The sequence below is a fragment of the Kitasatospora sp. NPDC088264 genome, assembly GCF_040685715.1.
Lineage (GTDB): Bacteria > Actinomycetota > Actinomycetes > Streptomycetales > Streptomycetaceae > Kitasatospora.
This window is the reverse complement of sequence record NZ_JBFBIR010000015.1, coordinates 1-56,848: the sequence shown is the minus strand read 5'-3', so window position 1 is coordinate 56,848 and position 56,848 is coordinate 1. Positions and strand designations below refer to the sequence as shown.

General features: G+C 74.1%; 45 protein-coding genes, 3 tRNA genes and 1 pseudogene (1 of these 49 cut by a window edge). 21 read left to right on the top strand and 28 right to left on the bottom strand.

Annotated elements, in window-relative coordinates; genetic code table 11:
• On the bottom strand, window positions 1-272 hold the 5' portion of the coding sequence (locus AB0O82_RS14725; RefSeq protein WP_363583608.1) for a helix-turn-helix transcriptional regulator. Its footprint begins 556 nt before the window's first position; the window shows 272 of its 828 coding nt (coding positions 1-272); it begins with the start codon at window positions 270-272; the stop codon falls past the left edge of the window.
• A gap of 102 nt (window positions 273-374) precedes the next feature.
• Between AB0O82_RS14725 and AB0O82_RS14720 the strand changes: the two genes are divergently transcribed.
• Both AB0O82_RS14720 and AB0O82_RS14715 read left to right on the top strand, forming a co-directional pair.
• Window positions 375-503: a hypothetical protein gene (locus AB0O82_RS14720; RefSeq protein ID WP_363583606.1), complete on the top strand. Its 129-nt coding sequence runs from the start codon at window positions 375-377 to the stop codon at window positions 501-503.
• A 464-nt stretch (window positions 504-967) separates the two neighbouring features.
• Window positions 968-1,135 (top strand): hypothetical protein, encoded by a 168-nt coding sequence (locus AB0O82_RS14715; RefSeq protein ID WP_363583604.1) that lies wholly within the window; start codon window positions 968-970, stop codon window positions 1,133-1,135.
• Between the two features lie 10 nt (window positions 1,136-1,145).
• Here the strand turns inward: AB0O82_RS14715 and AB0O82_RS14710 are convergent, their stop codons facing one another.
• Window positions 1,146-1,952, bottom strand: a complete 807-nt coding sequence (locus AB0O82_RS14710; RefSeq protein WP_363583602.1) for a phosphoribosyl-dephospho-CoA transferase MdcG domain-containing protein — start codon at window positions 1,950-1,952, stop codon at window positions 1,146-1,148.
• Between the two features lie 173 nt (window positions 1,953-2,125).
• On the opposite strand from AB0O82_RS14710, the gene AB0O82_RS14705 reads away from it, so the two are divergent.
• Entirely contained in the window at window positions 2,126-2,353 is a 228-nt protein-coding gene (locus tag AB0O82_RS14705) for a hypothetical protein (RefSeq protein ID WP_363583600.1), read from the top strand.
• A 56-nt stretch (window positions 2,354-2,409) separates the two neighbouring features.
• Here the strand turns inward: AB0O82_RS14705 and AB0O82_RS14700 are convergent, their stop codons facing one another.
• The gene (locus AB0O82_RS14700) at window positions 2,410-5,613 is read right to left on the bottom strand and encodes a S41 family peptidase (protein ID WP_363583598.1); all 3,204 of its coding nucleotides are present in this window, start codon (window positions 5,611-5,613) and stop codon (window positions 2,410-2,412) included.
• Window positions 5,614-5,846: 233 nt separating this feature from the next.
• Here AB0O82_RS14700 and AB0O82_RS14695 point away from each other — a divergent pair, with 233 nt between their 5' ends.
• The gene (locus AB0O82_RS14695) at window positions 5,847-7,571 is read left to right on the top strand and encodes a glycosyl hydrolase family 18 protein (RefSeq protein WP_363583596.1); all 1,725 of its coding nucleotides are present in this window, start codon (window positions 5,847-5,849) and stop codon (window positions 7,569-7,571) included.
• A 62-nt stretch (window positions 7,572-7,633) separates the two neighbouring features.
• Window positions 7,634-8,824 (top strand): MFS transporter, encoded by a 1,191-nt coding sequence (locus AB0O82_RS14690; protein ID WP_363583594.1) that lies wholly within the window; start codon window positions 7,634-7,636, stop codon window positions 8,822-8,824.
• On the opposite strand, the gene AB0O82_RS14685 is transcribed toward AB0O82_RS14690, so the two are convergent.
• The 4 genes from AB0O82_RS14685 to AB0O82_RS14670 form a co-directional block, all read right to left on the bottom strand.
• Window positions 8,821-9,456, bottom strand: a complete 636-nt coding sequence (locus tag AB0O82_RS14685; protein ID WP_363583592.1) for a DJ-1/PfpI family protein — start codon at window positions 9,454-9,456, stop codon at window positions 8,821-8,823. The genes AB0O82_RS14690 and AB0O82_RS14685 overlap by 4 nt on opposite strands.
• Window positions 9,456-10,427, bottom strand: coding sequence for a GlxA family transcriptional regulator (locus AB0O82_RS14680; protein ID WP_363583590.1), 972 nt, complete (start codon window positions 10,425-10,427; stop codon window positions 9,456-9,458). The genes AB0O82_RS14685 and AB0O82_RS14680 overlap by 1 nt, the downstream gene beginning before the upstream one ends.
• A 152-nt stretch (window positions 10,428-10,579) precedes the next feature.
• Window positions 10,580-10,653, bottom strand: a tRNA-Lys gene (locus AB0O82_RS14675).
• Window positions 10,654-10,726: 73 nt separating this feature from the next.
• The gene (locus AB0O82_RS14670) at window positions 10,727-11,635 is read right to left on the bottom strand and encodes an NADP-dependent oxidoreductase (protein WP_363583588.1); all 909 of its coding nucleotides are present in this window, start codon (window positions 11,633-11,635) and stop codon (window positions 10,727-10,729) included.
• Window positions 11,636-11,816: 181 nt separating this feature from the next.
• Between AB0O82_RS14670 and AB0O82_RS14665 the strand changes: the two genes are divergently transcribed.
• Together AB0O82_RS14665 and pgi are read left to right on the top strand one after the other, a co-directional pair.
• Complete coding sequence (locus AB0O82_RS14665) at window positions 11,817-13,400, top strand: Na+/H+ antiporter (RefSeq protein WP_363583586.1); 1,584 nt, start codon at window positions 11,817-11,819, stop codon at window positions 13,398-13,400.
• 175 nt (window positions 13,401-13,575) lie between these two features.
• On the top strand, window positions 13,576-15,237 hold the full coding sequence (pgi, locus tag AB0O82_RS14660) for a glucose-6-phosphate isomerase (protein ID WP_350882566.1): 1,662 nt from the start codon (window positions 13,576-13,578) through the stop codon (window positions 15,235-15,237).
• Window positions 15,238-15,361: 124 nt separating this feature from the next.
• Here the strand turns inward: pgi and AB0O82_RS14655 are convergent.
• The 3 genes from AB0O82_RS14655 to AB0O82_RS14645 form a co-directional block, all read right to left on the bottom strand.
• Window positions 15,362-15,435, bottom strand: a tRNA-Lys gene (locus AB0O82_RS14655).
• 68 nt (window positions 15,436-15,503) lie between these two features.
• Window positions 15,504-16,061 (bottom strand): bifunctional DNA primase/polymerase, encoded by a 558-nt coding sequence (locus tag AB0O82_RS14650; RefSeq protein WP_063349288.1) that lies wholly within the window; start codon window positions 16,059-16,061, stop codon window positions 15,504-15,506.
• 161 nt (window positions 16,062-16,222) lie between these two features.
• Window positions 16,223-16,597, bottom strand: coding sequence for a hypothetical protein (locus tag AB0O82_RS14645; RefSeq protein ID WP_363583584.1), 375 nt, complete (start codon window positions 16,595-16,597; stop codon window positions 16,223-16,225).
• A gap of 250 nt (window positions 16,598-16,847) precedes the next feature.
• Between AB0O82_RS14645 and AB0O82_RS14640 the strand changes: the two genes are divergently transcribed.
• Window positions 16,848-17,180, top strand: coding sequence for a hypothetical protein (locus tag AB0O82_RS14640; RefSeq protein ID WP_363583582.1), 333 nt, complete (start codon window positions 16,848-16,850; stop codon window positions 17,178-17,180).
• A gap of 13 nt (window positions 17,181-17,193) precedes the next feature.
• Here the strand turns inward: AB0O82_RS14640 and AB0O82_RS14635 are convergent, their stop codons facing one another.
• Genes AB0O82_RS14635 through AB0O82_RS14625 form a run of 3 tightly spaced genes read right to left on the bottom strand, consistent with a single transcriptional unit; the run spans window position 17,194 to window position 21,489 of the window.
• On the bottom strand, window positions 17,194-18,558 hold the full coding sequence (locus AB0O82_RS14635) for an AAA family ATPase (RefSeq protein WP_363583580.1): 1,365 nt from the start codon (window positions 18,556-18,558) through the stop codon (window positions 17,194-17,196).
• On the bottom strand, window positions 18,555-20,186 hold the full coding sequence (locus AB0O82_RS14630) for a hypothetical protein (RefSeq protein WP_363583578.1): 1,632 nt from the start codon (window positions 20,184-20,186) through the stop codon (window positions 18,555-18,557). Before AB0O82_RS14630 ends, AB0O82_RS14635 begins: the two co-directional genes overlap by 4 nt.
• Window positions 20,187-20,241: 55 nt before the next feature.
• Entirely contained in the window at window positions 20,242-21,489 is a 1,248-nt protein-coding gene (locus AB0O82_RS14625) for a hypothetical protein (protein WP_363583576.1), read from the bottom strand.
• 286 nt (window positions 21,490-21,775) lie between these two features.
• On the opposite strand from AB0O82_RS14625, the gene AB0O82_RS14620 reads away from it, so the two are divergent.
• Window positions 21,776-22,432 (top strand): histidine phosphatase family protein, encoded by a 657-nt coding sequence (locus tag AB0O82_RS14620; protein WP_363583574.1) that lies wholly within the window; start codon window positions 21,776-21,778, stop codon window positions 22,430-22,432.
• Between the two features lie 21 nt (window positions 22,433-22,453).
• Here AB0O82_RS14620 and AB0O82_RS14615 read toward each other — a convergent pair whose 3' ends face one another.
• On the bottom strand, window positions 22,454-24,043 hold the full coding sequence (locus AB0O82_RS14615; RefSeq protein WP_363583572.1) for a tetratricopeptide repeat protein: 1,590 nt from the start codon (window positions 24,041-24,043) through the stop codon (window positions 22,454-22,456).
• Between the two features lie 438 nt (window positions 24,044-24,481).
• Between AB0O82_RS14615 and AB0O82_RS14610 the strand changes: the two genes are divergently transcribed.
• Window positions 24,482-25,006, top strand: coding sequence for a hypothetical protein (locus AB0O82_RS14610; protein WP_363583570.1), 525 nt, complete (start codon window positions 24,482-24,484; stop codon window positions 25,004-25,006).
• Window positions 25,007-25,124: 118 nt separating this feature from the next.
• Window positions 25,125-26,072: a fused MFS/spermidine synthase gene (locus tag AB0O82_RS14605; protein WP_363583568.1), complete on the top strand. Its 948-nt coding sequence runs from the start codon at window positions 25,125-25,127 to the stop codon at window positions 26,070-26,072.
• Window positions 26,073-26,397: 325 nt separating this feature from the next.
• Here the strand turns inward: AB0O82_RS14605 and AB0O82_RS14600 are convergent, their stop codons facing one another.
• The 5 genes and pseudogenes from AB0O82_RS14600 to AB0O82_RS14580 all read right to left on the bottom strand — a co-directional run.
• On the bottom strand, window positions 26,398-27,306 hold the full coding sequence (locus tag AB0O82_RS14600; protein ID WP_363583566.1) for a hypothetical protein: 909 nt from the start codon (window positions 27,304-27,306) through the stop codon (window positions 26,398-26,400).
• Between the two features lie 110 nt (window positions 27,307-27,416).
• Complete coding sequence (locus AB0O82_RS14595) at window positions 27,417-27,863, bottom strand: DUF4442 domain-containing protein (RefSeq protein WP_363583564.1); 447 nt, start codon at window positions 27,861-27,863, stop codon at window positions 27,417-27,419.
• 131 nt (window positions 27,864-27,994) lie between these two features.
• Window positions 27,995-28,070: transfer RNA gene (locus AB0O82_RS14590), tRNA-His, on the bottom strand.
• Between the two features lie 127 nt (window positions 28,071-28,197).
• On the bottom strand, window positions 28,198-28,800 hold the full coding sequence (gene orn, locus AB0O82_RS14585) for an oligoribonuclease (protein ID WP_063349299.1): 603 nt from the start codon (window positions 28,798-28,800) through the stop codon (window positions 28,198-28,200).
• A gap of 935 nt (window positions 28,801-29,735) precedes the next feature.
• A pseudogene (locus AB0O82_RS14580) lies at window positions 29,736-30,734 on the bottom strand (helix-turn-helix domain-containing protein); the annotation flags it as partial.
• A 412-nt stretch (window positions 30,735-31,146) separates the two neighbouring features.
• Here AB0O82_RS14580 and AB0O82_RS14575 point away from each other — a divergent pair.
• Together AB0O82_RS14575 and AB0O82_RS14570 are read left to right on the top strand one after the other, a co-directional pair.
• On the top strand, window positions 31,147-31,497 hold the full coding sequence (locus AB0O82_RS14575; protein ID WP_363583562.1) for a hypothetical protein: 351 nt from the start codon (window positions 31,147-31,149) through the stop codon (window positions 31,495-31,497).
• Window positions 31,498-31,725: 228 nt separating this feature from the next.
• Window positions 31,726-32,526 carry a GNAT family N-acetyltransferase gene (locus tag AB0O82_RS14570; protein WP_363583560.1) on the top strand — a complete coding sequence of 267 codons (801 nt, stop codon included), beginning with the start codon at window positions 31,726-31,728 and terminating at the stop codon, window positions 32,524-32,526.
• A 132-nt stretch (window positions 32,527-32,658) separates the two neighbouring features.
• Here the strand turns inward: AB0O82_RS14570 and AB0O82_RS14565 are convergent, their stop codons facing one another.
• Both AB0O82_RS14565 and AB0O82_RS14560 read right to left on the bottom strand, forming a co-directional pair.
• Window positions 32,659-33,726, bottom strand: coding sequence for an HAD family hydrolase (locus AB0O82_RS14565; protein ID WP_363583558.1), 1,068 nt, complete (start codon window positions 33,724-33,726; stop codon window positions 32,659-32,661).
• Window positions 33,727-34,152: 426 nt separating this feature from the next.
• Window positions 34,153-34,728 (bottom strand): hypothetical protein, encoded by a 576-nt coding sequence (locus AB0O82_RS14560; RefSeq protein WP_363583556.1) that lies wholly within the window; start codon window positions 34,726-34,728, stop codon window positions 34,153-34,155.
• A 72-nt stretch (window positions 34,729-34,800) separates the two neighbouring features.
• Here AB0O82_RS14560 and AB0O82_RS14555 point away from each other — a divergent pair, with 72 nt between their 5' ends.
• Window positions 34,801-35,280 carry a universal stress protein gene (locus AB0O82_RS14555; protein WP_063351389.1) on the top strand — a complete coding sequence of 160 codons (480 nt, stop codon included), beginning with the start codon at window positions 34,801-34,803 and terminating at the stop codon, window positions 35,278-35,280.
• Window positions 35,281-35,450: 170 nt separating this feature from the next.
• Here AB0O82_RS14555 and AB0O82_RS14550 read toward each other — a convergent pair whose 3' ends face one another.
• The 4 genes from AB0O82_RS14550 to AB0O82_RS14535 form a co-directional block, all read right to left on the bottom strand.
• Entirely contained in the window at window positions 35,451-36,641 is a 1,191-nt protein-coding gene (locus AB0O82_RS14550; RefSeq protein WP_063349303.1) for an acyl-CoA dehydrogenase family protein, read from the bottom strand.
• 172 nt (window positions 36,642-36,813) lie between these two features.
• Entirely contained in the window at window positions 36,814-37,800 is a 987-nt protein-coding gene (locus tag AB0O82_RS14545; RefSeq protein WP_363583554.1) for a hydroxymethylglutaryl-CoA lyase, read from the bottom strand.
• Entirely contained in the window at window positions 37,797-40,106 is a 2,310-nt protein-coding gene (locus tag AB0O82_RS14540; RefSeq protein WP_363583552.1) for a biotin carboxylase N-terminal domain-containing protein, read from the bottom strand. The genes AB0O82_RS14545 and AB0O82_RS14540 overlap by 4 nt, the downstream gene beginning before the upstream one ends.
• Window positions 40,107-40,294: 188 nt before the next feature.
• Window positions 40,295-42,007, bottom strand: coding sequence for a carboxyl transferase domain-containing protein (locus AB0O82_RS14535; protein WP_363583550.1), 1,713 nt, complete (start codon window positions 42,005-42,007; stop codon window positions 40,295-40,297).
• Between the two features lie 132 nt (window positions 42,008-42,139).
• Between AB0O82_RS14535 and AB0O82_RS14530 the strand changes: the two genes are divergently transcribed.
• Together AB0O82_RS14530 and AB0O82_RS14525 are read left to right on the top strand one after the other, a co-directional pair.
• On the top strand, window positions 42,140-42,781 hold the full coding sequence (locus AB0O82_RS14530; RefSeq protein WP_363583548.1) for a TetR/AcrR family transcriptional regulator: 642 nt from the start codon (window positions 42,140-42,142) through the stop codon (window positions 42,779-42,781).
• Window positions 42,782-43,143: 362 nt separating this feature from the next.
• A complete protein-coding gene (locus tag AB0O82_RS14525) occupies window positions 43,144-47,232 on the top strand; it encodes an ABC transporter transmembrane domain-containing protein (RefSeq protein ID WP_363583546.1) in 4,089 nt (1,362 codons plus the stop codon).
• A 56-nt stretch (window positions 47,233-47,288) separates the two neighbouring features.
• On the opposite strand, the gene AB0O82_RS14520 is transcribed toward AB0O82_RS14525, so the two are convergent.
• On the bottom strand, window positions 47,289-48,278 hold the full coding sequence (locus AB0O82_RS14520) for an ATP-grasp domain-containing protein (RefSeq protein ID WP_363583544.1): 990 nt from the start codon (window positions 48,276-48,278) through the stop codon (window positions 47,289-47,291).
• A 95-nt stretch (window positions 48,279-48,373) separates the two neighbouring features.
• Here AB0O82_RS14520 and AB0O82_RS14515 point away from each other — a divergent pair, with 95 nt between their 5' ends.
• Window positions 48,374-48,907 (top strand): NUDIX domain-containing protein, encoded by a 534-nt coding sequence (locus AB0O82_RS14515; protein WP_363583542.1) that lies wholly within the window; start codon window positions 48,374-48,376, stop codon window positions 48,905-48,907.
• Between the two features lie 146 nt (window positions 48,908-49,053).
• Here the strand turns inward: AB0O82_RS14515 and AB0O82_RS14510 are convergent, their stop codons facing one another.
• Both AB0O82_RS14510 and AB0O82_RS14505 read right to left on the bottom strand, forming a co-directional pair.
• Complete coding sequence (locus AB0O82_RS14510) at window positions 49,054-50,238, bottom strand: hypothetical protein (RefSeq protein ID WP_363583540.1); 1,185 nt, start codon at window positions 50,236-50,238, stop codon at window positions 49,054-49,056.
• Window positions 50,239-50,356: 118 nt separating this feature from the next.
• Window positions 50,357-51,472 (bottom strand): iron-siderophore ABC transporter substrate-binding protein, encoded by a 1,116-nt coding sequence (locus tag AB0O82_RS14505; RefSeq protein ID WP_363583538.1) that lies wholly within the window; start codon window positions 51,470-51,472, stop codon window positions 50,357-50,359.
• Window positions 51,473-51,794: 322 nt separating this feature from the next.
• Between AB0O82_RS14505 and AB0O82_RS14500 the strand changes: the two genes are divergently transcribed.
• The 4 genes from AB0O82_RS14500 (at window position 51,795) to AB0O82_RS14485 (ending at window position 56,475) form a co-directional block, all read left to right on the top strand.
• Window positions 51,795-53,366, top strand: a complete 1,572-nt coding sequence (locus AB0O82_RS14500) for an APC family permease (protein ID WP_363583536.1) — start codon at window positions 51,795-51,797, stop codon at window positions 53,364-53,366.
• 229 nt (window positions 53,367-53,595) lie between these two features.
• Window positions 53,596-54,651 (top strand): tryptophan--tRNA ligase, encoded by a 1,056-nt coding sequence (gene trpS / locus AB0O82_RS14495; protein ID WP_363583534.1) that lies wholly within the window; start codon window positions 53,596-53,598, stop codon window positions 54,649-54,651.
• Window positions 54,652-54,812: 161 nt separating this feature from the next.
• Window positions 54,813-55,769: an LD-carboxypeptidase gene (locus AB0O82_RS14490; RefSeq protein ID WP_363583532.1), complete on the top strand. Its 957-nt coding sequence runs from the start codon at window positions 54,813-54,815 to the stop codon at window positions 55,767-55,769.
• A gap of 31 nt (window positions 55,770-55,800) precedes the next feature.
• Window positions 55,801-56,475 (top strand): nucleoside/nucleotide kinase family protein, encoded by a 675-nt coding sequence (locus AB0O82_RS14485; protein WP_363583530.1) that lies wholly within the window; start codon window positions 55,801-55,803, stop codon window positions 56,473-56,475.
• The last annotated feature ends 373 nt before the right edge of the window (window positions 56,476-56,848 follow it).

The window sequence follows — 56,848 nt, the reverse complement described above, 5'->3', positions numbered from 1 at the left end:
TCCGGGAAGCCTTCGAGGAGCGCCGAGGTCTTGAGGTCGAGCGCCTTGCGGGCGAACACGCGATCCCATCCGAAGGCTTTGTCAAGTTCGCGAGCCAGGCGCGGTGTTGGGGGACGTCGACCAGTTTCCACGGCTGACACGTGCGTGGGTGAATAGCCGATGGCGCTCGCCAAATCTTCCTGCCGCCAACCCCGTTCCTCTCGTGAGCTGCGGAGGAACGCACCGAACTCTGCGGCTGGAGACGAGTCGGGGTCCAGCTCGGCCTTGTTCATGAACCACTCTCCAAGCACGTTTGAGAGGTTGAAGGACGTCCAATGCTAGAGGACAGTGGCGACCCCGGGTAGTCATTAAACTACGGAACGGAGTCAGCTGTGGTGAGCAAGGAGTCCCCGACCGGGCCGCTCTACCGCCCGCAGATCGGCGAGTTGGTCGAGGACGGGACGACCGGCAGGGACGTCGTCTACATGGGCGTCCCCGCCGAGCCCCGTGGTCGGACCGCGTGAAGCGCCAACCGGCGCTCGGCGTCGACGTGTTGGCCGTAGTCCTCATGTTCGGCGTCGTCGCGTCCGAACCGATCATCCGGCGGGCCACCCGGCGGCGACTCAGCCGGGACCGCCGCCGATGACCGACCCTCCGACCTGCCCCGCACCGGACTGCTGCGCCCCGGTCGATCTGCTCAACGACGCCAACGCGGCCGGACGGACGTGGAACTGCCCGAACTGCGCCCGGTGGGGCGTCGCCTGGTCGTCGGGCTACCTGGCGAACCAGCCGTTCGAGGAGCCCCTCGTCGTCCTCGGTCGCCGGAAAGTCCGGAAGGTGGTGAACCGCGATGCCGATGTTCGGGCGCGCGTTCCTCGGCCTGATGCGTAAGGCTCGGGTCACCTGCTTGTGGCTCTGGGGTACACACCTCCAGTTCGCGCCGCCGGTCCTGTGGCTCAGCCCTGAACGGCGCCGAGCGGTCGCGGCGGTGGAACGGACACTCGCCGAGGAATGGCACATCCGGCAGACCTGCGACGAGGCCGCCCGGGACGCCCTGCACGCCGAGCTGTCCGAGGCAGTGGCCGGACTCCACCTCGCCCCGGCGCCCCGCCGCCGACCTCGGGCGGCGCCCCGACCGCCCAACCGTCCCAACTAATTACGACGGCTCAGACGAACGGGCCGCGCGGGAACCACGGGTCGCGGACCTCCCGGGGCCCGTCCGGAGTCAGCAGGGTGAGGGTGTACGGCGAGGCCGCGTACTCGGCGAGCTGCACCGAGCCGTAGCGGGTCTCCAGTTCGGCCTGCACCGGGACCGGCAGCCTGCTCAGCGCCCGCCGCAGTTGCAGCGCGTCCCGGCGGCTGATCGGGTGCGGGGTGCGCAGGACCAGTCGCAGCGGGCTCAGCGGTCCGGCGACCGGCACGCCGGTGCCCAGCTCGTAGCCGACCGCGCCGATCGGGCCCCAGGACAGCCGGTGGTCCGCGACCAGCCGGCCGACCGCCGGCAGCAGGGCCAGCGCCGGAATCCCGGCGACCCGCTCGGGGTCCAGCCGCCCGCACCGCCCGGCCAGCTGCTCGGGCCGCAGCGTCCGGGCCACCGCGGCCCAGGGGGCCAGCGCGTCCAGCCGCTGTCCGGGGCGCGGCCCGCGCACGATCGCCGGGATCCACTGCTCGGGCGCGGCCTCCGGGTCCCGGGTGCAGCGCTGCGGGTGCGGCACGTCCGCCGGGGTGCCGACCAGGGAGGGGGCCCGGCCGACCGTCACCCAGGGGTGCACCCGCAGCACGGCCCGCGTCCAGTCCGGCAGCTCGCCGCCCGCCAGCGGGCGCAGCGAACTGGGGCACTGCATCAGCAGCAGGTCGTGGGTGCCGGGCAGCCGCCCGTCCAGCGCGGCCAGCGGCCCGACCCGCCGGCGCGGCCCGTCGTGGGGGTCCTCGGCGGTGCGACGGGCTTGGCGGGCGGAAGGTGCGACGGTCACGGTGGGCTCCAGACGGTGGCGTCAGTTCGGCCGACGGCTCCAATCTGCGCCGGGTGCCCGCCTCCGCGCCACGGCCGTTGGGCGCGTTCACCAGGGACCAAAGGCTCAACGTGCGACTCCGGGTGCCCGGTGTGAGAGTGGGGGAAGCCCGGTATCCGTTCGGAGGAGGAGTCATGGGCATCTTCGACAGGTTCCGCCACAAGGCGCACGAGGCGACCGGGCAGGACGCCGCCGAGCGTGCCGCCATCGCCCACGACGAGGCCGTGGACGCGTACAGCCCCGAGATCGAGCGGGCCCGCGAGACCCAGGAGGCCCGCGAGTCGGAGCGGCGTGCCGCCCAGGACGAGGCCGACCGGCGCGCGGCCGAGAACATGACGGCCGAGGGCGACCCCTGGGGCTGAAACCCCAGAAGACCCCCAAGCCGCAAGCCCCAAGCCCCAAGCCCCAAGCCCCCAGGTCACCGCGCCCGCGGCGGCAGCGGCGGGCGTCGCAGATCCGGCCGGGGGGTGTCCTCCGGCGGGGGAGCCGCGGCGGGCGCGTCCTCCAGCAGGTCCAGCGCCAGCTGGACGGCGGCGACCAGCTCGGGGTGGCGCCCGCGGGCCCAGTCGCGCGGGGTGCGCAGCACGTGCACGTCCGGTTCGACGCCGCGGTTCTCCACCGACCAGCCGAGTCCGCCTTCGAACCAGGAGGCGTTCTTGGGCACCGAGATCCGGGTGCCGTCGCCGAGGGTGTGCCGCCCGGTCATCCCGACGACCCCGCCCCAGGTCCGGTTGCCGACGACGGGGCCGAGGCCGAGCAGCTTGATCGCCGCGATGACCACGTCGCCGTCCGAGCTGGTCGCCTCGTCGGCGAGCGCCACGAGCGGGCCGCGCAGTGCGTGCCGGGGCCAGCGGACCGGCTGGCGGTCCCGGCCGAAGTCCCAGGCGAGGACGTGCCGGGTGAGTTTCTCCAGGACCAGTTCGGAGACGTTGCCGCCGGCGTTGCCGCGCACGTCCAGGACGAGTGCGGGCTTGTCCAGCTCGCGCCGCAGGTCGCGGTTGAACTGCGCCCAGCCGGAGCCGCCGAGGTCCGGGATGTGTAGGTAGCCGCACCGGCCGTCGCTGAACTCCCGGACCAGGAGGCGGCGTTTGGTCACCCAGTCCTGGTAGCGGACGGCCCGTTCGTCGGTCAGCGGGGTGACGGTGATCCGCCGTACCGGGCCGTCCGGGCTGCCGCGCAGGGCCAGTTCGACGGTGGTGCCGCCGGTGCCGGCCAGCAGCGGCAGCGGGCCGCGCACCGGGTCCACCGGGCGGCCGCCGACGGCGAGCAGTTCGTCGCCGTCCCGGACGCCCTGGGCGGCGAGCGGGGCGCGGGCGCGCGGGTCGGAGGTCTCGCCGGGCAGCACCCGCTCGACCAGCCAGCGTCCGTCGGGGGAACGGTGCGCGTTGGCGCCGAGCAGGCCGAGCGGCTGCTGGCCGAGCGAGGGCCCTTCGGCGCGCCGGGACGGGGTGACGTAGGCGTGCGAGGTGCCGAGTTCGCCGAGGAGTTCGCGCAGCAGGTCGGCGAAGTCGTCGGGTGAGCAGACCCGGTCCAGCAGCGGCTCGTACTGGGCGGTCAGGGCGGGCCAGTCCAGGCCGGACATCCGCTCGTCCCAGAACTGGTCCCGGACGATCAGGGCGGCCTCGTGGTAGGCCTGGCGCCACTCGGCGGCGGGGTGCACGGTGTGGGTGATCCGCCGCAGGTCGACGGTGCTGCCGGCGCCACCGGTGACCGGGACGATCCGCAGGGTCCCGGCCGAGTAGACCGCGATCGAGCCGCCGTCCCCGGAGACGGCGTAGCCGTCCAGCTTGTCGACCAGGGTGGTGCGGGTGCCCCGGGCGAGGTCGAAGTACTCCAGCGAGGGGCGGCCGGAGGTGTCGTCGGGGCTGGCGAAGGTCTGCCCGAGGGTGCCGGAGATCGGCCAGCGCAGCCAGACCAGGCCGCCGCGCACCGCGTCGGTGGCCGAGTACTTGGAGGCGATCACCGGGAACTGCAGCAGCCGCTCGCCGATGCCCTGCGGGTCGACGCGGACGGTGCCGTCGCCGCCGCCGTTGCCGTGCGGGGCGCCGTCCTCGGCGGGCGCGGCGAACGGAGACGGCGTGTCGGCGGTGAGCGGGACGAGGTAGGGGCGGCAGCCGAGCGGGAAGGAGAGGTCGCCGGTGTGCACGTCGTGGACGGGGTCGAAGCCGCGCCAGGACAGGAAGGCCAGGTAGCGGCCGTCCCGGGTGAACACCGGCTGCTCGTCCTCGAAGCGGCCGTCGGTGACTTCGGTGACCGGCCCGGGTGCTTCGGTGCGGGTGAGCCGGATCCGGCGCAGTGAGCGCCCGGCCACCGGCTGGGACCAGGCGATCCAGTGCGAGTCGGGGGAGAAGCGGGCGCTGGAGACCGGCCCGTAGCCGGAGGCGGCGAGTTCGCGGACGGCGCCGTCGGCGGCGGCGACCAGCAGCAGCCGCCCGTCGGAGGCGGCGACGGCGAGGTGGGCGCCGTCGGGGGAGGCGGTGAGTTCCAGGACGCGGCCGATCCGGTCGGCGGCGAGCACCCGGTGGCGGTGCTTCTCCGTTTCCTCGTGCCCCGGCAGCGGCATCACCTCGATCGCGTCGGCGCCCTCGGCGTCGGTGATCCAGGCGGCCTCGCCGGTGTGTCCGAGGATCACCGGCAGCCGGGTCCGCACCCCGGGGGTGTCGGCGAGCGCGCGGGCCGGGCCGTCCTTGTGGGTGAGCCAGTACTGGCTGCCGCGCACGGTGATCACCCCGGCCCGGCCGCTCTGGTCGCAGGCCAGGTCCTTGACCTGGGAGGCGGCGCTGACCTGGTACGGGCGGCGGCCGGCCCGGGCGCCGCCGAGCGGGACGGCGAGCCGGCGCGGGGCGGGGGCGTCCAGGCCGTCCAGCAGCCAGAGGTCGCCGGCGTGCTGGTAGACGATCCGGGTGCCGTCGGTGGCGGCCTCGCGGGCGTAGTAGGAGGCGTGGTCGGTGTGCCGGCGCAGGTCGGTGCCGTCGGGGCGGCAGGAGTAGACGTTGCCGATGCCCTCGTGGTCGGAGAGGAAGGCGATCCGCCCGGTGACGGGCATGGGTGAGGCGAGGTGGCCAGGGTGGCCGGCCAGGATCTGTTCGCCGTCCGCCCAGAGCCGGCCGGTGGCGCCGCCCCGGTAGCGCTTCCAGGCGGCGGGCTCGTGCGGGGCGGCGCCGGTGAGCAGCACGGTGCGTTCGCGGCTCATCTGGGCGTCGCCGACGGGGCCCCAGGGCATCCGGTGGCCGGGGGAGCCGTCGGGCGGCAGGGCGTGCGCCCAGGTGTAGTGGCCGAACGGCTCGTGGTAGGAGGTGACGGCGAGCACCTCGCCGTCCGGCAGCCAGCCGCGCACCCGGGTGTCCTGGCTGCCCCAGTGGCTGAGCCGTTCGGCCTCGCCGCCCTCGACGGGGGCGGTCCACACTTCGGGGGTCAGGTTCAGCCAGCTGGTCCAGGCGAGGGTGCGGCCGTCGGGGGAGAAGCGGGGGTGGCTGACCCGGGTGCGGTCGCAGCTGACCCGCCAGGCCCGGCCGGCGGCGCCGTCGGCGTCGAGCGGGGCGATCCAGATGTCGTCCTCGGCGGTGAAGGCGAGCAGCCCGCCGTGCAGGTGGGGGTAGCGGAGGTAGCCGGGCGGGGTCACCCCTCCATCCTTCGACGGGGTGTCACCTCCGGCAACCGGGGCGGCCCGTCGGGGCTGCCTGGCGGACGGTGCGTAGGCCGCGGACCGGTCTGGACCATTGACACCGCAGTGTCGAATCCACTTCAGTGGTCTAGTCCAACTTGGGTGCCAGGCCGGGCCGCTCCCCCCACTGGCGCGTGCTCCGGCGTGCCCTCGGACGTCCCCCACGACCGCGCCATCGCAGGAGCCCCCGCATGCGCAGAACCACACCCGCACCCGCCCCCGCCCGCCGGAAGCAGCCCCGCACCCTGCTCGCCGCCGGCACCGCCTCCGCCGTCGCCGCGGCCACCCTGGTCGGGGTCACCCTGGGCCTGGCGCCCGCCGCCTCGGCCGGCGAGTTCCTGGTCAACGGCGGCTTCGAGTCCGGCTCGCTCGGCCCCTGGAGCTGCACCGCCAACTCCGGCAGCGTCGTCACCAGCCCGGTGCACGGCGGCGGCTACGCCCTCGCCGCCGCGGCCACCGCGGGCGACACCGCCCAGTGCGGCCAGACCGTCACCGTCGCCCCCAGCACCACGTACACGCTCAGCGCGTACGTCAACGGCTCGTACGTCTACCTGGGCGTCGACGGCGGCGGCCCCAGCACCTGGACCCCCGGCACCGGCGGCGGCTACCAGAAGCTCAGCGTCAGCTTCACCACCGGCGCCACCCAGACCAGCGCCACCGTCTACACCCACGGCTGGTACGGCCAGGGGACCTACTACGCGGACGACGTCTCGCTGGACGGGCCGGGCGCCCCCAGCCCGACGCCGACGCCCACCGGGTCCCCGACGCCCACGCCGACCGCGACGCCCACCGGCACCCCGACGGGCACCCCGACCGGCACCCCGACGGGCACGCCCACCGGGACACCGACGGGAACGCCCACCGGCACCCCCACCGGCACCCCGACCACCCCGCCGCCCGGCAGCCACGCCCTGGTCGGCTACCTGCACGCCAGCTTCGCCAACGGCGCCGGCTACACCCGGATGGCCGACGTCCCGAACTCCTGGGACTTCATCGACCTCTCCTTCGGCGAGCCCACCTCCGTCACCTCCGGCGACATCCGGTTCAACCGCTGCTCCGTCACCGACTGCCCGACCGTGGAGTCCGACGCCGACTTCAAGGCCGCCATCGCCGCCAAGCGGGCCCAGGGCAAGAAGGTGCTGATCTCGATCGGCGGCCAGAACGGCCAGGTCCAGCTGACCACCACCGCCGCCCGCGACACCTTCGTCAGCTCGGTCTCGGCGATCATCGACAAGTGGGGCCTGGACGGCCTGGACATCGACTTCGAGGGGCACTCGCTCTCCCTCAACACCGGCGACACCGACTTCAAGAACCCGACCAGCCCGGTCATCGTCAACCTGATCTCCGCACTGAAGACCCTCAAGGCCAAGTACGGCCCGGGCTTCGTGCTGACCATGGCGCCGGAGACCTTCTTCGTCCAACTCGGCTACCAGTACTACGGTTCCGGTCCCTGGGGCGGCCAGGACCCGCGCGCCGGGGCGTACCTGCCGGTCATCTACGCGCTGCGCGACGACCTCACCCTGCTGCACGTCCAGGACTACAACTCCGGCTCCATCATGGGCCTGGACAACCAGTACCACTCGATGGGCGGCGCCGACTTCCACGTCGCGATGACCGACCTGCTGCTCAACGGCTTCCCGGTGGCGGGCAACACGAACAACATGTTCCCGCCGCTGCCCGCCTCCAAGGTGGCCATCGGCATGCCGGCCACCACCAACGCCGGCAACGGCTACGTCGCCCCGGCCGAGGTGAACAAGGCCCTGGACTGCCTCACCAAACTGGCCAACTGCGGTTCGTACGTGCCGCGTTCGGGCGCCCAGCCGAACCTGCGCGGGCTGATGACCTGGTCCGTCAACTGGGACCAGTTCGGGGGCCGGGAGTTCTCCAAGAACTTCGACGGCTACTTCCGCCGCTGAGGTGACGTCGGTGGGAACCGTGCTTGAACCTGACACCGGTGTGAGGATCGAGCATGGTTCCCATGGCGACCACACAGCTCCCGACTCCCTTAGCCCGCACCCCTTTTCCCCTGCCCGCCCTGCTCGCCCTGGCCACCGCCGTCTTCGTCACCGCGCTCACCGAGACCCTGCCCGCCGGCGTGCTGCCCGGGATGGGCGGGGCCCTCGGCGTCAGCGAGTCGGCCGCCGGGCAGACCGTCACCGTCTACGCGCTCGGGACCGCCGCCACCGCGATACCGCTCACCGCAGCCACCGCCGGCTGGGGCCGCAAGCGGCTGCTGCTCACCGCGATGGCCGGCTTCGCCGCCGCCAACACCGTCACCGCGGCCTCCGCGAACTACCCGCTCACCCTGGCCGCCCGCTTCCTCGCGGGCGTCGCGGCCGGCCTCGCCTGGGCGCTGCTGGCCGGGTACGCGCGCCGGCTGGTGCCGGTCGAGCAGCAGGGCCGGGCCATGGCGGTGGCGATGGCGGGCGTGCCGGTGGCGCTGTCGCTGGGAGTGCCGGTCGGCACCTTCCTCGGCCAGGCGCTCGCCTGGTGGGTGCCCTTCCTGGCCATGACGGCACTGGCGCTCGGCGTGATCGGCTGGATCGCGGCCCTGCTGCCGGACCAGCCCGGACGACCCGCCGGTGAGCGCGCCCCGGTGCGGAGCGCGCTCACCGTGCCCGGGGTGGCGCCGGTGCTCACCGTGACGGTGCTCTTCGTGCTCGCCCACACCATCCTGTTCACCTACATCGCGCCCTTCCTCGACCGGACCGGCCTCGGCGACGCGACCGACACCGTGCTGCTGGTCTTCGGCCTGGCCTCGCTGGCGAGCATCTGGTTCACCGGTTCCCACATCCACCGCCGGCTACGGCAGTTGACGATCGGCGGTGCGCTGCTGGTCGCCCTGTCCGCGGGCCTGCTCGGCCTCTGGTCGCACAGCACACCGCTGGTGTACGCCGCCGCCGCGCTCTGGGGCCTGGGCTGGGGCGGCGCCCCGACCCTGTTGCAGACCGCCGTCGGCGACGCGGGCGGCGAGCGGGCGGACGCCGCCCAGGCGGTACTGGTCACTCTGTGGAACGCCGCGATGGCGGGCGGCGGCGTGGTCGGCGGCCTGGTGCTGGGCCGCCTGGGCACCGGCGCCCTGCCCTGGACGGTGCTCGCCCTGATGCTGTCCGTCCTGGCGGTGGTCACCGGCGCCCGCCGCCACGGCTTCCCGACCGGGCGCCGTTAGCGCAGCTGGAGCCCGTTGGCCAGCAGCTCGGCGACCAGCTCGGGCCGGGCCGTCGCGACCGAGCCCGCCGAGTACGGCGGCTGCGGGTCGTACTCGATGACCAGCTGGATCGCCTCCGCGGTCGCGTCCCCGGCCATCAGGCCGGTCAGCGTCAGCGCGAGGTCGATCCCGGCCGAGACCCCGGCCGCGGTCGCGTACTTGCCGTCGACCACGACCCGCTCCGTCCCGGTCGGCTCCGCCCCGAACTTCTTCAGCGCGTCGAGGCAGCACCAGTGCGAGGTGGCCCGGCGCCCCGCCAGCAGTCCGGCGGCGCCCAGCAGCAGGGAGCCCGAGCAGACCGAGGTGGTCCAGGTGGTGGTGGCGTCCACCGCGCGCACCCACTCCAGCACGGCCTGGTCGGCCAGCCGGGCCTCCGTCCCGGGCCCGCCCGGGACGAGCAGCACGTCGGCCGCGGCCACCTCGTCCAGGGCGGCCTCCGCGGTCAGCGACAGGGTCTTCATGTCGGTGCGGACCGGGCCGCGCTTCGCGGCGGTGAACACCACCTCGGCGCCGGGGATGCGGGACAGCACCTCGCAGGGGCCGACGGCGTCCAGGGCGGTGAACCGGTCGTAGAGCAGAACGGCGATGCGCATCAGTGTCCTCCAACAGGATCGGGTCGGAAGCGGCGTCGGTACTCGGCGGGCGGGGCGGCCAGGGACCGGACGAAGGCGCGCCGCATCGCCTCCGGGGTGCCGTAGCCGCAGGAGCGCGCGATCTCCTCGATGCCGTCGGCGGTGTCCTCCAGCAGCCGCCGGGCGGCCTCCAGCCGGACCCCGTCCACGTACCGGCCCGGGGTCACCCCCACCTCGGTGGCGAAGGCCCGGGCGAAGTGCCGCGGTGACAGCGCCGACCTGCGGGCCAGCGCCTCGACCGACAGGTCGGCCTCCGGGTGCTCGGCGATCCACCGCTGCACCTCGCGCAGAGGCTGCCGGGCCGCCACCTGGGCGGCCAGCTGGGTGCTGAACTGGGCCTGGTTGCCCGGCCTGCGCAGGAAGACCACCAGGTGGCGGGCGATCAGCAGGGCGGCGTCGCGTCCCAGGTCCTCCTCGACCAGGGCCAGCGCCAGGTCGATCCCGGCGGTGACCCCGGCCGAGGTGGCGACGTTCCCGTCCCGGACGTGGATCGGGTCCGGGTCCACCTCGACGTCCGGGAACCGCCGGGCCAGCGCCTCGCAGTACGCCCAGTGCGTGGTCGCCCGGCGCCCGGCCAGCAGCCCGGCCTCGGCGAGCAGGAAGGCCCCGGTGCACACCGACACCACCCGCTCGGCCCGGCCGGCCAGCTCCCGGATCCGTGCCACCAGCGCACCGTCCGGGAGGTCGCTGCCCAGCCCGCCGGGGACCAGCAGGGTGTGCACCGGCCCGACCCCGGACAGGTCCGTGTCCGGCAGCAGCCGCAGCCCGCTGTGGCTGCGCACCGGCCCGCCGCCCGGGGAGGCGGTGGTCACCCGGTACGCCCCCGGCTGCCCGGCGGCCGCGCCCGCCCCCGCGAACACCTCCACGGGACCGGTCACGTCGAGGCTCTGCACGCCCTCGTAGAGGACGACGACCACGCTGCGCGCTCTCATGCGACCAGCCTGTCACCGGGCCGCAGTGGCAGCAATGACCCGTTTCCCACCTTTCCTGCCACAGTCGGCGGGGATGCCGGTGGGATTGCCGGCGGGGAGCGCGGAAACGCCGGAAGGCCCCTCGCTCTCGCGAAGGGCCTTCCGGCTGTCTGTGCGCCGCCAGGGACTCGAACCCCGGACCCGCTGATTAAGAGTCAGCTGCTCTAACCAACTGAGCTAGCGGCGCCTGCTGACGCGGAGAACATTACCTGGTCAGCAGCCGAAACACACAATCGGCCCGGGTGGCTGCGCACGCAGCGTCACGGCACCAGGACCACCTTGCCCCGGACGTGCCCGGCGCCGACCAGCCGGTGGGCCTCGGCGGCCCGCTCCAGCGGTAGCGCCTCGGCGATCTCCAGCCGCAGCCCGCCCGCCTCCCACAGTCGCACCAGCTCGGTCAGCCGTGCGGCCGTGCGCGGCCCCCGTAGCCCCCGGACGCCCAGCCGCTCGGCCTCCGGGTAGTCGACCACGGTGCCGATCCGGTTCCGGTCGGCGACCAGCTCGACCGAGGCCGCCAGCGCGCCCCGCCCGGCGGCGTCGAAGGCGGCGTCCACGCCCTGCGGTGCCACCGCCCGGACCCGCTCGACCAGCCCCTCGCCGTACGCGACCGGGATCGCGCCCAGGTCGCGCAGGTAGTCGTGGTTGCGCTCGCTCGCGGTGCCGATCACGGTGGCGCCCCAGGCCCGGGCGAGCTGGACGGCGACGGTGCCGACCCCGCCGGAGGCGCCGTGCACCAGGACGGTGTCGCCGGGGCCCACCGCGAGCAGGGTGAGCGCCAGGTGCGCGGTCTGGCCGGAGGCGGAGAGCGAGCCGGCCTGCTCCCAGGGCATGCCGGCGGGCTTGGCCACCAGCTGGGAGGCGTCCACCGTGACGAGCTCGGCCTGGCTGTCCAGGAAGCGGAAGCCCAGTACCTCGTCGCCGACCTGCCGGCCGGAGCCGTCCGGTCCGAGTCGGTCCACCACTCCGGCGAACTCGTTGCCGAGGACGAACGGCGGCTCGACGACGGCCCCCGGCGGGCGGAAGCCCTCCCGGATCGCGAGGTCGACCGGCTGCACCCCGGCCGCGAGGACCCGCACCCGCACCTCGCCCGGTCCGGGTTCCGGGTCGGGCACCTCGGTGACCCGCAGGACCTCCGGACCGCCGGACCGCGTGACGGTGACCGCCTTCATGTCTGCTCCCGCCCTCTCGAATGTTCGACATTCGACTGCTTGACTGTTCGAACACCCCCGATCCTCGGACCTGAAGTCCGCTTGAGGTCAAGCGATTGTTCGGCGTGTCTTCACTGATGGGCGCATTGTCAGATTTATCCTGGGCGGCGCTCAGCCGTCCGTTGTGGAGAGGAACGTTTCCGTGGGCCAGCTGCCCCTGTTCTTCCTGGTGCTGCTCGCCTCCGTGGTGACCATGCCGCTCGCACGCAAGACCGGAGTGCCGCAACCGGTCCTGATGACCCTGCTCGGCATCGTCATGGCGCTCGTCCCGCAGATCCCGGACGTCACCATCGAGCCCGAGCTGATCCTCCCGCTGGTCCTGCCGCCGCTGATCTTCGCGGTCGCCCGGCGCTCCTCGGTGCGCTACTTCAAGGCCAACGTCCGCTCGATCCTGCTGCTGGCCGTCGCCCTGGTGGTGGTCACCACGGCCGCGGTGGCCGGGGCGGTGCACTGGCTGCTGCCCGCCCTGCCGGTCGCCGCCGCGATCGCGGTCGGCGCGCTGGTCTCCCCGCCCGACCCGGTGGCCGCCGTCGCGGTGGCCGGCAGCGTCGGCCTGCCCCGGCGCCTGGTGTCGATCCTGGAGAGCGAGGGCCTGTTCAACGACGTCACGGCGATCGTCGTCTACTCGCTGGCCATCGAGGCCGTGGTCAGCGGCGACTTCTCGATCGGCCACGCGGTGCTGCGCTTCATCCTGTCCGCGGTGCTCGCCGTGGTCGTCGGCATCGCCCTCGGCTGGGTCAACACCAAGCTCGCCGAGCGCCTGGACGACCCGACCCAGCAGGTCGCGCTCAACCTGCTGGTGCCCTTCGCCGCCTACGCCATCGCCGAGGAGATCCACGGCTCCGGCGTGCTCGCGGTCGTGGTCTGCGCGCTCTACCTCGCCGAGCGGGCCTCCGACGCCGACGCCGTCTCCTTCCGGCTGGTCGGCAACGCCTTCTGGGAGGTCGTCGAGATCCTGATCACCGGCGTCGCCTTCGGCCTGATCGGCCTGGAGCTGGCCACCGTGCTCAAGGAGGCCGGCCGCGGCTGGACCGGCTTCATCGGCGACGCCGCCGTGGTCATCGGCGTGGTCGTGGTGGTCCGACTGCTCTGGCTGCTGCCGGCCGGCTGGCTGTCGAAGAAGCTGCGCAGCGGCGACGACGAGGACACCCCGTTCAGCTGGAAGGAGAGCGTGATCCTCTGGTGGTCCGGCATGCGCGGCGTGGCCACCGTCGCCCTGGCCCTCGCCATCCCGCTCACCCTCCACTCCGGCGAGGAGTTCCCCGAGCGCGGCCGCCTGGTCTTCATCGCCTTCAGCGTGGTGCTGTTCACCCTGCTGGTGCAGGGTCTCACCCTGCCCTGGCTGGCCAAGCGGTTCGAACTGGACATCGACCAGGACAAGCACGAGCAGGCCGTCCGCCAGCTCTGGTGGCGGGCCGCCAAGGCCGGGCTCAGGCGGCTGGGCGAACTGGAGGAGCAGGACCGGCTGCCCGCCGAGGTCGCCGACCGCCTGCGGGACCGTCAGCACGACCGGCTGGCCCGGCTCTGCCCGGAGAACTACGCCGAGGAGGAGGCCGCCGAGGCCAAGCTGCGGCTCAGCCAGTGGCGGGCCGCCCGGGAGGTCGAGCAGGAGATGATCGCCGCCTCCCGGCGCGAGATGCTCGCCGCCCGCAGCGAACTCGGCGCCGACCCGGAGCTGGTCGACCAGGTGTTGCGGGGGCTGGACCTGCGCTCGGAACGCAAGTGACGGCCTGTCCGGCCCCGCCGGGCGGAATGTGCGCGACCGGCTCCGCGGTTGCATAGGCTGAGCCCGGGCAGGCCGTCAACGGAGTCGGCGCACCACCAGTACCCGCACGACCTCGCGAGACCCTCACCGCCTGGCCCTGCCGGTTTCCGCACCCAGATGAATCGAGGAACCACCGATGTCGGAGACCCGTGCCGACGCCCGCACCCCGCTCGACCGCACCCCGCAGTGGGCCGCCCTCGGCAAGCACCGGGCCGCGCTGGGCGAGACGCACCTGCGCGAGCTGTTCGCCGCCGACCCGGAGCGCGGCCGCCGCTACACCCTCCAGGTCGGCGACCTGCACGTGGACTACGCCAAGCACCTGGTCACCGACGAGACGCTGGAGCTGCTGCGCGAACTCGCCGCGGCCACCGGCGTCGCCGAGCTGCGGGACGCGATGTTCCGCGGCGAGAAGATCAACAACACCGAGCACCGCGCCGTCCTGCACACCGCGCTGCGCGCCCCGCGCGGTGCCGTGATCGAGGTCGACGGCGAGAACGTGGTGCCCGCCGTGCACGCCGTCCTCGACAAGATGGCCGGCTTCGCCGAGCGGGTCCGCGGCGGCGAGTGGCGCGGCCACACCGGCAAGCCGATCCGCACCGTCGTCAACATCGGCATCGGCGGCTCCGACCTCGGCCCCGCGATGGCCTACGAGGTGCTCCGCTCGTTCGCCAAGCGCGACCTCGACGTCCGCTTCGTCTCCAACGTGGACGGCGCCGACCTGCACGAGGCGGTCCGCGACCTCGACCCGGCCGAGACGCTGTTCATCGTCGCCTCGAAGACCTTCACCACCATCGAGACCATCACCAACGCGGTCTCGGCCCGCGACTGGCTGCTCACCGGGCTGGGCGCCGGCACCGAGGCGGTGGCCAAGCACTTCGTCGCGCTGTCCACCAACGCCGAGGGCGTGCGGGACTTCGGCATCGACACCGACAACATGTTCGAGTTCTGGGACTGGGTCGGCGGTCGCTACTCCTACGACTCGGCGATCGGCCTCTCGCTGATGATCGCCATCGGCCCCGACGCCTTCCGCGAGATGCTGGACGGCTTCCACCTGGTCGACGAGCACTTCCGCACCGCGCCGCCGGAGCAGAACGTCCCGCTGCTGCTCGGCCTGCTCGGCGTCTGGTACGGCGCGTTCTTCGACGCCCAGGCGCACGCCGTGCTGCCCTACTCGCACTACCTGTCGAAGTTCACCGCCTACCTCCAGCAGCTGGACATGGAGTCCAACGGCAAGTCGGTGACCCGCGACGGTTCGCCGGTGACCTGGCAGACCGGCCCGGTGGTCTGGGGCACCCCCGGCACCAACGGCCAGCACGCCTACTACCAGCTGCTGCACCAGGGCACCAAGCTGATCCCGGCCGACTTCATCGGCTTCGCCAAGCCGGTCGCCGACCTGCTCCCGGGCCTGGTCGCCCAGCACGACCTGCTGCTGGCCAACTTCTTCGCCCAGACCCAGGCGCTGGCCTTCGGCAAGACCCCGGAGGAGGTGGCGGCCGAGGGCGTGCCCGCCGAACTCGTTCCGCACAAGACCTTCCAGGGCAACCACCCGACCAGCACCATCCTGGCCGCCGAGCTGACCCCCTCGGTGCTCGGCCAGCTGGTCGCGCTCTACGAGCACAAGGTCTTCGTCCAGGGCGCGATCTGGAACATCGACTCCTTCGACCAGTGGGGCGTCGAGCTGGGCAAGGTGCTCGCCAAGCGGATCGAGCCGGTGCTGCTGACCGGCGAGGGCGCCGAGCAGCTGGACAGCTCCACCGCCGAGCTGGTCGCCCGCTACCGCGCGCTGCGCGGCCGCTGAGCCCCGGTCGGGCCGTCCGCTCCGGTGGGCGGCCCGGTCCTGTTCCCTTGTTCCCTGATTCGCTGATTCGAGCGGGAAACGCCGAGAGGCCCCTTGCTTTCGCAAGGGGCCTCTCGGCTGTCTGTGCGCCGCCAGGGACTCGAACCCCGGACCCGCTGATTAAGAGTCAGCTGCTCTAACCAACTGAGCTAGCGGCGCCTGCTGACAGAGAAGACTTTAGCAGCGCCCGGGGTCCGCGCCAAAATCGAATACCGGCCGTCCTCCGTTCACCCCCCGGTCACGGCCGCCGCGCCGGCGGGCACGGCCGCAGCCGGCTCCCGGGCCGCCCGCACGCACGCCCACAGCACCACCGAGGCGCCCGGCAGCCACGGCTCCCGGTCCTCCGGGGCGACGATCCACCGGCCGGAGCCCAGCCCGGGGGAGTCCGGGCCGTTCACCATCCGCTGCACCGGCGGCACGGTCACCGCGTCGCCCTTGCCGTGGCACAGCAGGGGCGGCACGTCCCGGGCCCACTCCTCCCAGGCCAGCAGCCTGCGCAGCCGGGGCCCCGCGCCGGGCTGGACGAACAGCAGCGTCCGCCCCCGGTAGGAGGCGACCGGCCCGCAGCCCGGCCCGGAGGCCCACAGCTCGTCCAGCACCCGGCGGCCGAACAGTGACGGCATGCTGATCACGTCGAAGGCGCGCCCGCAGGGCAGCACCGAGGGTGCCCACGGCCGGGCCTCCCAGAGGGCGCGCATGCTGCGCGGGTACTCGCTGGCGGAGGCGAGCCAGGCCTCGCCGGCCACGGTGACGTACTCCACCGACTGATACGTCCAGATGTCCACGGACAGCAGCCTGTGCCGTCCGCGGGCCGGACGGGAGGGAAAGCACGGTTTGCCGTACAGGACGACGGGGAACGGCGTACCCTTCCCCGCTCGCGCATATGCCAGCGGCTGATGCCGGAGCACCGGGGCCCGGCGCTCCGGCGCCTCGTGCCCGGCTGCGCTCAGTCCTCGTGGCGGCGGGGCTGGAGCAGCCCGCGGCCGTACTCGATCATCTTGGCCGCGTAGTCGGGGGTCCAGTCCGCCCGCTGCGCGATCTCGGCGTCGGACAGCGCGTCGAAGCGGCGCGGGTCCGCCAGCTGTGCGGCGGCGACCGCCTGGAAGTCGGTGGCCCGCTCGGCGGCCGTCCGGAAGGCCAGGGCCAGCTCGGTGGAGCGGCGCAGCAGGTCCGCGGGGTCGTCGATCGACTCCAGATCGAAGAATCGTTCCGGCTCCGGTTCGGCGGACTGCGGCTCGAACAGCAGCTGCACCGGACGCAGACGCCGCGCGGGGTCGGCCTGACCGCCGTGGTCGGACGCCTTCGTGTGGGAGTCGGGCATGAACGGACACCTCCGGGTCTCGGTGGGGGTGGGCGGCGGCTGCTCCGGGCCGCGCCGCACGGCCGTGGCCGCCGTCCATTGTCGCGCGGCGGCGGCCGGTAACGGAACGGTGCGCGTGCGGGCGCTATTCCCCCGCACGCGCCGGGGTCGCGCTACTCCTTCGGGTGGTCGGGCGCGTGCGGTGGCGTCGGGGCGTCGGGGCCGTCGTTGTCCCGGGTGTTCCAGCGATCCACCACCCCAGGGAGAACCCATGCCCCTACGCAAGGGCCTCGCGGCCGGACTCCTGCTGATCGCCCCGGCCCTCGGACTGGCCGCGGCACCTGCGGCCGGGGCCGCCGAGACGACCATCGTGGTGACCGGGCCGTGGAGCGGCCCGGGCGGCTGGTCGATGGCGACCTGCCCCCAGGGCTCCCACCTCACCGGGGGCGGCTACGCCTTCCGGCCCGCCGCCTCCGGCGACGCCGTCCTGGTCAACGCGCCGAACCCCGACGACCCGAGCACCTGGGCGGTGCGGGCCGAGCACGGGACCGTCCGGGCCTACGCCGCCTGCGAGACCGAGACCGAGACCGAGACCGAGACCTGACCCGCCCGGCCGGTCAGCCCAGCCGCACCCGGTGGCCGCTCAGGTGGTGCAGCACCTGGTGGTTGGCCTCCCAGCCGTCCGGGAAAGCGACCGGGACGCCCAGCTGGACCGGCTCGGTGGACGGGTGCTCGTCCAGCAGTTCGCCGATCCCGGCCCGGGCGACCACGATGCAGGCGTGCCGGTGCCGGGAGGCGAGCACGCACAGCCGGCCGGTCTCCAGGTGGAAGGCCGTCGCGTCGGGCCGCCCGGACAACGGGTGCAGCACCACCGTGACGTCGTACTCGCGGCCCTGCAACCGGTTGGCGGTGTCCACCGTGACGGCCGGGCCGGCCGCCTGGTCCACCGGGACGCCCACCCTGAGCAGGGCCGCGCGGACGGCCGCGGCCTGGTCCCGGTGGGCGGTGCCGACCGCGATCCGGTCGGCGGTGAGAGGTGCCTCGCCCTGTTCGGAGCGGGCGGTCAGCCCGCGCTCCAGCAACCGCCGGACGGTGGCCGCGACGGCCGCCACCGCCTGCGGATCGGTCCGCACGGTGTGCCGGGCGGGCAGCTCCAGCAGCGCCCAGCCGTGCTCGGCGGCCCGGTCGATCGCGGCGTCCAGCGCGCCGCCGTCCGGCCGGACGGCGGCGCTCAGCCGGCGGTCGTCCGGGCCGGTGCCGGAGCGGAACGGCGTGTACGGGTAGAACGCCCGCGAGATCAGCGGCGCCGCGCTGGCCGGCAGCCGCCAGGAGACCGGCAGCCGGTGCGGCTCGATCTGCGGGTTGTGCGCCAGCATGGTGACCACGGCGCTGCTCGACGGGTCGTACGACAGGCCCGCCCACTGCTCGGTGCCGACCACGGTGAACGGGTCCAGCTGGCCCGGGTCGCCGACGAACAGTGCCCGCTCGAACAGCCGGGCCACCGCGAGCAGGGCGTCCGAACGCATCTGGTACGCCTCGTCGACGATCGCGTGCCGCCACGGCGCCTCGGCCCGCACCCACTGCCACTTCGCCGAGGTGGAGACCACCACGTCGTGTTCGACCAGCTCGGCGACCTTGTCGGAGGGCGTGACGTTGGCGTGCTTCAGCACCTCCGGGCCGGGCCGGGCGTCGGCGGCGTGCAACCGACCGATCGTCAGGTCCGGTGCCTTCTCGGCGAGTCGGCCGACCAGGTCGTCCACCTGGCCGTTGGTCTGGGCGACGATCATCAGCCGCTCGCCGGCCTCGACCAGCTCCCGGGCCGCCCGCACCACCAGCGTCGACTTCCCGGCGCCGGGCGGGGAATCGACCACCACGCCGCGCGGGGCGCCGGCCGCCGGGTGGACGGTCGCGGCCAGGATCCGGGCCACGGCGGCGTCGGCGGCAGCGCCCGGGGCCTGCTCGGCGCTCAACTCGGCCATCATTCCCACTCCTCGGAGACGGACGGGGCGGGCGCGGGTGCGGGCGCGGCGCCGGGCGGGCCGCCGTGCGTCCACGGGGTGTCGTCCGGCTCGGGCAGCGGCGCGGACTGGCGGACCGTCAGCTCGAACAGGGTGAAGGTGACCGGATCGCCGGGCTCGGGCAGGCTGCCCGGCTCGGGCTCCTTCCTGCGCCCCATGCCGGACAGCAGGCGCAGGGTGATGGTGCCCCCGGCCGGGTCGACCGCCGCGATCTCCGCCTTCTGCGGGGACCGGCCGCCGCCGGCCTCCGGCTGGGGGGACCCCCACACCCGGTGCGCCTCCCGTCCGAGGTCCGCGTGCGGGCGGTCGGCGGTGCGCAGGGTGATCAGCGGGCGCGGCTTGGGGGAGCGGCCGGTGGTGTCGTAGTCCGGCACCACCTCGGTCACCACGCCGCTGAACGCCTCGCCGGACAGCCGGTGTTCGGCCATCGCCAGCGGATCGTCCAGCGCCTCCTGGACGTCCAGCCGGGTCTGCTCGCGCTCGCGCTGGGCGAGCTTGCGGGCGGCCGTGACGGCGTCGTCCTGCCGCGGCTGCGGCGGCTCGCCGGCCGCCAGCCGGTCCCGGTGGCCGGTGTAGGACCAGCGGTCGCCGGTCCAGCGTTCCGCCAGGTGCCCGGCGGGCGGCAGCCCGCGCAACAGGTCCAGGCCGCGCCAGACGTCCCGCCAGGTGGGCAGCAGCACGGTCGCCAGCACCTCGCGCAACTGCTCGACCGCGGCCCGGACGGCCGCCCGGGCACGCTCGGCGGCGGCCTCGTCGCGCTGCTCGGTGCTGTGCTGAAGGGCGGCCGTGGCGGTGTCGTAGCGGGCGATCGCCGGGGCGAGCACGAACTCGTCGAAGCGCGGATCGGTGGCCGGGCCGGCCGGCGGGTGCAGCAGCTGCCCCCGGTCGTCCCGGGCGGACTCGGCGCGCTCGGCCGCCTCGGCACCGGTCAGGCCGTCCGGCGGGGCGTGCCAGGCCAGGTGGGCGGCCAGGTGCTGGTCCTCCAGGTGGCTCTGGCCGGTGGCCCAGTGCCGGGCCAGCAGGCCGGTCATCGGCAGCAGCAGGCTGGTACCGGGCACCTGGGCGCGGTCGGTGAGGTGGGTCAGCCAGCGGCCGAGCAGCGGCACCCGCACCGGCGCGGGGTACGGCCCCGGTTCGTCGTCCTCGACCGTGCGGCGGAACCGGGTGGAGCGGCCGAGCAGGGCCAGGTGCCGCACGCCCGCGCCGTTCGGCACGATCAGCTGCGGCGCGTCGGCGCACAGCTCGCGGAACACCTGGGTCTTCTCGCCGGTCTCCGGGTCCTTCTCGGAGCCCTCGATCTGCTCCACGTCCTCGGCGAAGGACTCCAGGTAGGGCAGCAGGTCGGCGGCCAGCTCGGCCAGGAAGTCGAACCGCAGGGTGCGGTTGAGCGGCTGCGGTACCAGGTGCAGCCGGGGTGCGTCCCGGTCGGTGCCCAGCAGCACCGCCAGCGGCGCGCCGGCCTCACCGGCGGCCGTCAGCGGCACGACCACCATCGGGCGGTCGGACAGGTGCCGGTGCCGGACGGTGGCCAGCGGCTCGGCCCGCCCGCTGCGGACGGCCTCCAGCCGGGCGAGGGTGGTCAGCAGGCTCATGCGCCCGCCCCCGCCTCGGGCCCGCCGCGTTCGCGTACGGCCGTGCTGCGCCCGCTCATGCGTGGCCCGCCGTCGGGGCCTTGCCCAGTGCCTCGGCGCGCAGCGCGGCCGCGTAGGCCAGCCGGTCGGCCGCCTCGTCCACGTCGGTGTCGGCGTTCTCGTCCAGGTCGGCGTTCTCGTCCACGGCGGCGGTGCCGGCTTCGGCGGCGGCCAGGGCCCGCGTCACCGTCCGGATGCTGCCCAGTTCGCCGCGCACGCCCCGGCCGAGCTGCTCGACCCGGTCGCCGCAGCGGGCCTGGGCGCGGCAGTGGAAGCCGAGCTCGCAGGTGGAGAGGCAGTCCGGGCCGTACGCGGCGGGCACCGCCTCGACCGAGGCGGTCAGCTCCTCGGCGGAGCGGGCCGGCACGCCCTCCTCGTCGGCCGCCAGGTCGAAGTCGGCGCCCGCCGGCAGCTCCGCCAGCAGCCGGTCGATGCCGGTCATCCGGCTCAGCTGACGGCGGGTGGTGGCCAGCTCGCGGCGGACGTCGACGGCGACGGCCGTCGGCCGGTTGCCGAAGTCCTTCGGGCAGACCAGCAGCACGCTCGACCGGGGGCTGCCGGGCAGCCGCTGCTCGGTGTACGGGTCGGCGTCGAGCGGGTGGCCGGCCAGCGCGGCGGCGGTCCGCTGGAGCGCCAGCACGTACACGGCGGCCTGGCGGGCGGCGGCGCCGACCTTGGCCGGGTCCGCGCCGCCGTCCAGCACCGGGAAGGACTTGATCTCGACCACCGTGCACCGGCCGCCGTGCACCACGACCGCGTCCGGCTCCAGGTAGGCGGTGCCGCCGGCCACGTCCAGGCGCAGCATCGGGTGGTCCAGCAGCGTCCAGGCGTCCGGGTCGGCGGCGGCCCGGGCCAGCGCCTCGACCGTCCGGTCGGCCCGGACGGCGGGCCCGGAACGGTGCAGCAGATCCGGCACCTGCAAGGGGGTGCCGCCGTCCGCCGGGACGCCGAGGTGGCCGCGCAGCGGCTCCAGCAGCGCGGCGTAGTCGTCCGCCTTCAGCCGGGACTCGAAGATCACGCCGCGGGCGATCGCGAACGGGGACTGCCCGAAGGGCGCGGGGCGGCCGAGCCGGGCGGCCAGCGTCGACTTGTCCACCCCCGCCGCGTCGAGCACGGCGCGGCGGTGGCAGCCCGGATTGGCGGCGAGCGCGGCGAGGGAACGGGCGTTCAGGCTGCGCTGCGGCGCGGGACCGCGCAGTTCGGCGAGCCGCTGGGCGAGCGGCTCAGCGTGCCCGGTGGACGGGACGTTCGTCGAGACGTTCATGGTGCGGCCCAGTGTCGCACCCGGGTCCGACAATGCGGTGCGGACCGGCCTGTTCCGGCCTGAACCGCGCGTGCGTGCCAGGTGGGGACACCCCGGGACCCGGCCGGCCCGGGCCCGAGGCCGTTTCGGTCCGCCGCCCCCTCCAGGCCGTTTCGGCCCGCCGTCGCCTTCCGGGCCGTTTCGGCCCGGCCCGCGATCGTGCCCGCCGTCCGGGTGAGGGATCATGGAACCCGGTGCTCAAGGGTGAGACCGACCGTTGCCACCGCCCCGCTGCGAGGAGCCTGCCATGCCCGCCCGAATCGTGCTGGTCCGCCACGGCGAGACCGAATGGTCGGCCACCGGCCGCCACACCGGCCGCACCGACATCCCGCTGACCGAGGAGGGCAGGGCGATGGCCCGGGCGCTCGGCGCCCGCCTCGCCAAGGCCCCCTGGAACGGGCTGCCGGACGCGCTCGTCTACACCAGTCCGCTCGGCCGCGCCGAGGAGACCTGCGCCCTGGCCGGCTTCGGCGACCGGGCGGTGGAGCGCCCGGAGCTCCTGGAGTGGGACTACGGCCAGTACGAGGGCCGCACCGGCGCGGACATCCGCGCCACCGACCACCCCGGCTGGCTGATCTGGCGCGACGGCGTGCCCGGCGGCGAGAAGCTCTCCGAGGTGGCCGCCCGGGTGGACGCCTTCCTCGCCGGCCTCAACGAGGAGCACGGTGTCCCCGAGCCGGACACCACCGTCATGCACTGCGCGGACCGGGACGTCGTCCTGTTCGCGCACGGCCACCTGCTGCGCATCCTGACCGCGCGCTGGCTGGGCCTGCCGCCCGAGTTCGCCCAGCGCTTCAAGCTCGGCACCGCCGCGCTCTGCGTGCTCTCCTGGGAGTACGGCGCGCCGGCCGTGGAGGTCTGGAACGACCTCTCCCACCTGGAGGGCCTGGCCGCCGGCCACTGACGGATCGTCAGGATCCGTCCCTCAGGCGGCTGCCGCCTGGTCGTACCCGGCCAGGAAGTGGCGCACCTCGGTCACGGCGGCGTGCGGGCGCAGCCGTTCGGCGGTGTCCGCCAGCATGCTCCGGATCCGGGCCGAGCGGACCTCGCCGAACAGCGCCACGGCGGCCGAACCGTGGTGCGCCGCACCCGCCAAGTCGCCCCGGCCGAGTCGGTCGTGGGCCAGCTCGGCGGTGTACAGCACCCGGTTGCGGACGAAGTGCGGCTTCTGCAGTGCTATGGCCAGCCCGGCCTGCTCGCTGGCGCGGTCCCAGTCGCCGAGCGCGGACCAGCACTGCGACTGCAGGCCGGCGATCTCCGCCTCGCCGAAGAAGGACATCCACTCCGGATCGTCCTCGGAGCGGCCGCGGCCGAACAGCGTGTACGCCCGGGCGATCGCGCGTTCGCAGGCGGCGCGGTCCTGCAGCAGCGCCCAGCCGCCGGCCTCCCGCATGGCCAGCAGTGCGAGCAGCCGGGCGGAGTCCAGCTGGCGGGCGGCGACCTGCCCGGCCTGGGCGGCGCGCAGCGCCTCGCGGGGGCGGCCGGCGTCCCGGGCGAGGAAGGCGCTGTTGCAGAACACGTGCGCCTCCAGTGCGGCGTCGCCGGCCATGCGGGCGGTGGCGAGCGCCTCGGCGTAGAGCGAGCGGGCGTCTGCCAGCCGGTTCGAGTCGTGCGCCAACCAGCCCACCGAGATGGCGAGTTCGCCGGCTCCGGCCTGGAGCCGGCGTTCGGTCTCCGCGCTGTACTCGCCCTCGTTGAGCAGCAGGTAGGCGGTGCGCAGCGACTGCCCGGCGCGTTCGAACAGGGTGTCGCCGCCGTGCGCGTCGTCGGCCAGCCGGATCTCCCGGACGGCCTCCTCGACGCCGAGCACCTCGGCGGCGCCGACCTTGCGGGGTGGCGGTACCGGCCCGGGGCGGCCGGGCACGAAGGCGCCGGGGCCGGGCTCGAACAGCACCGGTGCGGCGGGGTCGGTGGCGGCACTGCCGGTGGCCGCGGCGGCGGCCACGGTCGGCCGGTCGATGCCGATCACGGTGGCCAGCGCGGTCGGGCCGCCGGCCAGGAACGTACGGCGACGCACGTCGTCGTTCTCCTCGTCGAGATAGGGCGATCCATCAGGCCCCCGGGGCACCGCGACGGCCTTCGGCCACGGGGGCTTGGTCGGAGCGGCTGGGTCCGCGTACGGCGAGGCAGCGTACGGGAGTTGAGTGGAGAGTGGTGAGCGCGGGGCGGGCGGGGGCGGGAACGGTGGGTGGAGCGGGGGGGCTTCGGCCCTCCCGCCGGCACCGTCCGCCGGGCGGCGGCGGACGGCGGTCCGGGGGGAGAAGCCGAGTTCGGTGAGCGTGCGATCCGGCCACATGTGCCGGAAGACCCGCTCGTAGGCGTAGTTGGGGCAGCGGATCTCACCGGATTCGACCCGTCCGACGTAGCGGGCGTCGCAGGAGACGTGCTCCCCGATCTCCCGGGCCGCCCGGCGCACGGCCATGGCGAACTCGCCGGGTGAGCGGTCGCCGCGCAGTGCGCGCATCACGGCGTTGGGTGACGGGCGGTTCGGCTCGGCCGGTGGGGTGGCTGCCATGGTGCGCTCCGTGGTCGTGCGGAGGGTGGTGGTGCGGGGGCGCGGCCGGCGGCGCCGGAGGTGCGCGGGTGTCGGGTGCGGGGGCGAAGTGCGGGTACGGTCCGGGTGTCGGCACGGTGGTGCGCGACGGTGCGGGAACGGCCCGGTGTGGCCGGTGGGGTCGTCGCGACCCGCCACCGACAGTACCGGGCGTGACCGGTCGACCACAGCCGGTTCCTGGGAGATGTGCCCCCAATTCGGTATAAAGCGGGCGCGGTTGCGGGTTATCCGCCATGAAATGCCATGCCTTGCTGTAAGGCGCCCCGTGGCCTGCGCGGTGTCCGCCGCGTTGTCCTGATACGTGGAAGCCCAGGCCGTCGCCCCGGCCTGCCGTCCGTCCCCGCGGCCCCCACCTCCCGGGCGGCGGCGCTTCCGACCCGACGAGGTACAGGAGGGCCCATGATGGCCACCGGACTGCCGCAGTACCGACCGGCCGCCGGCGGCGTGCTCGCCGGCGCCGCCCCCGCCCTGCTCCCCGACCCGGCCGACGACCGGATCCCCGGCCGGGGCCCGGTCGAAGGCGGACGCGCGCCCCGCGGCGGCCGGCACCCCGGCCACCGCCTCGGCCCCGGACCGGACCAGGACACCCTCGTCACCGCCTGCGACACCGTGACGGTCGCCCTGCGGCACGGCCTGGAGGCGGTGGACATCCTGCGGCTCCGCAGGGCCTGCGGAGCCGTCCTGCAGAGCCGCAACGGCAGCACCGTCACCTTCCTCGTCCCCGCCGGCACCAGCGAGACCTGGCACCTGCCCGGCAGTTCCTGTACCGCCGGCGCCCTGCTGCCGACCGCCACCGACCCACGGTGGGTGATGCCCCCCTCCGGCGCCGCCTGCGCCGCCCGTCCCACCGACGCCTGGGTGCTCCGATCCGCCCTCTGCGAGGCCGCCTGCACGCTCACCGCAGGCGGCCTCGGCCCGTTCTAGCGGGCGTGCCGTGCGGATCCCGCCGGGCCCGCGAGCCTGGCCCGCCCCTCCGGCCGGATCCACCTGGCACGCCCCCGGACCTCCCTGACCGGCGAGGCCGCCCCGCCCGGCGGCGATAATGGCGGTCATGGGACGAAGCAGCAGAGCAGCCCGGGGCACGGGCCGCGGCACCGAGCGCGGCACCGAGCGCGACACCGGGCCGGACGTCACCGGCCCCGGCGGCCGCACCCATGCTCAGGGCCCGCTCACCCGCCCGGTCGGCTCCGGCCTCGCCGAACTGCGCCCCGACCGGGACCGCCCCGCCGCCTGGTCGCTGCTGATCGACGGCGCCCCGCAGTCCATGGTCGACCTCGCCGACCCCACCCACCTCGGTTTCGAGTACCAGCGCCGGCTCGGCCACCTGATCGACCTGGTCGCCCCGTCCGGCCGCCCGCTCACCGTGCTGCACCTCGGCGGCGGCGCCCTCACCCTGGCCCGTTACGTCGCGGCCACCCGGCCCCGCTCCCGCCAGCAGGTCGCCGAGATCGACACCGCGCTCACCGAACTCGTCCGCACCGAGCTGCCGTTGGAACGCAGCTGGCAGATCAAGGTGCGCGGCGCCGACGCCCGCAGCGTGCTCGAACGCACCCCCGAGGGCAGCGCCGACCTGGTCATCACCGACGTCTTCTCCGGCGCCCGCACCCCGGCCCACTGCACCACCGTCGAGTTCACCGCCCTCGCCGCCCGCGCCCTCGCCCCCGGCGGCTGGTACGCGGCCAACATCGCCGACGGCTCGGCGCTGCCCTTCGCCCGCTCCCAGATCGCCACCCTCGGTGCGGTCTTCCCCGAACTGTGCCTGGTCGCCGACCCCGCCGTCCTGCGCGGCAAGCGCTTCGGCAACCTCGTCCTCGCCGGCGCGCACGCCCCCCTCCCGATCGCCGACCTCACCCGCCGCGTCGCCTCCGATGCCGCCCTCGGCCGGGTCGAACACGGCCCCGCCCTCACCGCGTTCGCCGCCGGGGCCGTCCCCGCCACGGACGCCACCGCCGCCCCCTCCCCGGCCCCGCCCCCGGGCGTCTTCCGCTGACCTCCCGGCTGACTGCCCGGTTGACCGCCCGGCGGGGCCGCGTCCGGCTCACCGCTCGGCGGGGCGCCCGGCTGACCTCCTGGCTGACCGCCCGGCGGGGTTGCCCACCGCCGCCTGAAATCCTTTGACGGTGGTCCGGGTCGCGGCTGACAGCGGCGGTCGCCGTCCGGCCTGCGGCGGCTCGGCATCCCGACTCCGGTCCGGACGCGGAGCCGTCCCGTCCGGCGAGGAGTGCGACCCGGATCGGCAGCACGCCGCCCGGTTCGCCCCCGGGCGTGCGCGTCCGCGGCCGGCGCTGGAGCCGTCGCCAGGAGCGTGAGCCCGGTCAGTGCCCGCGCGGCAGGCCGCGGTGCTTGCACATGGCCGCGCCGGTCAGCAGCAGCCCGGCGGCGATCGGCGCGAGGACGGCGGTCGCGGTGGCGGAGCCGTCGCCCACGGCCGTCACCGTGGCGGTGTCGGCGAGCACGAGGGTTTCGGGCGGCTGGGCGGGTGCGCCGGGCCCGACCGGCGGGGCGGTGGTGGCGCCCGTCCGGTCACGGCTCGTGGCGGGTCCGGCCGCGCTCCGCCCGTCCGGGGCGGTGGCCTCCTGGACCGGGGGCGCGTCGGCCGCCCCGGACGGGCGGGTGGTGGCGGCCGGTGCGGCGGAGCGGCCTCCGGCGGCGCCGGACCGTGCGGTGGCGGGCAGTTCGGCGGGCCCGCCCTCCCGGGAGGCGCGGGTCTCGGCGGGGCGGCCCTGGGCGGGAACGGTGTCGAGCAGGCCGGAGGCGATCGCGAAGGCGTCGGGGACGGCGGCCCGTTGGCCGGGCAGGGGGAGGCCGCCGGCCCGGATCCGGTCCTGGAAGACGCTGCCGACCGTGCCGGTGGCGCCGTCGATCCCGGCGTCGGGGACGGTGCCGGTCAGTTCCCCGGCGAGCCCGGGGGAGGGGCGGTCGGTCTCCTCGGCCGCCGGGCGCCCGGGGGCGTCGGACCGCTCGGTCGACGGCCCGTCGTGCGCGGGCCGCCCGGCCTGGACGAGCCGGCCGGGCGGCCCGCCGGCCAGGGTGCGGCGGACGGCGGGGCGGGTCTGGTCCGGCAGCGGGTCGGCGGAGGCGCCCTGCGCGCCGAAGCCCCCGAGTTGGGCGAGGAGGGCGCCGCCGGCGGCGAGGACGCGGGGCAGCCACCGGCCGATCGCGCGCCGTGCGCCGACGCCGCGGGGGGCGGGTTCCTGGGGCTTGGTCGCGTGATTGGCTCGCATGTGAGTTGAGAACGAGCGGACGGGTCGTGAGGTCACGCCCGCCGTCACGGACAGTCATCGCACGGGTGGCCCCGGGGCCGGGTTGCCCGGGGCCACCGGCCGTGGCGCGGTCAGGAGTTGGGGCGCAGCGTCCAGGTGACGGTCATCACACCGGTGACGGCGCCGTCGGCGCGGGTGATCTCGACGGTGACCGGGAACTCGGGGCGGCCGCCGGCGTCCAGCTCGGCGACGACCTCGGCGGCGGGGCGACCGAGGACGGCGGTGGCGGTGACCTCGCCCATGGCGAGCTTCTTGTAGGCGATCTCGGCGTTCACCGCGAGCGGCACGGCCCGGGAGAGCTGGTCGCCGAAGGCGGCGAGCACGATGCAGCCGCTGGCGGACTCGGCGAGGGTGAACATCGCGCCGGCGTGCGGTCCGCCGACGTGGTTGTGGTACGCGGGCTGGTCGGGCAGTCGCAGTACGGCGCGGTCCGGGGCGGTCTCCAGGTACTCCAGCTTGAGGGTGTGCGCCATCGGCACGGTGGAGTCGAGCAGCTGGCCGATCGAAGGTGTGGTCATGGCAGGAATGTTACTAGCCGGTAGCTTCTGGCGGCAGGCCTGTGCCGGGAAAACCCGAACCGTGGTGGGCAGTTGAGGAAACGCGAAAACGCCTGAGGGCCGATCTCTCGAAGAGATCGGCCCTCAGGCTCTGGGGTGAGTGACGGGACTTGAACCCGCGGCCACCTGGACCACAACCAGGTGCTCTACCAACTGAGCTACACCCACCATCTGTCCGGCTCGTTCCCGCTTCCGCGTTCCCGTTCCGACAGGAAGAACTCTACAGGATCCGGGAGGGTGCTCGCGCCAGGCTTTCGTCCAGGCGAACGCGGGCACCTCCCCCGGGCTCCTCCGGTCAGCCCTCCGGGGCCTGGTACTTCTCGGCGATGGCGCGCGCGGTGTCGGTGTCCGGTCCGGGCTGCGGGACGAACACCGCCTCGCGGTAGTACCGCAGTTCGTCGATGCTCTCGCGGATGTCGGCGAGCGCCCGGTGGTTGCCGCCCTTCTGCGGGCTGTTGTAGTACGCCTTCGGGTACCAGCGGCGGGCCAGCTCCTTGATCGAGGAGACGTCCACGATCCGGTAGTGCAGGTGCTTCTCCAGGGCCGGCATGTCCCGGGCGAGGAAGCCGCGGTCGGTGGCCACCGAGTTCCCGCACAGCGGCGTCCGGCCGGCCTCCGGCACGTGCTCGCGGATGTACGCGAGCACCCGCGCCTCGGCCTCGGCCAGCGTCACGCCCTGCTCCAGTTCCTCCAGCAGGCCGGAGGAGGTGTGCATCGCGCGCACCACCTCGGGCATGCCCGCCAGCGCCTCCGCCGGCGGGCGGATGATGACGTCCACACCCTCACCGAGGATGTTGAGCTCGGAGTCCGTCACCAGTGCCGCGACCTCGACCAGGGCGTCCTGGTCGAGGTCGAGGCCGGTCATTTCACAGTCGATCCATACCAAACGGTCATTCACACAACTCACCCTACGGCGCGATCACGCGCCGCGGGGACCGGCGGAGCCGAGCGGGGCTCCGGGGCACAGCCCTCGGCCTGGTGCTCCTCCGCGCCGCCGTGCGGGCCGTGGCCGTCCGGCCGCTCGCCCTCCCGCCCGGTCCGGACCGCGTGACCGTCCCGGGCCGGACGGGCCTCGCGCGCCGCCCGGGCACCGTCGGTCGCCGCCGTCCGGCCGCCCTGCGGACGGGCCTGCGGCACCCGTGCCTGCCGGCCCCGGAGCTCGCCCGCCCCGGTCGTCGGCTGCCCGGTGGGGGCGGGGGCCGGCACCCGGCCGCTCGCCGAGCCGTGACCGCGGGCGGAGCCCGCCGCGGCACCCGGTTCGTCCGCGGGCCGTTCGACCGCACTGCGGTGTCCCTGCCCCTGGCCGCGCGCCCCCGGCTGGGGGTGGCCGTCCTCCGCCGCCGCGTGCTCCGCGGTGCGCGGCGGACGCCCCGCCCCCGACCCGGCCTGCGGCGGCACCAGCGGCGACCGCACCGGACCGCGCCCCGCACCCTGCTGCCCGGGGTGCGGCTGCTGCGCGGCCTGCTGGTGCGGGTACGGCTGCCCGGCACGGGCGTGGAAGGCCCGGTCGGCCGGCGTCCCGGCCTGCCCCGGGGCGAACGGGCCGGGCTGGCCGTGCGGGCCCGGCTGCCCCGCCGAGGCCGGTGACGCGCCGTGCGGCAGCGGCTGGCCGTGCGGTCCGGCCTGCGCCGGTGCGCCGTTCCCGGCCGGGAACGGGTACGCGGGCTGCGCGCCGTGCTGCGTGCCGTGCTGCGTGCCGTGCTGCGTGCCGTGTGCCCCGCCGAACAGCGCCGCGCCCGCCGCCGACCCGGCCGCGGCCGCCGCGTGCGGCAGCGCGCCGGGCAGCCGCAGGTCGCCGCCGTGCGGACCGGTCGGCACCGCCGACTGCGGCCCGGGCCGGCGCGCCCGGTAGCTGGTCCGGTACGCGGCCGGCGAGACCCCGAGCTGGCGGCGGAAGTGCCCGCGCAGCGCCACCGGCGAACGGAACCCGCACCGGCGGGCGACGTCGTCCACCGACAGCTCCGAGGTCTCCAGCAGCCGCTGCGCCTGGAGCACCCGCTGGGTGATCAGCCACTGCAGCGGCGCGCTGCCGGTGAGCGTGCGGAACCGCCGGTCGAAGGTGCGTCGGCTCATGTACGCGCGGGCCGCCAGCACCTCGACGTCGAACTGCTGGTTGAGGTTCTCCAACGCCCAGGTGACCACCTCGGCCAGCGGGTCGTTGCCGATCTCCTCCGGTAAAGACTGATCGATGTACTGGGCCTGTCCGCCGCCGCTGCGACGGCTCGGGACCACCAGGCGGCGGGCCAGCGCGTTGGCCGCCTCGGCGCCGTGGTCGCTGCGCACCACGTGCAGGCACAGGTCGATGCCGGCGGCGGTGCCGGCGGAGGTGAGCACGTCGCCGTCGTCGACGAAGAGCTCGCGCGGGTCCACGTGCACCCGGGGGTAGCGCTTGGCCAGCGTCGGTGCGTACATCCAGTGGGTGGTCGCCGGACGGCCGTCGAGCAGGCCGGCGGCGGCCAGGACGAAGGCGCCGGTGCAGAGCCCGATGATCCGCGCGCCCTCGTGGTGGGCCTTGCGCAGGGCGGTGATCGCCTCGACCGGCGGGGGCTGCGAGATCGAGCGCCAGGCCGGTACGACGATCGTGCCGGCCCGGGCGAGGGCCTCCAGACCGTACGGAGCGGAGAGGGTGAGGCCGCCGGTGGTGGCGAGCGGGCCGTCCTCGCCGGCGCAGACCAGCAGCCGGTAGCGCGGCACCCCGGCGTCCTGGCGGTCGACGCCGAAGACGGACAGCGGGATCGAGCTCTCGAAGATCGGGGCGCCGCCGAAGATCAGCACCGCGACGGTCTCCCGGCGGCGGCGGCCGGAGAGCTTGCGCGGGGCGGAGACCGTCATCGGGGTCGACGAGCCGTTCGCGCCCGGGCCACCGCCGTGGCCCAGCGGGCCGTGGCCGGGGGAGCCCAGGGGGAGGCCGGCGAGCGGGCCGCCCAGGGAGCCGGTGGGGGCGCCGTTCAGGCCAGGAGTGCCGTTCGCCCCGATCGCGCCGTTCGTCGCGCCCGTCCCCGGGTAGCCGGGGTAGGCCGGGAAGTCGGCGCCGTAGGCCTGCGCCGGGCTGACGGCGCCTCGGCTGACGGACTGTCCGGAGTGCGACTGCTGGCCGCCGTGCACTGCTCCGCCGTGTGCCGCTCCGCCGTATGCCTGCCCGCCGTACGCGGGACCGCCGTACGCCTGCCCGCCGTGTGCCGCTCCGCCGTGCTCTGCGGCCGCGGCCGGGGTGCCGGTGGCGGCGGTGCCGGTGGAGGGCACTGTGGGGTACGAGGAGTGCGAGGCGGCGCCCGGGGTGCCGGAGTTGCGGGTGGTGGCGGCGGTCGCGGAGGTGCCGGTGCTTCTCGCGGACCGAGCCGCGATACCGGCCGCCGCCTGGCCGCTGTCAGGACCCGCGTCGCTCCTGCTCACCCTGCTCAAGGCGCTCAAGCCCCCTCGGTGGTGTGGTGTGGGTGGTGCGGCACTGCTCGCCAAGATCGAAATCTATCGGGTTGACCATTGCCGTTGTGACAAGTTCACCATCCGACGCTATGTCGACATGGCAATTTGGCGTGATGCATTCGATCACGAAGCGTGGCACCCGTCGACCCTTCTGGGAAGAGGGCCGGTGTAACGGTGGCTGGTTGTCGCGGGGCCGCTCCTGGGGCGTCCGGCCCGCGCGCGCCCGGTCGGCGGGTCTGGGCTGCGGATTTGCCCAAGCGGGAGGGATTGGCGCGAAATTGACCGAAAATCGGCGGTGCACGAGAGGGCGCACGAAATGAGCTCGTGCGCCTCCCAGGCTTCATCCGGCCAGGGCCGGGGCGGCGAAACCTGGGCGTGACGTCCGGGTTACCGTCCTGCCGTGAACACCAACAGCCGGCTCGAACAGGCCAACGACAACGCCGCCGCCTTCTGGCTCGCCCAAGCCCGCGTGCACGGCTGGCGGTTCCGCACCCGCCCGGGCTTGACGGCGGTCCGCTGCGCCCGCACCCCGGAGGACTCGCACCGCTTCGTGGTCACCGGTCCGTATATCGAACCAGCTCTGGTGGAAGGTGAATTGGCGGACCTCCTGAAGGAGTGGGAAACCATCTGCTTCACCCTGGAGGACCCGTACGGCGCACTCGACCTGACCCGGTTCGGCGCCACCCGGATGCCGGTCATGCCGGTGATGACCCGTGAACCCGGCCCGGTCGACGGCGTACCGGCCGTCCTCCCCTTCCGCTCGGAGGCTTACCGCGGAGGATCCCTGACGGTCGATGAGGCGCTGGACGGCGATGCGTTCGCGCAGGTCGAGCGTGCGATCGTGGACGGCTTCCCGCTGCCCGCCCGGCAGCCCTGGACCCGTGGCGACGCGCTGCCGGAACAGCTCCTGCGCGAATCCGGGCTCCGGGCCTGGCTGGGCCGCGTCGACGGCGCCACCGCCGGCACCTGCCTCACCTACGACGACGGCCGGGCCACCGGGGTGTACTGGGTCGCCACCCTGCCCAGCCGGCGCGGCCAGGGCGTGGCCCGCGTCGTGCTCCAGACCGCCCTGGCCCATGCGCACCCCGATCGCCCGGCCACCCTGGTCGCCACCTCGCTCGGCGAACCGCTCTACCGCAAGCTCGGGTTCACCGAGCAGGCCCGCACCTGCTGGTGGACCCGGACCTCCGCGCACGGCTGATGGCCGGGCCGCCCCGCGGCGGGTCGTCGCCAGGTGCGGAGCGGGTCGCTGGTTGCGGTGCGGTGCGGTGCGGTGGGGTGCGTGAAGGGCGTGTGGGGCGGGGTGTGCGAGGTGGCGCCTTCAAGCAGGGCGCTACGGGGCGGCCGCCGCCGGTGCCACGGCGAACGTGGTCCGCGCGGGCCCGACCCCATCCGCCGTCGTGCGGACGGCCGTTGGGTGCGCCACCGCGACGGGGCGCAGCACGCTCGACCCGCGGTCCGTCGCCGGGCCCGCGCCGGGGATCAGGCCAGGACGGCTGTTGGCGACCACGGCAAACTCGCCGGTGCGGTTTCGGACATCCGACCCCGCCGTCGAACCATCGGGGGCACTCGCCGCTCCGGCGTTCACGGCGGCAGGCGTGAACGGGCCGTCAGGGGCGGATTCCGTCAGCTGTGCGCTGGTCTGCGCGCCGGTGAGCGCCCCCGCGCGCACCGGCACCCCGGCGGACCGCCGCTGGACCGGCCCACCCGCGCGCAGGCCCGGCCTGGCCGACGGCGCGCCGCGTGCGGCGAGCACCTGGCCGACGGCCTCCGGCAGGCCGGCCGCCTTCAGCGTCGGCCGGTAGCCGCTCTCGGCCCAGGGCCGGCCGTGGTGCAGCCAGACGCTGCGCAGGCCGGCCAGTTCGGCGCCGGCGATGTCCGCGGGCGCGTGGTCCCCGACCATCCAGGTGTGCGCGGCCCACGTCCCGGTGGGTGCGACGCCGCACCGCTGGGCGGCTATCTCGAAGATCAGCGGATCCGGTTTGACGCAGTCGGCCTCCTCGGAGATGACCCAGCCGTCGACCAACGGCCCCAGCCCGGTCAGCCGGATCTTCTCCAACTGCGGCCGGGTGCCGCCGTTGCTGACGATGCCGAGCGTCCACCCGGCCGCCCGTGCCGCCCGCAGCGCGTCGACGTGTCCGGGCGGGCAGTGGATATGGGAGTTGATGCCGCGTCGGTAGTGGGCGAGCAGGAACTCGACGGAGACGTCCAACCCGTAGCGGCGCCGGACGGCGGACAGTACGGTGCTGCGCGGCACGTAGCCGCCGCCGTCGAGGGTGACGAACCAGTCGAGGTCTCCGGGCGGCAGGTCGCGCTCGGACAGGAAATCCTGAGCCCAGGCCCGGAAAGCGGCGTCCCTGGGGAGCAGCGTGTTGTCGAGGTCGAACAGGAGCAGGGGCATGCCGAGCATGGTGCCAGCGGCCGCGCCTATGCACCTGGCAAATGCCAGACCGCGTCGCGAAGCCGTACGTAGTGGCTGAAACGGGTTCCAGAACCTGGCGTACGGGTGGGTCCGGGCGGGCCGGCTGAGGCTGGCGGGACGTGACGGTTCGCGACGTGTCGCAACGGATCGTCGCCGATCCATGACAGTCCGGTCACGGTGTCCGGCAGGCCTGTTGCGTCGCCCGGTCCGCTCAGTCAAGCTCCAGGGAACCTCCTTTCTGGAGGGGGCGCGTGGCCTGCGGGCAGGGCGCACTGCCGACGGCGGGCGCATCCTCCTTTCGCGGGAACAATGCCGCTCCGAGGCCTCACCGCTGGGCTGGGCCTCACACCCGTCGTACTCTGAAAGGAACAGGTCACATACGGTGCTGCGCGGCGCAGACCGACGTCATCCCGTGGGCGGGCCTGCTGCCCGGGCGGCGTTGTCCTCTCCTGTCGGCCCCTCTCCCATGAAGAGCCGTGAGCCATGGCTGGTTTTGAGTCCTTCCGACCGGTGGAGCCGGACGCGCCCCGCAACGCGGGCGCGGACACCGGGGACGACGGCGGCCGCGCGGACCTCGCTCCAGCCGACGGCCACGCCGATGCATCGGGTCGTCTGCCCGCCAGCAGGCAGGCCGATGGCCAGGTCGACGCCCAGGCCGACGAGCCGTGCTGCGTACCGGCCGACGAGCACGGGGGTGAGCGTGGGGGCGGGCGGGCTGATGATCGTGTCGACGAGCACGTCGGCGAGCGGGTTGTCGGTGAGCGGGTTGGCGACGCCGCCGCCCAGCGAGCCGACGAAGCCGACGAACCGGCTGGCACCTCGGGCGTCGCTGGTACCGCCGATCTCATCCCGGGCGCCGAGGAAGCAGGCCTGGAGCCGGGCGCTCCCCGGGGCCTCGTGCGCGCTCTGTGCGGCCTGGTCCGACGGGGCGGCCTCGCCCGGCACGACCGTCCAGGGCCTCGCCAGCGGCGTGGCGGGCACCCGGCCGACCCCGCAGGTTCTCCGGTGACGGGCCGCCTGGGCCCGGGCGCCGAGCGCCCGGAGGCGTCCGGCCTGCCCGGCGCGCACACCGAGTCGACGGCCCGGGACGCGTCCGCACGCTCCCTCGACCCGGTCTTCCAGCACGGCGTGGTCGTCGGCTTCGACGGCTCCCTGTCGAGCGAGCGCGCCCTCGCGTACGCGGTGGGCATGGCGCGCCGTTCGCAGTGCGGCCTGGTGATCGTGCACGTCGCCAACCGCCTGCCCGCCACTGTCTGGGCAGGCTGTGAACCTCCCGTCTTCGTCGACCTCCCCGACCACCGGACCGAGGTCCTGGGCTTGGAGCTCGCCTGCGCGGACTTCCTCACCGGGGTGCCGTGGATCCTGATCGAGCGGGGCGGCGACATCTGCCACGAGATCGAGGAGGTCGGCCGCGAGTACGCCGCCGACGCGATCGTCGTCGGCACGACGCACGGCCTGCTCGGCAAGATCTTCGGCTCGGTCTCCGGGCGGCTGGCGCGGCGGGCCAACCGCCCCGTGATCGTGATCCCCTGACGCTCCGTCGGGCGTGGCGTGTCCGCGCCCCCGGAGGCGTCTCTCCGTTGTCGGCCGATGGTGTCGGCCGCTACTGGCGTCGACCGCCCCGCCGACGTAGGCCCGCTCCTCTGCGTCGGGGGCTCCTCAATGTCGCCTGAGGAGCGGGTAGTTGCTCCGGTGGGGCCGGATCAGAACCCGGCGCCGATCTCCCGGGCGATGAGCATGCGCTGAACCTCCGATGTGCCCTCCCCGATTTCCAGGATCTTGCAGTCGCGCCAGAAGCGGGCGACCGGGAACTCGTTCATGAAGCCGTACCCGCCGTGGATCTGGGTCGCCTCGCGGGCGTTGTCGACGGCGGCCTCGGACGAGTACAGCTTCGCGATCGCGGCCTCCTTCTTGAACGGTTCGCCGTGCAGCAGCCGGGAGGCGGCGTCCCGCCAGGCCAGGCGAGAGGTGTGGGCGCGCAGCTCCATGTCGGCGAGCTTGAACTGGATGGCCTGGTTGGCGCCGATCGGCCGACCGAAGGCCCGGCGTGTGCCGGCGTACTTGACGGACTCGTCGACGCATCCCTGGGCCAGGCCGGTGGCCAGGGCCGCGATCGCGATGCGGCCCTCGTCGAGGATCCGCAGGAACTGGGCGTAGCCTCGGCCGCGCTCGCCCAGCAGGTTGGCCGCGGGAACGCGGCAGTCGGTAAAGGACAGTTCGCGGGTGTCGGATGCGTTCCACCCGACCTTCGAGTACTTCTTCGATACCTGGAACCCCGGGGTCCCGGTGGGCACGATAATGGAAGAGATTTCGCGCGTTGGCGAGCGGAATTCGCCTTCTTCACTCGAACGAGCGATCGGTTCCGTGAGTGCGGTGACGGTGACCAGACCGGTGATGTCCGTGCCGGAGTTGGTGATGAAGCACTTGGTGCCGTTGATGACCCACTCGTCGGTGGTCTCGTCGTACCGCGCGGTCGTGCGGGTCGCGCCGGCGTCCGAGCCGCCCTCGGGCTCGGTCAGACCGAAGGCGCCGAGGAGTTCGCCGGAGGTCAGCCGGGGCAGCCACTCGCGCTTCTGCTCCTCCGTTCCGAACCGGTGGATCGGCATCGCGCCGAGCGAGACGGCCGCCTCCAGGGTGATCGCCACCGAGGAGTCGACCCGGGCGAGTTCCTCCAGGGCGATGCCCAGCGCGAAGTAGTCGCCGCCCATGCCGCCGTACTCCTCCGGGAAGGGCAGGCCGAACAGGCCCATGCGCCCCATCTCGCGGACGATCTCGTAGGGGAACTCCTCCCGCTCGTAGAACCCGCCGATCTTCGGCGCCACCACGTCCTGGGCGAACTCGGCGACGGTGCGTCGCAGTTCCTCGTACTCGCTGCTGAGCCGGTGGTCGAACACGGTGATCCTCCTGGAGCCCGGCCGGGGTGGCCGCGGGCGTGAGCGGGACGACCGGCGCCCGTCTGACGGTGTGACGGTCGCACGGTGTGGTTGGGCGATGAACGTGGTGCCCGGTGCCGGCCGCGGCCGGGATTCCGCGCGGCCGGCACCGGGGAGCGGTGGTGGGGCGGGGTCAGCCCCGGGCGGCGCCGAGCAGCGCCTGGACGGTGCGGGACGGGCTCGGACGGCCGAGCCGCTCGGCCATCCACCCGCTGGTGGCGACCAGCGCGCGCAGGTCGACCCCGGTCCGGATGCCGAGCCCGTGCAGCATCCACACCAGGTCCTCGGTGGCCAGGTTGCCGGTGGCGCTCTTCGCGTACGGGCAGCCGCCGAGGCCGCCCGCCGACGCGTCCACCGTGGTGACCCCCTCGCGCAGGGCCGCCAGGGTGTTGCTGAGTGCCTGGCCGTAGGTGTCGTGGAAGTGCACGGCGAGCCGGTCGGCCGGCACCCCGGCCCGCGCGAAGCCGGCCAGCAGGGCGCCGACCTGCCCGGGGGTGGCCACGCCGATGGTGTCGCCGAGGCTCAGCTCCGAGCAGCCCATCTCCAGCAGCCGCACGCCGTACGCGACCACCTGGGAGACCGGGACCGAACCCTCCCAGGGGTCTCCGAAGCACATCGAGAGGTAGCCGCGGACCGCCAGCCCGGCCTCGGTCGCCCGCGCCACGACCGGGCGGAACATGGCCATCGCCTCGTCCGCCGAGCGGTTGAGGTTGCGGCGGGCGAAGGTCTCGGTGGCGCTGGCGAACACCGCGACGTCGGTGGCGTGGTGGGCGAGCGCCCGGTCGAGGCCGCGTTCGTTGGGCACCAGTACCGGCAGCCGAAGGCCGGGGTGGCGCTCCGGCAGGTCGGTGAGCCGGGGCATCAGCTCCTCGGCGTCGGCCAGCTGAGGGACCCATTTCGGGTGGACGAAGCTGGTGGCCTCGACGGTGCGCAGCCCGGCGGCCGCGAGCCGGGCGATGAACTCCGCCTTGACCTCCACGGGCACCAGGGAGCCCTCGTTCTGCAGCCCGTCGCGCGGTCCGACCTCGTGGATCCGGACCTCCTCGGGCAGGCCGGGGGCGCGGACGGGGTCGGGCAGGCCCAGGTCCAGCGCGTCGGGCTCGCGGGCGGGTGCGGTCATGACCGCACCCCGGCGGTCGCGGGGGCGCCCTGCTCGTCGGCGCCGTCCCCGGCCGGGGCGACCACGACCAGCAGTTCCTCCATCGCGACGGTGGCGCCGGCGGTGGCCCGCAGCTCGGCCACGACCCCGTCGTGCGGGGCGGCGATCACGTGTTCCATCTTCATGGCCTCCAGCACGAGCAGGGGCTGGCCCTTGCGGACCGTCTCGCCCGTCGTGGTCTTGACGACGGTGACGGTCCCGGGCATCGGGGCGGTCAGGGCGCCGTGGTGGGCGGCGGTTCCGGCGGCGCGCTCGCCCACCGGGTCGTGGGCGTGCAGCGACCAGGCGTCGCCCTCGACGCCGAGCCAGGTCACCGGGCCGGCGGCGAGGCCGGGAGCGGCGTCGGTGGCCAGCGCGAACGTGGTCTGCAGACCGTCGACGGTCAGGTGCAGCCGGTCGGCGGTCCGGGTCGCGCGGGCACGGTGGACGGGCCCGGCGCCGAGCCGGAGCTCGACCTCGCGGGTGAGCTCGGCGGGATTGTCAGTGGCATCGGCTACGTTGCCCGCAGTGATCGAACGGATGCGCACCGAGACCGGATCCTGGCCGGGGGTACGGAGTCGGTGGGTGGTCCAGGCGGGGGTGCCGCTCAGGCGCCAGCCGGAGGGAAGGGAGAAGGGGTCGGTCCAGCCGCCGGGGTCGGCGGCCGGGGTGAGGTCCAGGTGCCGCGCCAGCGCGGCCGCGTAGTAGAGGAGGTGGGCAGGTGGTGGCGTCTCGGCCGTCAGCGGGTCGGCAGTTGTGGCATCGGCCTCGTGCGTGCCATCGGCCTCGTTGGCCTTGTCGGCCTCGCCGGTCTCGTTCGCGTCGCTCGGCGCGTTCGCCGGGGAGTACGGCGAGGCGAGCAGGGCGGGCTGCTGTTGGGCCGTCTGTTCCACCAGGCCGGTGTCCAGTCGGCCGGCGACGACCTCGGGGTGTGCGAGCAGCCGTCGCAGGAAGCCGGTGTTGGTGGTGACGCCGAGGATGCGGGTGTCGGCCAGTGCGGCGCGGAGCCGGCGCAGCGCGGTCGGGCGGTCGGGCCCGTACGCGATGACCTTGGCAAGCATCGGGTCGTAGGCGCTGGTGACGACGGATCCGGGGGCGACTCCGGAGTCGACGCGCACGCCCTCGCCCTGGGGCTCGTCCAGGACGAGGATGCGGCCGCCGGTGGGCAGGAAGTCCCGTTCCGGGTCCTCGGCGCAGATCCGGGCCTCGATGGCGTGGCCCAGGAAGGAGATGTCGGACTGATCGAAGGAGAGCCGTTCGCCCGAGGCGATCCGCAGCTGCCACTCGACCAGGTCGAGTCGGGCTGAATCATCGCCGACGGCGACGGCGAGTTCGGTGACGGGGTGTTCGACCTGGAGGCGGGTGTTCATCTCCATGAAGAAGAAGTCCCGTACCCCCTCGGTGGAGGCGGTGGCGGGGGAGTCCGGGTCGATGCCGGGAACGATGAATTCCACGGTGCCGGCCCCGGTGTAGCCGCAGGACTCCGCGGCGCGGACGGCCGCGGCGCCCATCGCGGCGCGGGTCTCGGCATTGAGCAGAACGGAGGGGGCTTCTTCGATCAGTTTCTGATGGCGGCGCTGGAGGCTGCATTCGCGCTCGCCGAGGTGGACGGTGGTGCCGTGGGCGTCGGCGAGCACCTGCACCTCGATGTGGCGCGGCCGGTCGACCCAGCGTTCCAGCAGCAGGGTGTCGTCGCCGAAGGCGGTCCGGGCGACGCGGCGGGCGGCGGCGATCTCGGTGGGCAGGTCGGCGCGGTCCCGCACGAGGCGCATACCCTTGCCGCCGCCTCCGGCGGACGGCTTGAGCAGGACGGGGTAGCCGATCTCCTCGGCGGCGGCGAGGAGTTCCCCGTCGGTGGGCGCGGTGGCCTGGCTGCCGGGGACCACCGGAACGCCGGCGGTTCGGACGGCTTCCTTGGCGTTGATCTTGTCACCCATCAGCTCGACCGCACCGGGAGGAGGTCCGATGAAGACGAGGCCGGCGTCGGCGCAAGCGCGGGCGAAGCCGGCGTTCTCGGCGAGGAAGCCGTAACCGGGGTGCACGGCCTGGGCCCCGGTGCGGCGGGCGGCGGCGAGGATCTGGTCGGTGCGCAGGTAGGTCTCGGCCGCCGAGCTGTCGCTGCGGTCGGCGGGGCCGAGCCGGACGGCGATGTCGGCCTCGCGGACGTGCGGCGCGTCGGTGTCGGCGTCGCTGAACACGGCGACCGAGCGCACGCCGAGCCGCCGCAGGGTGCGGATCACCCGGAGGGCGATCTCGCCGCGGTTGGCGACCAGAACTGTGTCGAACATGGGAGGCGTTCCTCCGGGTCGAGGGGAGCCGTACGAAGGAGGTGGCGGCGGAGTGGCGGCGGGGAGGGGAGGGCGCCGGCCCGGGCGGTGCGCCGGCGCCGCGGGAGTCACGCCCGCAGGAGCGGGGTCACACCGACAGGAGAGGAGAGGTCGCGTGGGAGGGGCGGGTCACACCCGCCGGGGCGGGGTCACATCCGGAAGACCCCGTACGGGCCGGGCGGCGGAAGCGGGGCGTTGGCGCAGGCGGTGAGGGCGAGGCCGACGACGGTGCGGGTGTCCATCGGGTCGATCACGCCGTCATCCCAGAGGCGGGCGGTGGCGTAGTAGGCGTTGCCCTGGCGCTCGTACTGCTCGCGGACGGGGCGCTTGAACTCCTCCTCCGCCTCGGCCGGCCACTGCTCGCCGTGGGCCTCCAGTTGGTCGCGGCGGACGGTGGCGAGGACGGACGCCGCCTGCTCGCCGCCCATCACGGAGATCTTCGAGCCCGGCCACATCCACAGGAAGCGAGGTGAATAGGCCCGGCCGCACATCGAGTAGTTGCCGGCTCCGTACGAGCCGCCGATCACCACGGTCAGCTTCGGGACGCGGGTGCTGGCGACGGCGTTGACCATCTTGGCGCCGTGCTTGGCGATGCCGCCCGCCTCGTACTGCCGGCCGACCATGAACCCGGTGATGTTCTGTAGGAAGAGGAGGGGGATGCCGCGCTGGTCGCACAACTCGATGAAGTGGGCGCCCTTGAGGGCCGACTCGGAGAACAGCACGCCGTTGTTGGCGACGATGCCGACGGGGTGGCCGTGGATCCGGGCGAATCCGGTGACCAGGGTCGCGCCGTACTCGGCCTTGAACTCGGCGAACCGGCTGCCGTCGACCAGCCGGGCGATCACCTCGCGCACGTCGTAGGGCGTGCGCGGGTCGACCGGGACGGCCCCGTACAGGCCGACCGGGTCCACGGCCGGCGGCTCGACCGGGGTGAGCGGCCACGGCCTGGCCGAGCGCGGGCCGAGCCCGGCCACGATCGTGCGGACGATGGAGAGGGCGTGGGCGTCGTCCTCGGCCAGGTGGTCCGTCACCCCCGAGGTGCGGGAGTGCAGGTCACCACCGCCCAGTTCCTCGGCGGTGACCACCTCTCCGGTGGCGGCCTTCACCAGCGGCGGCCCGCCCAGGAAGATAGTGCCCTGGTTGCGGACGATCACGGCCTGGTCGCTCATCGCCGGGACGTACGCCCCGCCGGCGGTGCAGGAGCCGAGCACGGCGGCGATCTGCGGGATGCCCGCGGCGGAGAGCCTGGCCTGGTTGTAGAAGATCCGGCCGAAGTGGTCGCGGTCCGGGAAGACCTCGTCCTGCATGGGGAGGAAGGCGCCGCCGGAGTCCACCAGGTAGACACAGGGCAGCCGGTTCTCCAGCGCGACCTCCTGGGCGCGCAGGTGCTTCTTCACGGTCATCGGGTAGTAGGTGCCGCCCTTGACGGTGGCGTCGTTGGCGACCACCACCACCTCGCGTCCGGCGACCCGGCCGATGCCCGCGATCACCCCGGCCGCGGGCGCCGCCCCGTCGTACATCCCGTCGGCGGCCAGCGGGGCCAGTTCCAGGAAGGGCGAGGCCGGGTCGAGCAGGGTGTCCACCCGGTCGCGGGGGAGCAGCTTGCCGCGCGCCGTGTGCCGGGCGCGGGCCCTGGCGCCGCCGCCGAGGGCCGCCGCGTCGAGCTTCTCGCGCAGCTCGGCGACGAGGGCCCGGTGTGCCTCGGTGTTGGCCCGGTAGGTGGTGGAGCCCGGGTCGACCGCGGTGCCGAGCCGGGGCGCGGGAGCAGCGGCTCCCGGCGGTACGGCACCCGGCGCCGCCGTGGTGCCGGCCGCTGCGCTGCCATGGACGCCGGTGGGTACACCGGCGGTTGAGATGACCATTCCCAAGAGCTCCCTTGCCCTCGGCACCAGGTGGGCGGCCGAATGCGGTGCGCCCGTGGACCCCACGTTAATTAACGTTAACTTACGCGCCCAGGTTAACGGCCGATAACCCCACTGTCTACGATGGGCAGCATGCCGAACGTCCCCGCAGCCTCCGCGCTCCCACGCCGCGACCAGATCCGTCGGGAGGCCGCGCGACTCTTCGCGGCCCGGGGTTTCCTCGGGGTGGGTGTGGACGAGATCGGCAAGGCCGTCGGCATCAGCGGCCCCGGGCTCTACCGCCACTTCGCCGGAAAGGACGCGATGCTCGCCGATCTGCTGATCGGCATCAGCGAGCGCCTGCTGGAGGAGGGGCGGCGCCGGGCGGGCGGCGGTGACGGTCCGGCCGCCGCGCTGGACGCGCTGATCGGCGGCCACGTCGACTTCGCCCTCGACGACCGCGACCTGATCACCCTCCACGACCGCGAGCTGCTGAACCTCAAGGAGGAGGACCGCCGCACCGTCCGCCGGCTCCAGCGCGGCTACGTCGAGCTGTGGGTGGACGTGGTCCGGCAGGCCTATCCGCAGCTGACGGGCCCCGCCGCCGAACCGGTGGCCAGGGCCGCCGTCCACGCCGTCTTCGGCCTGATCAACTCGACCCCGCACAGCCTCGGCCCGGGCCCCGCCCAGGACGAGCGCTCCGGCCTCCAGCGCGACGGCATGGCCGTCCTGCTGCACGCCCTCGCCCACGGCGCCTTCGCGGCGGCGGCGGAGTCGGTGTCCGCGCAGGCCTGAGCCCTGCGCCCCCGGAGGGCCTGCCCGGCGGTCCGGGCCCAAGGGTCGGCGGTCCGGCTCCGAGGCCGGAGGCGTACGGCCACCGGAGGTCTAGGACCAAAGGATGGCGCCCGCCCGCCCCTGGCCGCTGGGCCTTCGGCGGGTCGTCCGCGACCCTGGAGTCAGGCGACCCTGGAGGCGGGCGGGGTCGGCGGGCCGTGTGTGCGTTCGGCCGGGACGCGTTCGGCCGGGAATCACCGCAGGCCGCAGGCTGTTGGCCAGTCCGCCGGACCGGACGATGTGGGCCGCCCGGTCCGCTCCGGCCCCATCCGGGCCGGAAACGCCATGGCGGCCACCCGACGAAATGGTTAGCATCCCTAAATATGCCTGAGACTCACGGATCCACGGTGGAGCAATCCCCGAGCGGCTCACCGGACCCCGGCGCGAGCCCGCAGCTGGACGGCGACCACCCGCAGCCGGACGGCGACCACCCGCAGGCCGTCGGCTGGCTGCGCCGCCTGGTCGGCTACTGCTGGCGGTCCCGCCGCAGCGTGCTGCTCGCCTTCGGCGCCTCGCTCGTCGGCATGGCCGTCACCTCGCTGGTGCCGCTGGTCACCAAGGTGATCATCGACGACGTCATCACCGCGCACACCCGCTCGCTGGTCCCCTGGGCGGTGGTGCTGCTGCTCGCCGCCGTCGTCGTCTTCGGTTGCACCCAGGTCCGCCGCTACTACGGCGGTCAGCTCGCCCTGGACGTCCAGCACGACATGCGCAGCGACCTGTTCCGCTCGCTCGGCCGGCTCGACGGCCACCGCCAGGACCGGCTGGACACCGGCCAGGTGGTCGGGCGCGCGACCTCCGACCTCCAGCTGATCAACGGCCTGCTCTCGATGCTGCCGATGATGACCGGCTACCTGGTGATGTTCGTCATGTCGCTGGCCGTGATGGTCTGGCTCTCCCCGCCGCTCACCTTGATAGCCCTGGTGATGGCCCCCGCGCTGTGGTGGATCACCGTCCTCAGCCGCAAGCGCCTCTTCCCCGCCACCTGGGCCGCCCAGCAGGAGGCGGCCGCCGTCGCGGGCGTGGTGGACGGCGCGATCGGCGGCGTCCGGGTGGTCAAGGGCTTCGGTCAGGAGGCGCAGGAGCTGGACAAGCTGGAGCGGGCCTCCCGTCACCTGTTCGCCGCCCGGCTCCGGTCGATCCGGCTCAACGCCCGCTACAACCCGGCGATGCAGGCCATCCCGGCGCTCGCGCAGGTCGCGGTGCTGGCCTTCGGCGGCTGGCTGGCCGTCGACGGCCAGGTGTCGCTCGGGACCTTCGTCGCCTTCTCCACCTACGTCGCGCAGATGACCGGGCCGGTGCGGATGCTCACCATGGTCATCACGGTCGGCCAGCAGGCCCGGGCCGGTGTGGAGCGCGTCCTCCAGCTGATCGACGAGCGCCCGCTGGTCCAGGAGCGCCCGGACGCGCTCACCCTGGACCTCACCGGGGACGGCACCCGTGAAGGCGCCGCCACCGGCGTCCGCGAAGGCAGCGCCGCAGGCCCTCGCGCCACCGCAGGCCCCCGCGCCACCGCAGACACCCGAACCTCTGATGTCGCCCTGGAGTTCGACCAGGTCGAGTTCCGTTACGACCCCGAGCACCCCGCCCCCGTCCTGCACGGCCTCAGCCTGAAGCTGGCCCCCGGCGAGACCCTCGCCCTGGTCGGGGCTTCCGGCTCCGGCAAGTCGACGGTGGCGCAGCTGGTGCCGCGCTTCTACGACCCGGCGGCCGGCGCCGTCCGCCTCTACGGCCACGACCTGCGCGACCTCACCCTCGACTCGGTCCGGTCGGCGGTCGGCATCGTCCCCGAGGAGAGCTTCCTGTTCTCCGAGTCGGTCCGCACCAACATCGCCTACGGCCGTCCGGACGCCACGGACGAGCAGGTGGTGGCGGCCGCGCGGGCCGCCCAGGCCGACGAGTTCGTCCGCGCGCTGCCCGACGGCTACGAGACCAAGGTCGGCGAGCAGGGCCTGACCCTCTCCGGAGGCCAGCGCCAGCGGATCGCGCTGGCCCGGGCGATCCTCACCGACCCCCGGATCCTGCTGCTGGACGATGCCACCTCGGCAGTGGACCCGCAGGTCGAGGCGGAGATCCACGACGCGCTGCGCTCGGTGATGACCGGCCGCACCACGCTGCTGATCGCCCACCGCCGTTCGACCCTGCAGCTCGCCGACCGGATAGCCGTCCTGGATCACGGCCGGCTGCTGGACATCGGCACGCACGAGGAACTCGACGCCCGATGTCCCCAGTACCGGGCTCTGATCACCGACCCCGAGGCCGGCCGCACACCCCGGTCGTCCGAGGCCCCGCAGACCGTCGAGCAGACCTCCGCGCGGACCGTCGAGCAGGCCTCTCCGCAGACCCCCGAGCAGCCTGCTGGGCAGCAGGCCCCCGAGCAGCAGACCCCTGAGCAGCAGGCCGCTGAGCAGACCGAGGCGTGGTCCACCCCCGGGCCTGTCCACGAACCGACCCCCACGCCGGCCTCGCCCCCCACCCCGGAACCCGTAGCCACGCAGACCCCCGCCCCGGCCACCCCCGACCTCCCCACCCCCGCCCTGGTCAAGGCGGCCCGCACCGCCGACCCTGACCTGCTGGCCAAGGTCGCGGCCCTCCCGCCGGCCGCCGACTCCCCGGCGGTCCCGCGCGCCGAGGCCGAGGCCGGTGACCCGGACTTCACCCTCCGCCGCCTGCTGCGCCCCTTCCGCGTCCCGCTCGCCTTGGCCCTGCTGCTCGTCGCGCTCGACGCGGCCTCCGGCCTGGTGCTGCCGGTGCTGATCCGGCACGGCATCGACCAGGGAGTCAGCAAGGCCCTGATGTCCGGGGTCGCCGTGGCCGCGCTCGCCGCGCTGGTGGTGGTGCTGCTGGACTGGTTGGTGCAGAGCGCCGAGAACCGGGTCAGCGGCCGGACCGGTGAGCGGGTGCTCTACCTGCTCCGCCTCAAGATCTTCGCCCACCTCAACCGGCTCGGCCTGGACTACTACGAGCGCGAGCTGTCCGGTCGGATCATGACCCGGATGACCACCGACCTGGACTCGCTGACGTCCTTCCTGCAGACCGGCGTGGTCACCGCCGTGGTCAGCCTGCTGACCTTCGGCGGGATCTTCGCCGCGCTGCTGATCATCGACGCCGGCCTGGCCCTGGTGGTCTTCGCGGTGCTGCCGCTGCTGGTGATCGCGACGCTGGTGTTCCGTCGGAAGTCCAGGGATCAGTACGAGTTGTCCCGGGACCTCATCAGCACCGTCAACGCCGACCTCCAGGAGAACGTGGCGGGCATGCGGATCGTCCAGGCCTTCCGCCGCTTGGACACCAACACGGACCGCTTCGTCGCCCGGGGCGTCGCCTATCGCGAGGCCCGGGTGCGCGCGCAGCTGTACATCTCGCTGTACTTCCCGTTCGTCCAGTTCCTCTCCAGCGTGGCCGCCGCGCTGGTGCTGATCGTGGGCGCGGCCCGGGTCGACGCCGGGACGCTGACGGTCGGCGCGCTGGTCGCGTACCTGCTGTACATCGATCTGTTCTTCGCACCGGTCAATCAGCTGTCCCAGGTGTTCGACGGCTACCAGCAGGCTTCGGTGGGTCTCGGCCGGATCCGGGAGCTGCTGCGCACCCCGACCGCCACGGCCGAGGCGGCCGACCCCGTGCCGGTGCCCGAGGGGCTGCGCGGCGAGATCTCCTTCGAGGGCGTCGGCTTCGCCTACAACGGTGGTGCGGACGGCGCCCCGAGGGTGCTGACCGGTGTGGACCTGCACATTCCGGCCGGGCAGACGGTGGCGCTGGTGGGCGAGACCGGCGCCGGCAAGTCGACGCTGGTGAAGCTGGTCGCCCGGTTCTACGACGCGACGGAGGGCACCGTGCGGGTGGACGGGGTCGACCTCACCCGCTTCGACCTGGCGCAGTACCGCCACCGGCTGGGCGTGGTGCCGCAGGAGGCGTACCTGTTCGCGGGCACGGTGCGCGAGGCGATCGCGTACGGCCGGCCCGACGCCTCGCCGGCCGAGGTGGAGGCGGCGGCCCGGGCGGTCGGCGCGCACGACATGATCGTCCGGCTGTCCGGCGGCTACGACCACGAGGTCGCGGGTCGCGGCCGCAACCTCTCGGCCGGCCAGCGGCAGTTGATCGCGCTGGCCCGGGCCGAGCTGGTCGATCCGGACGTCCTGCTGCTCGACGAGGCGACCGCGGCGCTCGACCTGGCCACCGAGGCGGCGGTCAACCAGGCCGCGGACCGCCTCAGCGGCGGCCGCACCACGCTGGTCATCGCCCACCGGCTGACCACCGCCGAGCGCGCAGACCGGGTCGTCGTGCTGGACCACGGCCGGGTGGTCGAGGACGGCACGCACACCGAGCTGCTCGCCCGGGGCGGCACGTACGCCCGGCTCTGGCAGGCGTTCATCGCGGACGGCCACCCGGCGGTCGAGGCCGTCGCCGCCGGGTAGCCGACTGCCCGCGATCAGTCTGGCGGACCGTCGCCGGCGGCCCGTCAGGCTGATCGTCAGGCGGCGATCAGCGAGGCCAGCAGGCCGGTGGCGTCGATCCCGCGCGGCAGGTCGCTGACCTGTCCGTCGCCGACCTCGACCACGCGCCAGCCGGAGCCGTCGGCCCGGCTGGCGAGGTCGGTGGTGACGAAGCGGCAGCCGAGCATCCGGACCAGGGGGCGGACGCCGGCGAGGTCGGGTTCGACATCGTGGTGAGGCGCGTCGGGGTGCGGTCCTACCAGGACGGGTTCGCCGTCCAGCCACCACACCCGCGCCTCCACGGCCCGCCCGCTCCCACGGCCCGACCCTCCATCCGACCCTCCATCCGGCCCTCCGCCCGATCCATCGCCCGATCCTTCGCCCGAGTCGTCACCCGAGCTGCCGCCCGGCCCGTCGGCCAGCGGCTCGAACTCCTCGTACCGCCGCAGCACCACCCCGCCGGTCAGGAACTCGCCCTGGAGCTCGACGAACCGCGCCACCACGCGTCCGACGCTCGCCAGATCGGCCAACTCGGGGACGTAGCAGGCCTCGTGCCACTCGTGCTTGCGCGACTTCACGTAGTCCTTGACGATCGCCGGCCCGCTCCCGCCGAGCCGGGCCGCGGCGGCCGCCAGCTCTTCCGGCCCGGGCACCGCGGCAGCGGCGGCGGGGATCCACGTGCTGGGCGGGGTCGCCCCCTCGAACACGCCGTACCAGCCCGGCAGTTCGTGTGCCGTCGCGTAGCCGGCCGGGCTGGTCAGCAGGGCGCAGCCGCGCGCGGCGAGCGCGGCGGCGAAGCCGGCGTAGCGGGCGGACGGAAGCATCCAGCCCCGGTACCAGAGCGGACCCCGGTCCTGCGGCACCCGTCGGACCGCCTGCTCGGCGTGCCCGGTGAGCAGCGCGTCGTGGTCGACCAGGTGGTGCTCGCCGCCCAACTCCCGCAGCAGCCTGGCCTCCCAGGCGAAGTGCGGGTCGGGCCGGCGCGGGTTGAGCGGGTCGGCGGGGAAGAGGATCGCGGGTACGGGCATGGCCGTCAGGGTAAGGCCCGGGCGGGGCGGCGTCGGCGGCTTTCGGCGCGTCAAACCCGCTCGACGGCCCGGCCGGGTGCTGGGAGAGTGATCCGATGCGAAATCTGCTGAGACTCCGTAGGCGTGTCCCCCGGCAGGCGGCTCGCACGGTGGTCCTGGACGAGGACGGCTCGGTCTTCCTGCTCCGTTCGGACAACGACGAGGTCGGCGTCCACTGGACCATGCCGGGCGGCGGGCTGGAGCCCGGCGAGACCCCGTGGACCGGCGCCCGGCGCGAACTCTGGGAGGAGACGGGCTGGAGCGACCTCGAACCGGGCCCGCTGCTCTGCACCTGGGAACACGACTTCACCTGGCACGGCACCCCGGTCCGTCAGCACGAGCACATCTACCTCACGGGCGGACCGCACCGCGGTCCGGTCGGTGATGTCAGCGCGGTGCATGCCGAGGACCGGATCCTCGACTGGCGCTGGTGGACCCCGGCCGACCTGGCGGACGAGAACGCCGACGCGCTCTGGCCGCCCCGGCTGCCGGAGTTGCTGACCGCGGTCCGCGAGGGCTGGGCCGTCGACGGGCGCCCCCCGGTACCCGTCGACCTCGGCTTCATCCCGAACGCCCCGGCCAGCCGCTGACGGCCGCCCGCTGACCGCTCCCCGACGCGCGGCCGACCGCGATCTCCCGGCTGCCGTCCCCTGGTCGTTGCCGGCGGCCCCTGAACGCGCGCTGCTGCGACCGTTGCCGACGGGCCCTGCCCGCGCGCTGCTACGACCACACGCCCCTACGGGCGCCCGCCGCGTCGTGCCCGCCCGCCCGGGCCGGATTCCCAGCCGTGCAGGTCCAGCTCCCGGTCGTGCAGCGCGCAGGGGTTCATCAGCACGGTCAGCTGCGCGTCGGTCAGCTGCTCGAAGGCGAGCCCGGTGGCGGACAGCAGTTGCTCGGTCGGCACCGAGACGGCGATGGCGGGGCGCCAGGAGGGCAGCACGATCAGGCTGGTGCCGCGGCCGATCCGGACCGGTTCCGCCGTCACCCGGATCGGCGCCCGCTCCTCCGGGCGGCCGACGGCCTCGGGCTGGTTCGGGCTGCCGCCGATCAGGATGCCGAGCGGTGTCTCGGCCCGCGCCGCCTCGGGGCCGGCGGCCGATGGCGCTGTCACAGCCCCGGTGCCTCCGATGGGTGCACCCGAACCGGGTGCGGCTGCCGCCCGGACCTCGGCCGGGAGAGCAGCGGAGGTCGCGGCCGTCTCCCGTGCGGCCGCCCCCTGCCCGGTCGCGTCGGCCTGCGGGTGCATCCGGCGCAGTCGGCGCGAGGGCGCGGGGCGCCGGGATCCGGCGGCCCGGAGTTCCTCGCGCGCCGCGCGCAGCACGGGCACGGCCCGGTCGCCCTCGGGCGCGACGGCCGGTCGACCGAACCGGCCTGCCCCGGTCCCGGCCCGCCCGCCCACGGCCTCGGCCTCGCCGCCCGGAACGTCTTCACGGTGCTGAACGCCCGCGCCGCCCTCACGGACCCCGCTGTCCCCGTCCTCGTCCTCGTCCTCGTCCTCGCCGTCCTCGGCGCTCTCGCCGAGCAGCGCCCGGACCTCCGTGGCCGGTCGCCGGCACGCGGCCGCCAGGTCGGCGACCGAGCGGCCTTGGGCGCGGGCGGCCCGCAGCCGGTCGGCGAGCGCCGCCCGCAGCCGTGAGGTGGTCGGATCGTCCGCAGCCGCCTCGCCCCCCGCTGCGGGTCCGCCGTTCCCCGCGCCGTCCTCCCGTCCGCGCGGCTGCGGAACCGAGTCGTGGCGTGAGCCGCCCGCCTGGCGCGGCCCACCGGCCGTGCCGGACGGGGCGGCGCCCGGAGCGCCGGCCGGGCCGGTCTCGGCGGCCGTCGCGATGGAGCAGCGCGCGGCGTGCGGGGGCGCGGATCCGGCGCTGCCCCCGGGCGGGCCGGGCAGGGACGGGTCGGTTGCGGCGGGGTGGAGCGAGGTCATCGGCACGGGCCCTTCGGCGGACGGTCCGGATGATCCTCCCGCACCGCGCGACCAGCTCCAAGAGTCAGTTCCGGGGGTGTGCGCGAGACCACTGCCCGCCCCTACGCCCCGTGTCGACTCAAGTGCCGGGCGCGACGAAGCCCTTGAGGTCGGTGAGCACCGCGTTGGCGGCCATGACACCGAGCCCGAGGAACCAGGTCTCGTCCGAAACCGGCCGGGCCTGACCGGACTTGACCGCGCCGAGGGTCTTCCAGAGCGCGCCGCCGAGCACCGCGTCCTGGTTGGTGGAGCTGGGGCTGCCGTACACGCCGTAGAAGATCCAGTCGGCGTCGGCCTTGTCGATCTGCTCCGGGCTGACCTCCACCGCGAGTTCCTTGACCTGTTCGATCTTGGGCTGCGGCAGCGGGACGTCGGTGAGGATGGTGCCGATGAAGGACAGCTCGGCGTACAGCCGGGTCCGGCCGGGCATGAAGCGCAGCGGCGTGATGGTGGGCCGCTTGTCGCCGAGCTTGGCGCCGATCGCGGTGGCGGCTGCCTGGTACGCGTCGAGCTGGGTCTTGGCCTCGGCCTCCAGGCCGAACGGGCTGGCGTTGAGCTGGAAGTTCTGCTTCCAGGGGTAGCCGGGGCGCAGCGAGAAGACGGTCGGCGCGATCTTGGAAAGCTGCGCGTACTGGTCCTGGGCGCGCAGCTGGCTGCCGAGGATCAGGTCGGGCTTGAGCGCGGCGATGGCCTCCAGGTTGAGGCTGTTGATGGTGCCGACGTTGGCCGGGTTGCCGGCCTTGTCCTTGAGGTAGGACGGCAGGGACTTGGAGCCGTCGGTGTAGACGATGCCGACCGGCTGGATGCCGAGTGCGACGACGTTGTCGAGTTCGCCGGTGTCCAGGACCACGACCCGGGTGGGCTTGGCGGGGATGACGGTCTCGCCCATGGCGTGCTTGACGGTGCGCGGGTAGACGCCGGGGGCGGCGTCGGTGCCGAAGCCCTTCATCTTCTCGATCACGGTGGCGTAGTCGTCGCCGCCCTGCTTGACCGACTTCTGGTCGGGCGATGCGCCGCCGGTGCCGGGGGTCGCGCCGCCGGAGCCGCCGTTGCCGCCCGAGCCGCCGGAGCTGCCGCAGGCGGTGAGCAGTCCGCCGAGGCCGAGGACCGCCCCGCCGGCGATCCCGGCGGAGAGGAACCTGCGGCGGGAGGGGGTGCGGGGGACGAGGACCAGGTCGTCGGGGTGGGGGGCCACGCGATGCTCCTTCGAATCGAGGTTAGGTGAGGCAAACCTATCCGAAGCGTCCGAGGGGGGACGTGGCGACCCGTCCGGGCTGGGGGTGAACCATCTCAAACCTTGACATAAGGGAGAAATTCTCTTGACCCTAATCCTTTGAAACCAAGGTACACCGCTTAACGCGCCGTTAATGCTGCACCTTGACGGCCTTCACCGAGAACGAATCGAAGCAAGTGGTTTAGATCACCAAGGGTTGGTCTACTCAACCTTCCATGCTCGCGCCTAGGGTGCGCTGGTGTTTGATCAGCAGCTCTCAGAGCACGGAAGCAGCGGCCGGGCAATGGCGCCCGGCGCTCCGCAGGGTGCCCCGGTCAGTGGCATCAGTGGTGGAGTCCCCGACCAGGGGACAGCTGGGGGAGCGGGGGACAAGGGTCTACGGGGCAACTCGGTGGGCCTGCTGGGCAGTGTGGTCCTGGGCGTTTCCACGGTCGCCCCGGTCTACTGCCTGACCGCGACACTCGGGCCGACCGTCACCGCGGTCGGCGTCCAGATGCCCGCCGTGTTCCTGGCCGGCTTCCTGCCGATGCTGCTCGTCGCGTTCGCCTACAAGGAGCTGAACAAGGACTTCCCGGACTGCGGCACGTCCTTCACCTGGACGGTCAAGGCCTTCGGCCCCCGGGTCGGCTGGATGGCCGGCTGGGGCCTGACCGTCGCGACCATCATCGTGCTGTCCAACCTGGCCGGGGTCGCGACCGAGTTCCTCTACCTGATGCTCGGCGAGATGACCGGCAGGAGCTGGGTCGCCGAACTCGACCAGAACCAGGCCGTCCACCTGCTCACCGTCGTCCTGCTGATCGCCGGCGCCACCGCGATGAGCTACCGGGGGATGACCGCCACCAAGTGGTTCCAGTACAGCCTGGTCGGCCTCCAACTCGCCGTGCTGGTGCTCTTCTCGGCCATCGCCGTCGGCAAGGCCGCCGCCGGCGACCTGCCCGACTCGATCGGCTTCTCGTTCTCCTGGCTCAACCCGCTCCAGGTCAGCTCCTTCAGCGCCTTCACCGCCGGCCTGTCACTGTCGATCTTCATGTACTGGGGCTGGGACACCTGTCTCACCATGAACGAGGAGACCCTCGGCAGCGCCAAGACCCCCGGCCGCGCCGCGATGGTCTCCATGGTCACCCTGGTCGGCTCGTACCTGCTGGTCGCGATCTCCGCCCAGATGTTCGCGGGCGTCGGCTCCACCGGCTTCGGCCTCAGCAACCCGGAGACCTCCGACAACGTCTTCGCCGCGCTCGCCCGCCCGGTCCTCGGCTCGCCGTGGAGCGTCCTGCTCTTCCTGGCCGTCGTCGCCAGCGCCGCCGCCAGCCTCCAGACCACCTTTATCCCGGTGGCCCGCACCCTGCTCGCGATGAGCGCCTACCGTGCCGTGCCGCCGCGCTTCGGCGCCGTCCACCCGCGCTTCCGCACCCCCGGGTACGCCACCGTCGCGGCCGGCATCGCCACCGCCGTCTTCTACGTCGGCATGAGCCTGATCAGCGAGAACGTCGTCCAGGACACCATCCTGGCGCTCGGCCTGATGATCTGCTTCTACTACGCGCTGACCGCGTTCGCCTGCGTCTGGTACTTCCGCCGCTCGCTGCGCACCGGCCCCCGCGACCTGTTCCTCAAGGGCATCGCCCCGCTGCTCGGCGGCGTGCTGCTGAGCGGGGTCTTCCTGCAGACCCTCACCGACGCCTGGAACCCGGACTACGGCAGCGGCGCCGTCTTCGGCATCGGCTCGGTGTTCGTCATCGGCGTCGGCATCCTGCTGCTCGGCGCCGTCCTGATGACCTGCTACGGGCTGGCCCGGCCGGAGTTCTTCCGCGGCGAGACGTTGCGCAAGGACACCCCCGCGCTGGTCGTCGAGGACTGAGAGGACCGACAGGACCGGGAGCGCCGAAAGCCGACCACGCCGCCGGGCACCGACGCTATCCTCGACCGCATGAAGCTCTACGCGGGCCAGTGCTGGTGGCCGTCCTGAGGGACGGCCACCCCACCCGCTTGACCAGGGCCGTCCGGAATGGACGGCCCTTTCGCGTTTCCCACGGAACGGGCCCCCGCCCCGGACGGCCGCCACCACCGCCGTACCGAGGAGAAACCCGATGACCACCGAGACGACCGCGACGACCCCGTCCGTGGCGACCACCGCCACCTTCACCGCCGATCCGGCCGGCCACCGCGTCCTCACCGGGGACCGCCCCACCGGACCGCTGCACCTCGGCCACTACTTCGGCACCCTGCACAACCGCGTCCAGCTCCAGAACCAGGGCGTCGAGATGTTCGTCGTGATCGCCGACTACCAGGTCATCACCGACCGGGACATCGCCGACCGGCTCGCCGAGCACACCGAGAACCTCGTTCTCGACTACCTCGCGGCCGGCCTCGACCCCGACCGCGCCACGATCTTCGCGCACAGCGCCGTCCCCGCCCTCAACCAACTGCTGCTGCCCTTCCTCAGCCTGGTCAGCGTCGCCGAACTGAACCGCAACCCCACCGTCAAGGACGAGATCGCGCACTCCCGCCAGTCCGCCGTCAACGGGCTGATGTTCACCTACCCCGCCCACCAGGCCGCCGACATCCTCTTCTGCAAGGCGAACCTCGTGCCGGTCGGCCAGGACCAGCTGCCCCACCTCGAAGTCGCCCGCACCATCGCCCGCCGCTTCAACGAGCGCTACCCGCACGCCGACGGCGGCGCCGTCTTCCCCACCCCCCGCGCACTGCTCTCCGACGCCCCGCTGCTGCTCGGCACCGACGGCGGCAAGATGAGCAAGAGCCGGGGCAACTCCGTCCCCCTCGGCGCGACCGAGGACGAGACCGCCCGGATCATCCGCGGCGCCAGGACCGATGCCGACCGTCGGATCGACTACGACCCGGCCAACCGGCCCGAGGTCTCCGGCCTCATCCTGCTCGCCGCGCTCTGCCAGGACCGCGCACCCGAGGAGATCGCCGAGGAAATCGGTGACGGCGGGGCCGCCGCGCTCAAGCGCACCGTCACCGACTCCGTCAACGAGTACCTCCGCCCCCTGCGCGCCCGCCGCGCCGAACTCGCCGCCGACCGAGGCCACCTGCGCCAGGTCCTGTGCGACGGGGCCGAACGCGCCAACGCCGTCGCCGACGCCACCCTCGACGAGGTCAGGAAGGTGATGGGGGCGATCTGAAGAACCGCCCCGCACCTCCGGCGCACCTTCGGGGCACCTTCGGCCCGAAGACGTCGGCTCGCGGACATCGGCCCGTCGACACGGGGGCATATCGTCACCGGGCGGCCTCGACCACGCCGAGGCCGCCCGTACCCGGCCTCCCCCGAAAGGCGTCCCGGCCCATGGACCAGCACCCGACCACGCCCGGCCAGGGTCTGACCCGCCCGCCACACCTGCGCCCCGGCGACCACATCGCCGTCGTCGCCCCCAGCGGCCCGATCGACTCCCAACGGCTCACCGACGGCTGCGCGGTCCTCCGCTCCTGGGGCCTGCGGGTCACCGTCGGCCCGCACGTCCTCGACGCCCACCCCACCCTCGGCTACCTCGCCGGCACCGACGCCGACCGCGCCGCCGACCTCCAGTCCGCCTGGCTCGACCCCACCGTCGACGCCGTCATCTGCGCCCGTGGCGGCTACGGCGTCCACCGCATGGTCGACCTGCTCGACTGGGACGCCATGCGCGCCGTCCCGCCCAAGCCGTTCATCGGCTTCAGCGACGTCTCCTCCCTCCAGGAGGCCTTCGCCCAGCGGCTCGGCATCGCCACCCTCTACGGGCCGATGAGCGCGGCCGGCTCCTTCATCACCGACGGACCGACCGCCGAGCACCTGCGCCGCACCCTCTTCGAGCCCACGGCCACCACCGTGCTCACCTCACTGACCGCCACCACCCTCGTCCCCGGCCGCGCCCGGGGCGTCACCGCGGGCGGCTGCCTCCACGTCCTCGCGGCCGAGCGCGGCACGCCCGCCGCCCGGCCCTCCTACGCCGGCGGCATCCTGATCCTGGAGGACGTCCACGAGCAGCCGTACCAGCTCGATCGGCTCCTCACCCAGTTCCTGCGCTCCGGTGCGTTCGACGGGGTCGCCGGCATCGCGCTCGGCTCCTGGGACGGCTGCGGACGGCTCGACCGCGTCCGGGACGTCATGCTCGACCGCCTCGGCCCGCTCGGCATACCCGTCATCTGGGAACTCGGCTTCGGCCACTGCCCCTCCACCCTGACCGTCCCGCTCGGCGTCCCCGCCGTCCTCGACGCCGACGCCGGCACCCTCACCCTGGAGGTGCCCGCCCTCGCCGAGCGGTGAGGCCCGTGCCGGAGGTGAGTAGGGTGCGGCCATGAACGAGGACCGCCTCACCGCCCTCGCCCTCGGCTTCCTCCGGGGCCCGGGCAGCAACGCCCGCACGATCCTCGGACTTGCCGGCCCGCCCGCCGCCGGCAAGTCCACCCTGGCCCGGCACCTGGTCGCCGAGATCGAACGCGCCGAGGGCCCCGGCAGCGCCGCGTACGTCCCGCTCGACGGCTTCCACCTGTCCGCCGCCCAACTGGACCGCCTCGCCCTGACCCACCGCAAGGGCGCCCCCGCCACCTTCGACGCCCACGGCTACGTGGCCCTGCTGCGCCGCATCGCCGCCGACCGCTTCCAGGACATCTACGCCCCCGACTTCGACCGTACCCTCGACGAACCGGTCGCCGCCCGCCACGTCGTCCGCCCGCACACCCGCCTCGTCATCACCGAGGGCAACTACCTCGCCTCCACCGACGCCCCGTGGCCGGAGGCCCGCCGCCTGCTGCGTGAACTCTGGTACGTGGACACCGACGACGCCCTCCGCGAGGAGCGCCTGCTCCGCCGCCACCGCGACGGCGGCCGCGACGAGGCCACCGCCCGCCACTGGGTGACCGGCAACGACCACCCCAACGGCGAGTACGTGAAAGCCGGCCGCGCACTCTGCACCCGGACCGTCCCCGGCAGCGGCTTGCCCGCGACGCCGACCAGGGGTAGTGTTCTCTAGTCGCTCGGCAGGGAGCACCGGACACGCATCGGCGCGGACGGTCCCGGGGCGGCCAATCCTTTTGAAACACCATTTCCTGGTTCGGGCCGGGTCGCGTCTTGTCGCGGCTTGGTTCCTATTCGGCGTGTTCGTTTTATTGGATTGCGGTCGATTCGCTTTTCGGAGCGGGGATCGGCTAGAGTTTGAAACGTCGGACGGGGCGTCAAGCCGCAGAAGACACCAGCGAGTTGGATGAACGAAGCGCCGGAAACGGAGCGGAAAACATCTGGTAAGCTGGGAACACGAAAGAACGAAGCGCCCGGAGGGCCCGCTGGAAGGCGGTCCGAAGGAAGTGTCCGTTCCTTGAGAACTCAACAGCGTGCCAAAAGTCAAC

Bases quoted from the DNA above. Each gene is read 5' to 3' on its own strand.
- AB0O82_RS14485 (WP_363583530.1), top strand. From the start codon at position 55,801: ATGAACGAGGACCGCCTCACCGCCCTCGCCCTCGGCTTCCTCCGGGGC.
- AB0O82_RS14605 (WP_363583568.1), top strand. From the start codon at position 25,125: ATGGCGGTCATGGGACGAAGCAGCAGAGCAGCCCGGGGCACGGGCCGC.
- AB0O82_RS14705 (WP_363583600.1), top strand. From the start codon at position 2,126: ATGGGCATCTTCGACAGGTTCCGCCACAAGGCGCACGAGGCGACCGGG.
- AB0O82_RS14640 (WP_363583582.1), top strand. From the start codon at position 16,848: ATGCCCCTACGCAAGGGCCTCGCGGCCGGACTCCTGCTGATCGCCCCG.
- AB0O82_RS14525 (WP_363583546.1), top strand. From the start codon at position 43,144: ATGCCTGAGACTCACGGATCCACGGTGGAGCAATCCCCGAGCGGCTCA.
- AB0O82_RS14500 (WP_363583536.1), top strand. From the start codon at position 51,795: ATGGCGCCCGGCGCTCCGCAGGGTGCCCCGGTCAGTGGCATCAGTGGT.
- AB0O82_RS14630 (WP_363583578.1), bottom strand. From the start codon at position 20,186: ATGAGCCTGCTGACCACCCTCGCCCGGCTGGAGGCCGTCCGCAGCGGG.
- AB0O82_RS14600 (WP_363583566.1), bottom strand. From the start codon at position 27,306: ATGCGAGCCAATCACGCGACCAAGCCCCAGGAACCCGCCCCCCGCGGC.
- AB0O82_RS14515 (WP_363583542.1), top strand. From the start codon at position 48,374: ATGCGAAATCTGCTGAGACTCCGTAGGCGTGTCCCCCGGCAGGCGGCT.
- AB0O82_RS14510 (WP_363583540.1), bottom strand. From the start codon at position 50,238: ATGACCTCGCTCCACCCCGCCGCAACCGACCCGTCCCTGCCCGGCCCG.
- AB0O82_RS14490 (WP_363583532.1), top strand. From the start codon at position 54,813: ATGGACCAGCACCCGACCACGCCCGGCCAGGGTCTGACCCGCCCGCCA.
- AB0O82_RS14610 (WP_363583570.1), top strand. From the start codon at position 24,482: ATGATGGCCACCGGACTGCCGCAGTACCGACCGGCCGCCGGCGGCGTG.
- AB0O82_RS14615 (WP_363583572.1), bottom strand. From the start codon at position 24,043: ATGGCAGCCACCCCACCGGCCGAGCCGAACCGCCCGTCACCCAACGCC.
- AB0O82_RS14690 (WP_363583594.1), top strand. From the start codon at position 7,634: ATGGCGACCACACAGCTCCCGACTCCCTTAGCCCGCACCCCTTTTCCC.
- AB0O82_RS14685 (WP_363583592.1), bottom strand. From the start codon at position 9,456: ATGCGCATCGCCGTTCTGCTCTACGACCGGTTCACCGCCCTGGACGCC.
- trpS (WP_363583534.1), top strand. From the start codon at position 53,596: ATGACCACCGAGACGACCGCGACGACCCCGTCCGTGGCGACCACCGCC.
- AB0O82_RS14595 (WP_363583564.1), bottom strand. From the start codon at position 27,863: ATGACCACACCTTCGATCGGCCAGCTGCTCGACTCCACCGTGCCGATG.
- AB0O82_RS14670 (WP_363583588.1), bottom strand. From the start codon at position 11,635: ATGAAGGCGGTCACCGTCACGCGGTCCGGCGGTCCGGAGGTCCTGCGG.
- AB0O82_RS14680 (WP_363583590.1), bottom strand. From the start codon at position 10,427: ATGAGAGCGCGCAGCGTGGTCGTCGTCCTCTACGAGGGCGTGCAGAGC.
- AB0O82_RS14620 (WP_363583574.1), top strand. From the start codon at position 21,776: ATGCCCGCCCGAATCGTGCTGGTCCGCCACGGCGAGACCGAATGGTCG.
- AB0O82_RS14645 (WP_363583584.1), bottom strand. From the start codon at position 16,597: ATGCCCGACTCCCACACGAAGGCGTCCGACCACGGCGGTCAGGCCGAC.
- AB0O82_RS14695 (WP_363583596.1), top strand. From the start codon at position 5,847: ATGCGCAGAACCACACCCGCACCCGCCCCCGCCCGCCGGAAGCAGCCC.
- AB0O82_RS14635 (WP_363583580.1), bottom strand. From the start codon at position 18,558: ATGATGGCCGAGTTGAGCGCCGAGCAGGCCCCGGGCGCTGCCGCCGAC.
- AB0O82_RS14565 (WP_363583558.1), bottom strand. From the start codon at position 33,726: ATGCCCCTGCTCCTGTTCGACCTCGACAACACGCTGCTCCCCAGGGAC.
- AB0O82_RS14535 (WP_363583550.1), bottom strand. From the start codon at position 42,007: ATGGTCATCTCAACCGCCGGTGTACCCACCGGCGTCCATGGCAGCGCA.
- AB0O82_RS14625 (WP_363583576.1), bottom strand. From the start codon at position 21,489: ATGAACGTCTCGACGAACGTCCCGTCCACCGGGCACGCTGAGCCGCTC.
- AB0O82_RS14540 (WP_363583552.1), bottom strand. From the start codon at position 40,106: ATGTTCGACACAGTTCTGGTCGCCAACCGCGGCGAGATCGCCCTCCGG.
- AB0O82_RS14530 (WP_363583548.1), top strand. From the start codon at position 42,140: ATGCCGAACGTCCCCGCAGCCTCCGCGCTCCCACGCCGCGACCAGATC.
- AB0O82_RS14545 (WP_363583554.1), bottom strand. From the start codon at position 37,800: ATGACCGCACCCGCCCGCGAGCCCGACGCGCTGGACCTGGGCCTGCCC.
- AB0O82_RS14520 (WP_363583544.1), bottom strand. From the start codon at position 48,278: ATGCCCGTACCCGCGATCCTCTTCCCCGCCGACCCGCTCAACCCGCGC.
- pgi (WP_350882566.1), top strand. From the start codon at position 13,576: ATGTCGGAGACCCGTGCCGACGCCCGCACCCCGCTCGACCGCACCCCG.